Below are 55,041 nucleotides of genomic sequence, written 5' to 3'. Positions count from 1 at the left end.
ACGACCATGTCGCCGCGCTGGTCGAGGAGGTGCTCGTCGTTCCGGACCGGGACGCCGTGCAGGGCTGTCTGGACCTCGCCGAGCACGCCAAGGTGTGGGCCGAGCCGGCCGCGGGCTGTCTGCTGCCGGCGGCCCGGCAGGTGCTGGCCCGGGTCGGCGACGACGCCCGGCTCGGCCTCGTGGTGTGCGGGGGCAACACCACACCCCGCGAACTCATGGGCTGGGCGGACCGGTTCGGGCTGACGTGAGCGCGGCGGAGCGCGTAGCGGAAGCCCCGGAGCGGGGCGCTCCCGGAATCCGTGGAAAAAAGGGGCGCATCCGGGAATTCTTTGAACGCACCCCCGCGCGCTCTGCGTACCCCTGGGAGACACGGGACAGGGGTTTCAGCGAGGGATGACCATGGTCGAGGCGCACGTCTCCGCACACGAGTTGGTCGCAGGCCGGTACCGGCTCCTGGAGGTGTTCTCCCGCGAGACGAACCGCCTGTGGTGGTACGCCGAGGACGTGACCGCCGAGCAGCCGCGGCTGGTAGCCCGGACCACCCTGCCGGCGGACTGCGACGCGGACACCCTGCGCCGGGTCACGGCCCGGGTCGTGCGGACCTCGGAGACGATGCGGCTGCTGTGCCCCGGCCGGGTCGCGGTGGTCGTGGACGCCGTGGTCGAGGCCGGCGCGCTGTGGACGGTCACCGAGTGGATCGACGGCACGCCGCTCACCGAACTCCTCGACCACGAGGGCTCGTTCAGCCCGGCGCGGTCGGCGCGGATCGGCCTGGAGGTGCTGGAGGTGCTCCAGGCCGCGCACGACGGGGGCATCACGCACGGCGAGCTGAGCCCCGGCCAGGTCTTCGTCCCGGAGGGCGGACCGGTCGTCGTCAGCGGGTTCGGGCTGGCCGGGGCGACCCTGGTGCCACGGCTCACGGCACCGTCGTACGCCTCGCCGGAGCAGGCCCGTGACGAGCGGATCGGCCCGGCCGCGGACCTGTGGGCGCTGGGCGCGCTGCTCTACACGATGGTGGAGGGCCGGCCGCCGTTCCGGGACCGGGGCCGGCCCGAGGCCACGCTGAAGGCGGTGGACCGGCTGCCGCTGCGCACCCCGCTGCGCGCGGGCCCGCTCACCCAGGCCGTGCAGGGGCTGCTGCGCAAGAACTCGCGCGAGCGGCTGCCGCGGCCGGTGACCCGCGAGGCCCTGACCCGGGCTCTGGACGAGGACGGTGACACCGGCCTGCCGACGGGCCCCGAGCCCCGGCTGCGCGGTGGGTACCCGAGTCTGCTGCGGCTCGGCGGGCCGGAGCGGAGCCGACGGGCGCTGGCCGCCGGCAGCGCGGTGGCCGTGGTCACCGTCGCACTCGTCGCCCTGGCCGTGACCCACCGACTGCCCGGCACCGCCACCGGCACGGCGCACGCACCGGCACGCCCCATCACCTCGGCCGCCCCTCCCACCCCGGCCGACGGACCCACGGCCACCCCGACGGCGTCCACCTCACCCTCCCCTTCCCCCTCTTCCTCCGCAACGGCTCCGTCCGCGCTGCCCGCCGGCTATCACCGCTACACCGCACCGGAGGGTTTCTCGGTGGCGCTGCCGAACGGCTGGAAGCGGCTGCTCACCGAGCACGCCGGCGAGCGGTACCGCATCACGTTCGGCGCGGGCGGCGCCACCCCCACCCTGGCCGTCACCTACAGCGAGCACGTCGGCCCGGACCCGGTCGCCGTCTGGCGCAACGACGTCGAACCGTCCCTGGTGCGGCTCCCGGGCTACCAGCGCGTCGGCGCCTTACGGGCCACCACCTACCAGGGCGACAAGGCCGCCGACCTGGAGTGGCTGGCGGGCACCGGGGACGCCCGGGTGCACACCTTCGGCCGCGGCTTCCTGATCGGCGGCGACCGGAGCTTCTCGCTGCGCTTCACCACCCCCGCCTCGGCCTGGGACGACGCGGTGAACCGGCTGGCGCTGAAGACGTTCCTGGCCACGTTCCGCGTGGCCGATATGTCCCGATAGGCTTTCCTGTCCGCGCCCGCTCCCGGGTGCGGTCCGTCGAGTCATCCTTGCAGGAGAGTCATCCGTGACCCTGGTCATCGACCCGTCCGAGACATCGGAGACGTCCGAGAGCAGCGCCGTGGCCGAGCCGTCCGCCCCGGCCGCGGCGCCGCTGTCCGACCTCGTGGCACGCGACGCCCGTGAGTTCGGCGTCTACGCGCGCACCGGAGGCTGGGCCTTCGCGCTGATGGTGGCGCGCAGCGTGCGGCCGGGCGGGCAGGCCGCCGGTGAGACGCCGAAGGTGTCGGCGAAGGAGTTCGCGCAGCTGGCCGACTGCTCCCCGGAGCGGGTCATGCGCTACTACCGGGCCTGGGACCGGGCCGCCGACGACGCACTCGTGCCCCACTTCGAGACCCTCGTACCCGGCCAGGACGTCGAACTGCCGGACTCGGACGCGTGGTTGAACTACTACGTCTCCCGCAACAGCGCGACCTCCGAGCGCGGCACCGCCATCGCCGAGGCCGCGGAGGCCGAGGGCATCCGTCCCACCAAGGCGCTGGAGGTCGCCGAGAACCCGACCGCGCTGCGCGCCGCGATCCTCGCCGACCCCTCCACCGCCCGCGCGGCCCGCAGCGCCCTGCTGGACCGGCTCCGTGACGATCCCGAGCTGCAGGCCGAGCTGGCGCGAGACGTCGTACGCACCGACGACCTGAAGAAGGCCGTCGCGACCGAGAGCCGGGCGGCCGACCGGATCGGCTACGTCCGCCAGATCGCCGAGTCCGGGCAGATCAAGACCCCTGCCGGACAGACCGTCGACGCCCCTGTCGAGCTGCGCGAGGAGGCCGAGCGGCATCTGTCGCTCATCGACGAGCTGACGGACGACGAGGACACCGGCGAGTGGGCCACCGAGGCCTACGACACGATGAAGTCGCTGGTCGCCGACGCGGTCGAGGCCGACCCCGAACTGCGCGTCCAGGAGCAGCGGAGCAGGTTCTACAACAGCCTCCAGAAGGCCACCAAGGCGTTCGAGGAGCTGACCTTCGACGACGCCCAGGACTTCCAGGAGGAGGACATGGACGAAGCGGTCCAGCGTCTGGAGGAACTCCAGCAGGCCATCGGCACGTGTCTGACGGCACTGCGGGGAGCGCGCGGGGGCCGGCCGCCGCGGGACTGAACGGTTGCCCCGGCCGGCGATGATCATTAGAGTCGGCCGGGTGACTGCCGGGTCGGCCTTGGGCCACGCACGAGTGAGGGTCCCGGCCTCGGCGTGAGCGCGAGGCGGGCGAGAGGCCCGCCGCCGTCTCCGAGTGTTCCTGCCCCGGCGCCCGTACGGCGCCGTTTCCAGCGAATCCCGACACCCGGAGACACACCCACCGATGCAGACCACCGCACAGCACACGCCCACGACCGCCGTCCGCCTCGACCACACCGCCGTGCTCGCCAGGGACCCGCGGCTGTCGGCCGAGTTCCTCGCCGCCGTCCTCGGCCTGGAGGTCGGCGCCCCCTTCGGCCCGTTCCTCCCCGTCGACCTCGGCAACGGGGTCACGCTCGACTACTACGAGCGGCGGGACGAGCCGGTCCAGCCGCAGCACTACGCGTTCCTCGTGCCCGACGAGCGGTTCGACGGCATGATCGCCCGGCTGGACGTACTCGGCGTCCCGTACTACGCCGATCCGCACCACGGCGAGCCGGGCCGGATCAACCGGCTCTTCGGCGGCCGCGGAGCCTACTTCGCCGACCCGTCGGGGCACAACATGGAGATCATGACCCGGCCCTACGTCCGCCCTTAGCCGCCCGTACGGCGGTCCTCGCCGCCGCTGCCGGGTTCTCGGCGCGGCGGCGAGGCCCCGGTGTCCGGGTGGACCGTGTGGCGGCGCCGGATCCACAGGGGCAGGGCGTACCAGCACACCAGGTACCAGGCGACGACGCCGGCGACCAGCCAGGTCACCTCGCTGCCGTGCGTGGCCACCCGCAGGATCAGCAGGAGCGCCGACGTCGTCGTCGTGACCAGCAGGAGCAGGCCGACGAAGGTCAGCCGGGAGGCGATCCGCACCGCCTGCGGCTTGACCCTGCGGCCGGAGACGAGGCGATGCAGCGACACCGGCCCGATGAGGGCCCCGGTCGCGGCGGCGCCCAGCACGACGGTCACGACGTAGATGACCTGCTCGCTGTGGGGCAGCGTGGGGTACCTCGGGTAGAAGACGACCGTCAGCAGGAAGCCGAAGAGGATCTGCACGCCCGTCTGGGCGACGCGGACCTCCTGGATGAGTTCACCCCACATCCGGTCGGCCCGCTCGTCCTCGCTCTCGTCGCGCCCCGTGCGCCGGCCTTCCTCCGCCATGGGGTCCGTGTAACCGTCCGGCCGTTCCTTCAAACGACCGCCGTCCGGGCGGCGGCTACCAGCGCTGCTCGACCTGGTCCTTGATCCGGCGGTCGTAGAGCTCGCGGATCGCGGTGACGGTGTCCTCGGGCAGCGGCGGCAGCTTGGCGGCGGCCGCGTTGGCGCGTGCCTGCTCCGGACTGCGGGCACCGGGGATGACCGTCGTCACGCCGTCCTGCTCGACGATCCAGCGCAGGGCCAGCTGGGCCGGGGTGTATCCCTCGGGGGCGAGCGCGGCGAACTCGGCGGCGGCCTCGACACCGGTGGCGTAGTCGACGCCGGAGAAGGTCTCGCCCTGGTCGAAGGCCTCGCCGTGCCGGTTGTAGGTGCGGTGGTCGTCGGCCGCGAACACCGTGTCCTTGGTGTACTTGCCGGACAGCAGGCCGGAGGCGAGCGGCACGCGCGCGATGATGCCGACACCGGCCGCGCGGGCGGCGGGCAGCACCTCGTACAGGGGCTTCATGCGGAACGGGTTGAGGATGATCTGCACGCTCGCCACGTTCGGCCGGGCGATCGCGGTCAGCGCCTCGGCGCAGGTCTCGACGCTCACCCCGTACGCCGCGATCCGCTCCTCCGCGACGAGCGTGTCCAGGGCGTCGTAGACCGCGTCGGAGGAGTAGACGGGGGTCGGCGGGCAGTGCAGCTGGACCAGGTCGATGCGGTCGACGCCGAGGTTGCGGCGTGAACGGTCGTTCCAGGCACGGAAGTTGTCCAGGACGTAGTTCCCGGTGAGCTGCTCGGCCCGGCGGCCCATCTTGGTGGCGACCAGCACATGCAGGTCGGGGCGGGTGCGCAGGAAGGAGGCGATGGCCTCCTCGCTGCGTCCGTCGCCGTACACGTCGGCGGTGTCGAAGAACGTGACTCCCGCCTCGGCCGCCGCCTCCAGGACGGACAGGGCCTCCTTCTCGTCCACACGGCCCCAGTCGGCGCCCAGCTGCCAGGTGCCCAGACCCACCACCGAGGCCCACTGGCCCGACCTGCCGAATTCGCGTTCGTCCATGGCGCCAGTGTGTCATCCGGCACCGGGCCGCGCGGAACAGGCCGCTCCGGCAGGCTTCCTGGGCGCACCTGGGCGCAAGCTGTGCGCTTTTCACCCGCTCGGGTGATAGCGGTGGACGAAAGCACGGTGGGCGTACAGCGCGCCCCTACCGTGAGCCCGTGACCGAACGCCCTACGGACGTCCCTGGCAACTCTCCTTTTCCATACGGCAGTTCATGGCCCGTCAGCCGCCGTGGCCTGCTGCGCGGAGCGGCCGGCGCCGCAGCGTGGGCCGCCGTACCGGTGCTGCTCGCGGCCGACCCGGCGGCGGCCGCTGCCGAACTCCCCGGGTTTCCGGCCGAGGTGAGGCTGTACCGCTCGGCGTACCGCAACTGGGCGGGCGAGATCACCGCCGACGGACTGTGGGCCTGCGCCCCGGCCGGGCCGGAGCAGGTGCTCGCCGTGGTCGACTGGGCCTGGCGCGGCGGCTGGCGGGTCCGCGCACGGGGCCGCTCGCACGGCTGGTCGCCCCTGACGATCACCGAGGGGACGACGGCCGGCACCCGGACCCTGCTGGTCGACACCGCCCTCCATCTGACCGGCCTGGCCCTGGAGTCCGGTTCGGCGGTCCGCGCCGGCGCGGGCGTGACCATGGAGGCCCTGCTCACCTTCCTGGAGGGCCACGGGCTGGGCCTCACCGCGACGCCCGCCCCCGGCGACCTGACCCTCGGCGGCGCCCTGGCGATCGACGCGCACGGCACGGCCGTACCGGCCGACGGCGAACGCCCGGCGCCCGGGACGACGTACGGCTCGCTCAGCAATCGTGTGCTGGAGCTGACGGCGGTGGTGTGGGACGCGCGCCGCGGGGCGTACGCGCTGCGCACGTTCCGTCGCGACGAGGCGGACTGCGCCGCGCTGCTGACCCACCTCGGCCGGGCCTTCGTCACCGAGGTGGTGCTGCGGGCCGCGCCGGACGGCAACCTGCGCTGTGTCAGCCGTACGGACGTGCCGGCCCGCGAGCTGTTCGCGGCACCCGGTTCCGGCGGGCGCACCCTGGAACGCTTCGTGCGCCGCTCGGGCCGCGTCGAGGCGATCTGGTTCGCCTTCACCGAGTTCCCCTGGCTGAAGGAGTGGAGCGTCACACCGGTGCGGCCGCCGGGCTCGCGGCATGTCACCTCGCCGTACAACTACCCCTTCTCGGACAGCGTCCCGACGCCCGTGGCCGACCTGGTGGGGCGGCTGGTGGCGGGCGCGGGCTGGTATCTGGCGCCGGAGGTGGGCAACGCGCAGCTCACGGTGGCCAGGCTCGGGCTGGCGGCCACGGACTCGGCCGACCTGTGGGGGCCGTCGAAGAACACCCTGCTGTATCTGCGGCCGACCACGCTGCGGGTCACGGCGAGCGGGTACGCGGTGCTCACCTCGCGGGCCGGCGTGCAGCGGGTGGTGCACGAATTCACCAGCCGCTACCGGGAGTTGCTCGCCGCATACGCCGCACGGGGCCGCTTCCCGGTCAACGGCTCGGTGGAGATCCGGGTGACCGGCCTGGACCAGCCGGCCGAGGCGGGCGTGCCGGGTGCGCGGACCCCGCTGCTGTCCGCGCTGCGGCCGTGCGCGGAGCGTCCCGAGTGGGACACGGCGGTGTGGCTGGACGTGCTGACGCTGCCCGGCACGCCGTACGCGGAGGCGTTCCTGCGCGAGGTGGAGCGGTTCCTGTTCGGCACGTACGACGGCGGCCACGCCCTCGCCCGCGCGGAGTGGTCCAAGGGCTGGGCGTACACCGACGACTCCGCCTGGAGCGACCCGGACGTGCTCGGCACGGCCGTGCCCGGCACCTTCTGCCGGCCGGTGTGGGAGCAGGCGGTCGCGACCCTCGACCGCCTGGACCCGCACCGGGTGTTCGGCAACGCCTTCCTGGACCGCCTCCTGCGCTGAACGTGACGGGCACCCCCAGATGCCCGGCCGATCGCCTCGACGATGTCCCGGTACGGGGCACCCCTTCCTCGTCCGCGTACAGGGCGATACCGCGGGTGGCCCAGCCGTCGTTGAGCCGTCAGATGCGCCGACCGGCTGGAGCAGGTGCTCGGCGCCCTGCCGCGCGCCCTGGCCACGGTCCCGCCGGCCGGGGTCCAACCGTGCCAGGTCGCCCTCGTGACGCGGCGGGGACGACGGCCCACTGGCCGCGGCCTTCCGGGCTGGACGAGGCGTGCCGACTCAGCCCTGCGGGGTCAACTGGGCCTGGATGAGCGGCCCGTAGCGCTCGGCGACGGCGTCGGCGTCGGTGGCACGCAGGTGCGGTCCGCGGGCGATGCCGTACATCACGCCGAGGCCGACGAGCGCGGCGACGGCCAGTTCGGCGCGCAGTCCGGGGTCGGGGCCGGTGAGCCGGGCGGCGAGGCGTTCGGTGACCTGGGCGCGGAAGTTGGCGCGCAGGATCTCGCCGCGGTCGCCGTGCAGCGGGGCGAAGGCGATGCGCAGCAGCGGGTCGGTGCCGCGGTCACGCTGGCCGGTCAGGACGTGCCGGACCATGTGCCGGCCGAGGTCGGGCAGCGGCGCGTCGAGCAGGGCGTCCGCGTCGGTGTCGAAGGACATGACGCGGGCGAACAGGGCGTCCTTGTTGCCGAAGTACTTCAGGATCAACGGCGGGCTGACACCGGCCCGTTCGGCCACCGCCTTCAGGGTGATGTCGGCGTGGGCCTGCCGGGCCAGGAGGTGGCGGGCGGCCTTGAGGATGGCGGCCTTGGTGACCTCGGCGTCACGGCGGCCGGGGGCGCGGGTGTCCGGCCCGGGTGGGGTGCTCACGGTACTCATGTTCCCGCCGGCACCCCGTCGCGCGCGCCGGGGGTGGCGCGCCGGGCCCGGCGGGTGCCGTCGGCGGGGCCGCCGTCGCCGGGGATGGTCAGGGCGGCCGCGCAGGCGGCGAGGGCGACGGCGCCCGCCATGGCGAACGCCAGCAGATAGCCGTGCAGGGTGGGGACCGGGACGCCGCCGACGGGGCTGCTGTGGTGGACGAGGACGGCGGCGACGGCGGCGCTGGAGACGGCCTGCCCGATGGTGCGCATGAGGACGTTGACGCCGTTCGCGGAGGCGGTCTGCCCCGCCGGGACGGCGTGCAGGATCAGGGTCGGCAGCGCCGAGTAGGCGAGGGTGGTGCCGGTCGCCACCACCGTCGCGCCCACGATGATCATCCACAGGTCGCGGCTGTCGGCGATGCGCACGGCGTAGCCGCAGGCGATGACGGCGGCGCCCAGGGCGAGCGTGATGCGCGGGCCGCGCGCGGCGGAGATCCGGGCCGACAGCGGCGAGAGCAGCAGCATGGTCACTCCGCCGGGCAGCAGGCACAGACCGGTGGCGACGATGGACAGGCCGAGGCCGTAGTCGGTGGTCTTCGGGGCCTGCACCAGCTGTGCGGTGACGAGGGAGTTGGCGTAGAAGGCGAACCCGGTCAGCAGGGCCGCCACGTGCGACAGCCCCACCCGCGGCCGGCTGGCCAGCCCCAGGTCCACCAGCGGCCGTTCGGTGCGCAGTTGCTGCCACCACCACAGGGCGAGGATCACGAGGGCGGCGAGGAACAGCCCGAGGATCCGTGCACTGCCCCATCCCCAGGTGCCGCCCTGCGAGACGCCCAGCAGCAGGCACACCAGCCCGGCGGCGAGTCCCAGCGCGCCGAGCACGTCGAACCGGCCGGGCTCGCGCACCGGTGACTCCCTGACCGCCCACCAGGTCGCCGCGACGCCCAGCGCGCCGAGGGCGCCGGTGAGCCAGAACATCGTGTGCCAGTCGGCGTACTGGACGACCAGCGCGGCGAGCGGCAGGCCGAGCGCGGCGCCGATGCCGACCGTGGAGCTCATGAGGGCCACCGCCGAGCCCCGTCGCTCCGGCGGGAGTTCGTCGCGCAGGATGCTGATGGACAGCGGGACGACGCAGGCGGCGGCGCCCTGGAGCGCGCGGGCGGCGATGAGGACGCCGATGTCCGAGGTCAGGGCGCACATCACCGAGCCGAGGGTCATCAGCACGAGCGCGGCCGTGAGGACCCGCTTCTTTCCGTACATGTCGCCGGCCCGGCCGAGCACCGGGGTGAGGACGGCGCCGGAGAGCAGGGTCGCGGTGACCGTCCAGGAGACGGCCGCGGCGGACGCGCCGGTGAGCCGGGGCAGGTCCGGCAGCAGCGGGACGACGACGGTCTGCATGACCGCCATGAGGATGCCGCCCGACGCGAGCACCGGGATGGTGCACCGGTCCCGCAGTGCGCGGACCGCGGCCGGGGTGCCGGGCGGCCGGGGTATCGGGGCAGACTGGTCCATCGGCGCTCCCGGGGACGGTGTGAGGGCACGGTGAGAAGGAGTGAATACCCATTCACCGTATCGAGTGAATGGTGTTTCACCAACGCCTTTCGCCCCGGCCCGAGCCGCGCTCCGGTCAGCCCAGGTTCTGCTCCAGCGCCTTCAGGTAGTTGCGCATGAAGTGGTCGCGGATTCCGTCGGACGCGGGCGCGAAGACGTCCGCACTCGCTCCCGCGATCCGGTCGGTGAGCGCCGAGAACATCGGCATGCTGTCGTGCAGTTTGCCCTTGGAGTCGATGTAGCGCAGCGCCCGGACATGGGTGAAGACGGGCTCGGGCGGCAGCTGGGGCACGATGTCGTTGTTGTTCACGAAGCGGTACGTGCGGCCCCCGAGCCCCTGGTGGAACGCCTCGGCGAGGACCGCGTCGCAGGTGCGCGGCTGGCCGAAGGTGTAGATGCCGTCCGCCGCGAGGTTCGGGTGCTCCAGGTACATCCGGGCGCCGGCGAGCATGGCGAGGGCACCGCCGAGGCTGTGCCCGGTGAAGTACAGGGTCTGTCCGTCGGTGCGCAGGTCCTTGAGGGTCGCCTCGACGTCCGGGTACACCGAGCGCAGCGCCGCGGCGAAGCCGTAGTGGACGTGCCCGCTGCCGCCGGGGCCGCTGACGGGCGGGGTCGAGGCGTCGGTGAGCCAGTCCTTGATCTGGGTGGGTTCGGTGCCGCGGAAGGCGATGACGATCATCCGGTCGCCGGCCATCGTGTAGGCCTGGGTGTCCTGCAGCGGGAACGGCGGGGTGAACCGGGTCCGATGGTGCCGCACCTGATCGAAGCCCCACTTCGCGGCCTGTTCCTCGATGGTGGCCTCGTCCTTGTACGCGAGGTCGGACGCACGGGCGAGCCAGTAGGCGCGTCGCACGCTGTAGCCGGTCGAGGTCTGGTCGAAGGTGTCGGGCATGGCCATGGGCGAGGCTCCTTGCGGGTGGGGGGTATCAGGGAGGGACGGGGGGAAATCGGGGGGGCGAGTGGGGGAAATCGGGGAGAGACGGGTGGGGGGAATGCGGTGGGGGCGCGGAGGACCGACGTGCCGAGTCTCAGCGGCCCCTCGCACGGACGTGCAGCGCGCGGGACGCGCGCGGGCCGAGCCAGCGCTTGAACCGGCGCAGCACCTCCAGTTGCCCGGCCGCCTTGTCGAGGCCGTAGTAGAGCTGCGGGGGGACGTACGGCAGCAGCGGTGAGTGGCGCTGGCCGAGCAGGGCGAACATCCGGTGCGGGGGCAGGTCGATGTAGCGGGGCAGGTTCTCGTACCAGCGGGCGCTGTAGCGGGCCGCGCTCTGGACGGACAGCAGCTCGGACAGGCGCCGGCGCTCGTAGGCGGCGAGCGCCTCGGGCAGGCCGGGGTGCGTGCGCAGGGCGTCGGCGAGGCACATGGCGTCCTCCAGGGCGAGGGTGGTGCCGGCGCCGATGGAGTAGTGGGTGGTGTGGGCGGCGTCGCCGAGCAGCACCAGGTTGCCGTGGCGCCAGGTGCGGTTGGTGAGGGTGCGGAAGTTCAGCCAGCCGGCGCCGGGGCGGCCGATGAGCCCGTGACCGTCGAGGACGTCCGCGAAGAGCTTTTCGAGGAGCGCGAGTCCCTCGGCCTCGTCCATCCGGTCCAGGCCGAGGCCGGTGAAGGTCTGCGGGGAGCACTCGACGACGCAGGTGCTGTGCGCGTCGCTGTAGCCGTAGCCGTAGGCCCAGATCCAGCCGTGCGGGGTCTCGGCGAAGGTGAAGGTGAAGGCGTCGAAGACCTTGGTGGTGCCGAGCCAGATGTAGTGGTTGCGGCCCGCGGCGATCTCGGTGCCGAAGGCGTCGGCGTGCCGGGTGCGCAGCGCGCTGTGCACGCCGTCGGCCGCGACGACGAGGTCGGCGTCCGCGGGCGGTTCGGTGAGTTCGCTCTCGTACTCCAGCCGTACGCCGAGCGCGCGGGCCCGCTCGGCGAGCAGGCCGAGCAGCCGGTGGCGGCCGATGCCGAAGCCCTCGTCACCGTGGTGACGGGTCGTCAGATCCCGGACGTGGGCGACTCCGTCGCTCCAGCGGACGGAGGCGTCCTCGACCGCCCGCGCGGCGTCGGGGTCGTGGGCCTGGAGCCGGTCGAGGAGGCCGCGCCAGTACGTCACGCCCCAGCCGTACGTCGACCCCTCGGGGTTGCGCTCATGGACGGTGATGTCGTGGGACGGGTCCTGCCGCTTGAGCAGGATGGCGAGACACAGGCCCGCGGGCCCGCCTCCGGCGCAGACGACCTTCACAGCCATACCCCTGTCTGTCACTGAACGTGGTCGAACGGGACCGCAGGGTAGCAGTGCGGGCAGGCCTTTCGATCGCGTCAGTTTGGCGTGGTGAGCAGCACCACTCGGACAGACGGAACCAGCGAAAGATCACCGAAAAGGCGGTCGGCGCGGCAAGGAATTGGCCGTTCCGGAGAAGATCCACGCCCCGACGCGACAAGATCAACTTCGTTCAACCCTGTATGACATGTGGCCAATTGTCCGGATCACGGCCAACCGGTTCCGGGAGATTTCTCCCCGTACCCGCTCCCTCGATAGGCATGCGTCGTCACCACCAAAAGCACCCTTCAGGAGGACCCGCATGCCCGACATCAGCCGTCGCCGCGCGCTCACCGCCGCGGCAGCCCTGGCCGCGACGGCCACCGCCGCGACCCTCGTCGCACCCGCTGCCTCGGCCGCCGGTCACGAGCACCCCATGCCGATGCCGCCGCACCCCGACAACTTCGACGAGGTCTACAAGGGCCGCCGGATACAGGGGCGTCCGATGAGCGGAGGCGGCCACCACGCCGAACACGGCGGCGGATTCGAGGTGTTGATCGACGACGTCGAGCTGCACGTGATGCGCAACGCCGACGGCACCTGGATCAGCGTCGTCAGCCACTACGCCCCGGTGGCCACCCCGCGCGCCGCCGCCCGCGCCGCGGTGGACGAGCTTCAGGGCGCCCCGCTGCTGCCCTTCCCCGCCAACTGACCGCCCGCACAAGGACTTTCGGAGCATCGCGCACCATGACCGTACGCAAGAACCAGGCCGCCCTGACCGCCGACGAGAAGAAGCGGTTCGTCGACGCCGTCCTCGCGCTCAAGCGCAGCGGGCGCTACGACGAATTCGTCCGCACGCACAACGAGTTCATCATGTCCGACACCGACACCGGTGAGCGGACCGGCCATCGCTCCCCGTCCTTCCTGCCCTGGCACCGCAGATTCCTGCTCGACTTCGAGCGGGCCCTCCAGTCGGTGGACTCGTCGGTCGCCCTGCCGTACTGGGACTGGAGCACCGACCGCACCCCGCGCGCCTCGCTGTGGGCGCCGGACTTCCTCGGCGGTACCGGCCGCAGCTCGGACGGCCGGGTGATGGACGGCCCGTTCGCCGCGGCGGCCGGCGACTGGCCGCTGACCGTGCGGGTCGACGGCCGTACGTTCCTGCGCCGCTCGCTCGGCACGGGCGTGCGCGAGCTGCCGACCCGCGCCGAGGTGGAGTCGGTGCTGTCCATATCGACGTACGACATGGCGCCGTACAACAGCGCCTCGGACGGCTTCCGGAACAACCTGGAGGGGTGGCGCGGAGTCAACCTGCACAACCGGGTCCACGTCTGGGTCGGCGGACAGATGGCCACCGGCGTCTCCCCCAACGACCCGGTGTTCTGGCTGCACCACGCCTATGTCGACAAGCTGTGGGCGCAGTGGCAGGGCCGGCACCCGGGCGCGGGCTATGTGCCGACCGGCGGGACGCCCGACGTCGTCGACCTGAACGAGACGATGAAGCCGTGGAACGACGTGCGTCCGGCGGAGCTGCTGGACCACACGAAGTTCTACACCTTCGACAGCTGACGACGGGCCGCCGGCGCCCGGTCAGGCCTCGGCCGTGCGGCACTCCGGGTGGCCCCAGCCCTGCGCGTTCTTGGCGATGGACTCGCCGGCCGCGTAGGAGCGGCCGCACAGGCAGCGGCCGGGGAACTTCGCCTTGATCGTGCGCGAGGACGTGCCGCCGGCCGCCCCGCCGCCGGTGCGGCGGGGAGCCTTCCTGCGCGGGGCCGCGGCCTTCGGGGTGTCCGGCGAGGCCGGCGGCGGCGGGGAGCCGAGCGCGCTGCCGGCCTCCTCCTGCACGGAGGCCGCCTGGCTGGCGGCGCGGTCGGCGAAGTCGTTCAGCGGGTCGCCGTCCGCCTGGTGGGCCGGGACGTAGCGGAACTCCACGGACCGGCCGTCGAGCAGCTCGTCGATGCGCACGACCAGGTCCTGGTTGGCGACCGGCTTGCCGGCGGCGGTCTTCCAGCCGTTGCGCTTCCAGCCGGGCAGCCAGGTGGTGACGGCCTTCATCGCGTACTGGGAGTCCATGCGGATCTCCAGCGGCACGTCCGGCGCGACCGCCGCGAGCAGCCGCTCCAGAGCGGTGAGTTCGGCGACGTTGTTGGTGGTCCGGCCGAGCGGGCCGGCCTCCCAGCGGGCGGGGGTCCGCTCGTCGTCGGAGACCACCCACGCCCATCCGGCCGGTCCGGGGTTTCCCTTCGAAGCCCCGTCGCACGCGGCCACCACACGTTCACGCATACGCACGATCATGCCATGGGCGCGCGGGCGGCCGCTCCGGCGCCCTGACCTCACACGTCCTTGACCGACGGCATCTCTCCTTCGGTGGTCGTGACGTCGATCACCGAGAAGTTCGCGCCCTGCGGATCGCTCAGCGCCGCGAACCGGCCGAAGGGGCTGCTCATCGGCCCGAAGCGGAGGACGGCGCCGAGCTTGACGGCACGCTCGACCGCCCGGTCGCAGTCGTCCACGGTGAAGTAGACGTTGATGTACGACGGCACCTCGGGCGGGAAGTCGTCGGTCATCTTCATCCGACCGAGGACGGGGTCGCCGCCCACGTCGAACATCCGGTAGTCGACGGCGTGGTCCTCCATCTGTTTCATCCGGTACGGGAAGACGGCGGACAGGAAGGTGTCGGCCTTCTCCGGTTCCCGCGTGAAGACCTCGGCCCAGCAGTACGCGCCCGGGGTGCCGGTCGCCTCGAAGCCCTCGTGACTGCCCGCCTGCCAGACGCCGAACACGGCCCCGCTGGGCTCCCGGGCCAGGCACATGGTGCCGAAGTCCCCGACCTGCATGGGCTCCATCAGCACCTCCCCGTCGTTGTCCCGGACCTTCTGCGCGGTGGCGGCGGCATCCGGCGCGGCGAAGTACAGGCACCACTGCGACTGCCCCTCCTGGCCCGGCATGGGCGGGACGACGGCGGCCACCGCCTTGCCGTCCACATAGGCCTGTGTGTAGTTGCCGTACTCCGACGACGACTCGCCGAAGGTCCAGCCGAGGACGTCGCCGTAGAAGCGCTTGGCTCCCTCGACGTCACTGAACATCGCGTCGGCCCAACAGGGCGTTCCCTCGGGTTGCACGGCCATGCTGACGACCCTCCTGATGCGGTATGTCCGGACACTCACGCTTGCCACCCCGCTGCTCACGCTAGCCATGCCGCCGTCGGCCCGCGCGCCGAGCGACGGGGGCCGAAGCGGGACACCGAGCCGTCACGGAAAGTAGTTGTCTGAACACTTCAGGTCACCCTTGAGGGTGAACGGCGCAGAAGAAACCCAGCTGCGGCGATGAGCGGAAGCGTGCATTCAGCCGCGCGCCGCAGGTTTGACACAAACGGCGGGTTTGCACAACCCGCGCGCACACCCGCCCCCTTTCACGCCTTACCCGGTGATCATCCGGCCTGTTTGGCTGGGCGTGCGCAACGCCACTGGCACACCACTGCCCCATCCCGTCACCCCCGTTCCGCCCTGCCTGGAGGGAAAGTGTCCACACCGGACAGCGCCACCGGTTCCGTCGTCGAAGAACCCGCCCCCGACCCGGACGGGCAGCTCAGCAGTCTGAGCACCCGGGCGGCACGCCAGCTCACCACGACCACCAAGTCCGAACCGCAGATGCAGGCCATCACCTCCCGATGGCTGCTGAAGACGCTGCCGTGGGTGGACGTGAAGGGCGGCGCCTACCGGGTGAACCGCCGTCTCCAGCTGCGCACCGGGCGTGGCCGGGTGCACTTCGAGCACAACGGCGCGGACGACATCCGGGTGGTTCCGGAGACCCTGACCGAACTGCCGGTCCTGCGCGGCTATCCCGACGGCGAGGTGCTGCGGGAGCTCGCGGGCCGCTTCCAGCCGCGCGAGGTGCGCGCCGGACAGGTGCTGTTCGAGGCCGGCCAGCCGGTGACCGAGGCGTACCTGGTCGTGCACGGCCGGTTCACCCGGTACACCAACGGCAAGTACGGCGCCGAGGAGGTCACCGGGATCGTCTCCGCCGGCGACCAGATGGGCGACGAGGCGGTCGGCCAGTCCGACCCGCTGTGGCTGTCCTCGGTGCGCGCCGACACCGCGGGCGTGGTGCTCTCACTGCCCTGGACCGCCATCCAGGAGGTCACCCGGCGAGTGCCGACCCTCGCCGCGCATCTGCAGGCGTACGTCGAGCAGCAGCGCATGCCCATGAACCGCAAGGGCGAGGCCGAGGTGCCGGTGCAGGCCGGCCATGTCGGCGAGCCGACCCTGCGCGGCGGCTTCGTGGACTACGAACTCACCCCGCGCGAATACGAGTTGTCGCTCACCCAGACCGTGCTGCGGGTGCACACCCGGATCGCCGATCTCTACAACGACCCGATGGACCAGACACAGCAGCAGCTGCGCCTGACGGTCGAGGAGATCCGTGAGCGCCAGGAGTGGGAGCTGGTCAACAACCGGGAGTTCGGGCTCCTGCACAACGTCGACTACGGCCAGCGGATCAGTACCTTCACCGGCCCGCCGACCCCGGACGACATGGACGAGCTGCTGTCCATGCGGCGCAAGACCAAGGTGTTCCTCGCCCACCCGAAGGCGATCGCGGCGTTCTTCCGGCAGTGCAACCGGCGCGGTCTGGTGCCCGGCACCGCGAGCGTCGACGGGCACGAGGTGCCGGCCTGGCGCGGGGTGCCGATCTACCCGTGCAGCAAGATCCCGATCCGCGACGACCACACGACCAGCATCCTCGCGCTGCGCACCGGCGAGGCCGACCAGGGCGTCATCGGCCTCTACCAGACCGGTATCCCGGACGAGTTCCAGCCCGGCCTGAACGTCCGCTTCATGGGCATCAACGAACAGGCCGTCATCAACTACCTGGTCACGGCCTACTACTCGATGGCCATCCTCGTCCCGGACGCGGCAGGGATCCTGGAGAACGTCCAGCTCGGCCGGACCGCCGACTGACGGCCTGGAGCGCGCCATGAGCACACCCACCACCGCCTACACGCTGCCCGGGCCGCCGAACCTCGCCCAGGCCCTGCGCCCGGTGCGGCGCACCGGCGTGATCCCCGGCCTGCGCTGCCGACCGGCCGTGCCCGCCGACCCGGAGAAGGCCGCCGAGATCGACCGCCGACTGGAGGAATGGGCCCGGGAGCTGGACCTGTTCCCCGAGTCCTGGACGGGGGACTTCTCCGGCTTCCAGTTCGGCCGGGCCGTCGTCCTGCAGCACCCGGGCGGCCTCGATCTGGACCGGCTCACCGCGGCCGGCAAGCTGCTGCTCGCCGAGAACATCGTGGACTCCTGCTACTGCGAGGAGGACGAGGGGCGGGGCGGATCGCGCAGCGGCCTCGGCGGACCGCTGATCATCGCCCAGTCGGCCCTCGACCCCTACCACGGCATCCCGGAGCTGGAGGCCGAGTGGCGCGAGGGCATCCAGGCCGACGGCCCGCTTCGCTCGTACCACCACGCCCTCGCGGACTACGCCACCTTCGCCACCCCCAGCCAGACCGACCGGTTCGTCCACGACATCGCCCGGCTGCACCTCGGTTATCTCGGCGAGGCCGCCTGGATGGAGTCCCGGTACATGCCGCGGATCTGGGAGTACCTGGTGATGCGGCAGTTCAACAACTTCCGCCCCTGTCTGTCGCTGGTCGACGCGGTGGACGGCTACGAGCTGCCCGAGCAGGTCTACGCCCGCCCGGAGATCCAGCGGATCACGGCCCTCGCGTGCAACGCCACGACGATCGTGAACGACCTGTACTCCTTCACCAAGGAGCTGGCGAGCGATCCGGACCACCTCAATCTGCCCCAGGTGGTCGCCGCCAACGACCGGCGCGGGCTGAAGGCGGCCTACCTGAAGTCCGTCGAGATCCACAACCAGGTCATGGAGGCCTTCGAGGAGGAGTCGGCCGCCCTGTCCGCCACCTCACCCGTGATCGCACGCTACGCCGAGGGCCTGGCCGCCTGGGTCTCCGGCAACCACGAGTGGCACGCCACCAACACCAACCGCTACCACCTGCCCGACTACTGGTGAATCACCCGATCACCGGCAGCCCGGCCGCACCGCAACGCCGTCACATTGTCCAGAGGAGTCTTCGTTGACCACCGCCCCCGCCCGCACCACCACCGTTCCGGTCCCGACCCAGTCCATCTACCAGACCCGGGTCGCGGACTACTGGAACGCCGAGGAGAATCCGGTCAACCTCGAACTCGGCAGGATCGACGACCTTTACCACCATCACTACGGCATCGGTGAGGCCGACCGGTCGGTGCTGGAGGAGCCCGACCCCGAGCTGCGCAAGGAGCGCATCACCAGCGAGCTGCACCGGCTGGAGCACGCCCAGGCGGAGCTGCTCGCCTCCCACCTCGGCCCGCTCACGCCCGCCGACCGGGTCTTCGACGCCGGCTGCGGCCGGGGCGGCGGCAGCATCGTGGCGAACCTGCGCCACGGCTGCCACGCCGACGGAGTCACCATCTCGGCCAAGCAGTGCGACTTCGCCAACGAGATGGCCCGCAAGCGGGGCGTCGACGACAAGGTGCGCTACCACCACCGCAACATGCTGGACACCGGCTTCGAGACGGGTGCGTACGCGGCCTCGTGGAACAACGAGTCCACGATGTACGTCGAGCTGGAGCTGCTGTTCGCCGAGCACGCCCGGCTGCTGCGCCGCGGCGGACGCTATGTGACGGTCACCGGCTGCTACAACGACACCTACGGCCGGGCATCGCGCGAGGTGTCGCTGATCAACGCGCACTACATCTGCGACATCCACCCGAGGTCGGAGTACTTCCGGTCGATGGCGAAGAATCGGCTGGTGCCGGTCCATGTGGAGGACCTGACCGCGGCGACGATCCCGTACTGGGAACTGCGCAAGCAGGCCGACCACCTGGTGACGGGCATCGAGGACGCGTTCCTGGACGCCTACCGCAACGGCAGCTTCCAGTACCTGCTGATCGTGGCCGACCGGGTCTGATCCCGAGATCGGCAGCGCGGGTCGGCGAGGCGGAGGTGTGCCTCGCCGCCCCGCGACCGGTCGTACGGCTGTTGCCCTACTCCCCCGCGTACGCCTTCTCCAGGGCGGCGACGTCCAGCTTGCCCATGCTCAGCATGGCGTCGGTGACGCGGGCCGCCTTCTGCGGGTCCGGGTCGTTCAGGAGGTCGGTCATCCGGTCGTAGACGACCTGCCAGGAGACGCCGTACCGGTCCTTGAGCCAGCCGCAGGGGCCGGGCTCGCCGCCGCCCTCGGTGAGCCTGGTCCAGTAGGAGTCGATCTCGTGCTGGTCGGCGCAGGAGATCTGGAAGGAGATCGACTCGTTGAACGTGAACTGGGGGCCGCCGTTGAGGGCGATGAACTTCTGGCCGTTGGCCGTGAACTCGACCACCAGCACCGATCCGGCCGGACCGGGCCCGGCTTCGGTGTAGCGGGTGACGTGGCCGATGGACGAGTTCTTGAAGACCGACACGTAGAACTCGGCGGCCTCCTCTGCCTTGCCGTCGAACCAGAGACAGGTGGTGAAACCGTCGGTGGTCATGAGTACCTCCTGGGCGGGGAACGCGGTCATCAGTACCGACCGGACCGCGCGGCAAAACTCATCGGCCGGGGCGGAGCCGGTCAGGCCGCCAGGCAGAGCGCGTTGGACGGCCGGTGCGGAGCGACGGCCGGGCGGCGGTGCACGCCGGTGCGCCGCGTGAGCTCGCCGTGTACCAGCGACAGCAGGTCGCCGAGGCCCAGTCCGAGGGCGTGTGCGGCGGCCGCGAGGACCTCCGAGGAGGCCTCTTTGCGGCCGCGCTCGATCTCGGAGAGGTAGGGCAGCGAGATCCGGGCCGTGTCGGCCACGTCCTTCAGCGTGCGGTCCTGCGCCCGCCGCTCGCGCCGCAGCACCTCTCCGACCAGATCACGCCAGAGGGGCTCTCTGCCCTCCCCCACCGCCGGTTGCGTCTCGGGCGCCTGCGGGCGGACGGGCGCGGGCCGCAGCGGGATCACTCGGGCTTCGTTGCTCACCTGGTTGGTCACCCACGTCAGCCTAGGAGCCGCAGGTCACGGGGCAAGGGCCCGGCGTTGCGCCCTGAGGGAAACCGGCTCAGCGCCTGAGCGCGAAGCGGGCCCGCACCCGCTTGCCGACGGGGACGCGCTCGGCGGTCACTTCCACGGCCAGGGCGTCGACGATCTCCAGGCCGTGCCGTCCGACGCGTGCCGGGTCCCTGGGGTAGCGCAGGGGCAGCGCGGAGCTGCTGTCGTAGACACACACCGTGACCGCGTTGTCCGTGCCCTCCAGCTCCAGGATGTAGGGGCCGTTGCTGTGCCGCTCGGCGTTGGTGACCAGCTCGCTCACGAGCAGGAGCAGTTCGCCGTCGGCGCCGCGGTCGGGCTCGGCGCACCACTCGGTCTTCAGCTGCTCCAGGAACCGCGCCGCGAAGGCCCGCGCCTCCGCTATGGAGCCGGGTTCGCCGGTGTAGTGCTCGGCGCGCCGCAGCGGTTCCACGGGTACATCGAAACCAGTCGGTATCACGTCCCCGCCCACGTACTCGGTCATGCTGTCTCTCTCGAATGCCGGGTCCGGCCTTTCGTCCGTTGCACCAGACCTCGTACCCCGAGCCGGGCTCGGCAGTCCCCCGAAGCGTTCGCCGAGCGCGCACAGTGGCGATGGTCACCCTCCGGACGGGCTCGGGGACGGTGATACCGGCCCGGCGGAGGAGGGTGCGGAGGCCGACGGGGGCGAGGAGGACGCCGCTGAGGGCGACCCGGCCGGCGCCGACTCCGGCGACGCGCCGGAGGAGGGCGGAGACGACGACGGGGAGGACGACGGGGAGATCGGCGGGGACGTACTCGGCGACGCAGGAGCCGGCGAGGGGGAGGAGGGCGACGAAGGGGAGGCGGACGGCGAGGACGACGGGGGCGACGGGGACGTCGCGGACGTCGCGGACGCGCTCGGCGAGGCCGGGGACGAGGTCGCCGTCGAGGGGCTCGGCTTGCCCGAGGGGGACGGGCAGTGGCGCGCCCCGGGCGGGCACGACGGCGACGCCGACGGCGAGGGCGGCGGGTTCCAGGGGTGCGGGTCCTTCGGCGGCCTGGCGTGTTGGTCGTGCTGCCAGCCCTGGTCGCCGTGCGGACGGTGGATCCAGTCGTCGTGGTGGGGGTCGTAGAGCACGAAGATGTCGACGACCGTCGGCGCGGGCGTCACGACGACCACGTTCGAGGGCCGGTACGCCGGCCAGCGCGGGCCCACCAGCCGAGGCGTGTTCTTCTCGGCGACGGGCGAGGTCAGCGGATTGCCGCAGGCGCAGCGCACCCGGGGGACGCCGTGGCTGTCCACCAGCACGGCGGTGCCCGCCTGGAGCACGGACTGGTAGCTGGTGGCGGCGCCGTCGCGGTAGCCGTGGTTGGTGACGCGCGTGTCGACACGCAGCTGGACCGGGGTGAGCGAGCGCAGATAGGCGGGTACGCCGGACGGCTGGACGCCGGCCACGGAGGCGAACGCCCTGGTCTTGGCCGAGTCCGCCTGGAGGGCCTTGATCTGCTGCCCGACGTCGCAGGCGGCGACGTTCTGCGTGCCGCCGTACAGGCCGGGCGCCCCGCCCTGCACGCCCTGCACCGTGCCCGCCGGCGCGGAGGGCGCGGCGGAGGCGGGGGGCGGGACGGAACTCCGCTTGGCCGTCGATGCCGTGAAGGGATCCTGGCCGGCACTGGCGGCCGGCTGGAGGAAGACCTCGCCGCCCTTGGCGGACGAGCCGCCACCCGAACGGGTGAAGACGACGGCGAGTACCACGGCGGCGACCACGACGGCGCTGAGGGCGGCGATGCCCGGTACGGACTTCCACCACGGCCCGTGCGGCTCGTGCGGCTCCTTGGGCCCGCCGGCGCCGCCCGAGGGTCCCCCGGGCGGGCCGGAGGGCGGCTGGGAGGAGCCCGACAGCGGGCCGGGGGGCGGGCCGGAGGGGCGGCCGGAGGACGGAGGTTCGACGCTCACGAGCACCTCTTCCCGTCGCGGTTCCGTTTGGTGCCTTTAGGTCGTTCGGCTGCACATTGACCCCATTGTGTGTCGCAGAGTCGCGGCGGTCGCAAGCCGACGGGCGAGACGCACGGCCGCTGCTTAGCGTGAACGGTGTGAGCCCTCCGACCGCCCCCGCGCGGCCCGCCGCCCGCCACGGCTGGGCGCAGGCCCTCGGCGCGGTGCTGACCGGGCTGGCCGTCATGGCACTCGTGGCGGCACTCGGGTTGTGGGCGGCCGGCGCGGCGGATCTGCCGGACGGCGCGTTCCCGAGGGTGGTGGTCGCGACGCTGGTGACGGCCGTCGGCGGCACCGTCGAACTGTCGGGCAACGCGGGCGTGCTGGCGGAGAGCCACGCCGGTCTGACCGTGATCCCGCTGTCGGTGACGCTCGTGGGCGCCCTCGCGATCGGGGCGGGCTTTCTGCGTCCGCTGCGGCACCGGGCGGTGGCCTCGGCCACGGAACTGGCCGGGTGGGCGGCGCGGCTCGCGGTGCTGTGGCTGCTGGCGCTGATCGGGCTGGCCCTCGGCGCCCGGCAGACCTTCGCCGTCGACGTGGGCAGCGGCACCCTCAGCGATCTGGCTGGGCTGTTCAACGCCGCGCCGAAGGTCGGGTTCACCGCGGACGTGCCGCTGACCGTGCTGTTCGGGCTGTTGTGGCTGGCCGGGGTACTGCTGCTGGCGGTGCTGGTCGCGCGGGGAGCTCCGCTGCCGGGGCGGCTGCTGCGCTTCCAGGAGTCGGTGCGCCCGGCGGCTCACGCGGTGGTCGTGCTGCTCCTCGGCTACGTCGTCGTCGGCCTCGTCATCGCGCTGATCACCGCGGCCACCCGCGGGCACGTCGCCACGACCGTGGCACTGATCCTGCTCGGCCTGCCCAACCTGGCCTGGCTGGCCCTCACCGTCGGTCTGGGCGCCACCTGGAACGGCCGGGTGGACGGGCCGTTCGGGCTGCCGGTGCCCCATGTCCTGGACGAGCTGCTGCGCACCCCGGGCGCATCGGAACTGAATCTGCGTACGCTCACCGCCCACGACGGCCGCTGGTGGTGGCTGGCGGTCGTGGACGCGGTCCTGCTGCTGGCTGTCGCGTTCCGGATGGCCGCGCGCTCACCGGCCCGGATCCGGCTGTGGCAGCACGCCCTGCACCTGGCCGTCGCGCTGGCGCTGACCGTGCTCATGATCTGCCTGACGGGCCGTGTCTCGGCTCACTACGGCCTGTCCCTGCTCGGCATCGGCAACCTCGGCGGCGGGCTGTCCGGCGAGTTGTTCCTGGAGCCGCGGCTCTGGCAGGCGGTGGGCCTGGGCGCCCTGTGGGGACTGGTCGCCGGGCTGCTGGGCGGGCTGCTCGCGCTGCCGGTGCGGCGGCGGGGCGAGGTCGGTGAGCAGCCTCCGCCCTGAGCCCCCTTCGCTCACGTGTGGAACATCGGGTCGGCCCAGTGCGGGGGCCGCCGGGTGTCGGTCACCGTGCGGCCCGAGCCCGCGTCCCTCTCGGCCGCCCGGGGGCCGGCGGCCGGCGGGTGCACGGGGGTGGCCGTGGTGGCCCGCAGCGCGGCGACGAAGTCGAGGCAGGTGGCGTACCGCTCGTCCGGGCTCTTGGCGAGGGCCCTGGCGAGGACGGCGTCGACGGCCGGGGCGAGTCCGGGGCGGGCCGCGCTCGGCGGGGGCGGCTCGTCGTACTGGTGGGCCCACAGCAGCGCCATGTCGTCCTCGCGCCGGAAGGGCGGGCGGCCGGTGAGGGTCTCGTAGACGACGCAGGCCAGCCCGTAGACGTCGCAGCGGCCGTCGACGGGGCGGCCGGAGATCTGCTCGGGCGCGACGTAGTCGAGGGTGCCCACGAACTGGCCGACGCTGGTGAAGCCGGTCAGGGACAGCGACTTCTTGGTGAGCCCGAAGTCGGTGAGGTACACGTGCTCGGGGTGGTCGCGGTCGGTGCCCTCGGCGATCAGGATGTTGCCGGGTTTGACGTCCCGGTGGACCAGGCCGTGTTCGTGGGCGGCGTCGAGGGCGGAGGCCACCTGTCCGGCGATGCGGACGGCGTCCGGCACGGGCAGCGCTCCGTGCGCGTCCAGCCGATGGCGCAGGTCGCTGCCGGAGACGTACCGCATGGCGATGTAGAGCACGCCGTCCGTCTCGCCGGCGTCGTAGACGGGCACGATGTGCGGGTGGTCGATCGCGGCGGCCACCTGGGACTCGTGGGTGAACCGCTTGCGGAAGGTGTCGTTGCGGGCGAGTTCGGGCGCGAGCAGTTTCAGGGCGACCGTGCGGTCCAGGCGCAGGTCGTGGGCGCGGAAGACGACGGCCATGCCGCCGCGCCCGACCTCGCTCTCGATCCGGTAGTTCGCCACCGTCCGGCCGATCAGTTCCGCGGGCCGACCGGAGAACAGGCTGGTCTCGCGGGCCATCAGCGCTCGCCGTCGGGCGTCACCAGCCGGGTCGGGTCGTGCCCGGGCTCGGTGTCGCCGGTGACCGCGTGGTCGGTGGCGTAGGTGGTCAGCCGGCGTCCGTCGCCGTACATCCAGCGGCTCTCCTCGGGGTCGTAGAGCCAGACGGCCTCGCCGTCGACGACGATCCCGATCCGCAGGCCGTGGGTGCGGTCCGCGAAGTCCTCGCCGGCGAGGGAGCCGGCCGCCAGCTCGTCCACCGCGGAGCGGTAGGCGGCGAGCGCCTCGGCGGCGCGGGCCAGCAGGGGCCGGGGGTCGGCGGCGCCGGCCGGTCCGCCGGCGACGGGCGGGTCCTCGGGTACGGCGACGAGCCCGCGCCCGTCGACCCAGGCGGCCCAGCCGTTGGCGCAGCCGATGTGCGCCCAGTCGCCGCGCCGTTCCAGGAGCTGCACGGGCAGCAGGGGGTCGAGGGGCACGGTGGGCCGGGCCGGGTCGGGGGCCTCCCAGGCGGGCATGCCACGCGGCGGGACGACGTGCGTGGGCCGGAATCCGGGACCGGGCGCTCTGCTCATCGGGCGCCTCCTTCCGCGTGGGGCTCGTGATGCCTGCGGGTGCGGATCGTCTTGCCGTCCGCTTCCGTCTGCTTCCGACTATTTCCGCATGAGGGCGGGCTCCTGCCGGCGCAGCAGCCGGGCGACGGCGAGGCCGCACAGGACGGACAGCACCAGCAGCATGGCCAGGTCGAGCAGCCAGACGCCCGGCGCGTGCCGGAAGAGCGGGTCGGCGGCCGGCTTGCCGGGCACGAGCCGGGACAGCCCGACCGTGCCGGCCATGGCGCCGAGCGCCCAGCGCGAGGGCACGAGCCAGGACAGCTGCTCCAGACCGGGCACACCGTGGAGTGTGAGCAGGGCCCCGCAGAAGACGACCTGGACGATGGCGAGGAGCACCAGCAGCGGCATCGTCACCTCCTCCTTGCGCACCAGCGCGGAGACGAGCAGGCCGAACATCATGGCGGTGAACGCCAGCAGGGCGACGGCCAGGGCGATCTCGGCGAGCGGCGGCAGCAGGACGCCCTTGCCTCCGGGGGCGTCGAGGTCGACGCCGAGCAGGGCGACCAGGGTGAGGACGACGGCCTGGGCGACGGTGACCGTGCCGAGCACCACGATCTTGGACATCAGGTACGCCGATCTGGGCAGGCCGACGGCGCGTTCCCGCCGGTAGACGGGGCGTTCCTTGACGAGTTCGCGCACCGCGTTCGCGGCGCCGGTCAGCACGGCGCCGACACACAGGATGAGCAGCGCGTTCATCGCCGTGTCCGGGGTGAGGCGCCCGCCCGCCAGGGCGCGGGCCATGGCGCCCATGACGAACGGCAGGGCGGTCATGACGACCAGGAAGGTGCGGTCGGCGCTCAGGACGGCCGTGTAGCGGCGGACCAGGGTGCCGAGCTGGGCGCCCCAGCCGCGTGGGCGGGGCGGCGGTGCCGGGGTGACGGGGGCCGGTCCGGGGTGGTGGGGCTGGGTCGTGGCCTCGGTGACGTAGTGCCGGTGGAACGGCGACGCGCGGTACTCCCCGGCCCAGTCGCGGTCCGGCTCGCGGTCGAAGGCCTCGAAGGCCTCCGGCCACTGCTCGTGGCCGAGGAAGGCGAGGGCGTCGTCGGGCAGGCCGTAGTACGCCACTCTGCCGCCGGGGGCGAGGACCAGCAGGCGGTCGCAGCCGCCGAGGCTGAGCACGCTGTGGGTGACCACGACGACCGTGCGGCCGTCGTCGGCGAGGCCGCGCAGCATGGTCATCACCGAGCGGTCCATGCCGGGGTCGAGCCCGGAGGTCGGCTCGTCGAGGAAGAGCAGCGAGGGTTTGGTGAGCAGTTCCAGGGCGACGCTGACCCTCTTGCGCTGTCCGCCGGAGAGGCGGTGCACGGGCTGGTCGGCGCGGTGTTCGAGGCCGAGTTCCCGGATGACCTCGGTCACCCGGGCCTGCCGCTCGGCGGGGGCGGTGTCCTCGGGGAAGCGCAGTTCGGCGGCGTAGGTGAGCGCTGCGCGCACGGTGAGCTGGGGGTGCAGGATGTCGTCCTGCGGGACCAGGCCGATGCGCCCGCGCAGTTCGGCGTAGTCGCGGTAGAGGTCGCGGCCGTCGTAGAGGACGGTGCCGCGGTCGGCGGGCCGCTGTCCGGTCAGGGCGTTCAGCAGCGTGGACTTGCCGGCGCCGCTCGGCCCGACCACGGCGAGCAGGCACTTCTCGCCCACCGGGAAGGACACGTGGTCGAGGAGCACCGTGCGCCCGCCGTCGACGGCGACGGTGAGCTCCTGCACGTCGAGGGAGACCTCGCCGGTGTCGACGTACTCCTGGAGTTCCGTGCCGACGAGGCAGAACGCGGAGTGCCCGATGCCGATGATGTCGCCGGGGCCGACCCGGGCGCCGCCGGTGACCGGCCGGCCGTTGAGGTAGGTGCCGTTGTGGCTGTCCAGGTCCGCGATCTCGTACGTGCCGTCCGGGTGGGCGCGCAGTTCGGCGTGCCGGCGGGAGACGGTCAGGTCGTCCACCACCAGGTCGTTGTCGGGGGCCCGGCCGATGCGGACGGTGCGCGGGGGCAGCGGGCGGACGCTGGTGGGGCGGCGGAAGGTGCCGGTCAGCCGGGGCTGTGACACGGCGGAGGGGCGGTCGGGGACCGGTTCCGGGGCGTCGGCGGGCATCGCGCGGGGGCCGTCGGCGGGGCTGCCGAAGCGGATCTCGCTGCCGGGGCGGACGTCCCAGCGCTCGATCCTGCGGCCGTCGGCGTAGGTGCCGTTGGTGCTGTGCTGGTCGGCCAGGGTCCAGTGGTCGCGGTCGCAGCGCAGCACGGCGTGGTGCCACGAGACCCGGGCATCGTCGAAGACGATGTCGCTCAACGGGTCGCGTCCGACGTGGTAGTCGCGCCCCGGGCTCATCACCGTGGAACCCGTGTCGGTCTCCAGGACGAGTTCGGACGCCGTCGGGGCGACCGGCCGCTCCGCCATGGCCAGAATTCTACCGATTAGACCCGCTATGGGCCTCTCCGCCCTCTCCGCTCCCTCCTCCCCCCCCCCGGGGCGCATGGACACGTGTCAGGCGACGGGTACGACGAGGGCGGGCAGGGTGCGCTGCATCCGGAGCGCGTCGACGGACTCGGCGAGCAGCTCGTACTCGGTGGTGTCGTCGCTGGCGGCGATCCGCACCAGCCGGCCGCCCGCCAGTTCGTCGGCCACCCGCTCCTGCCCGACGTCGTCGGCGCACCAGGCGCGCAGCAGCGTGGGCACGTCGGCGACCGTCTCGGCGACGGGCACCAGCGCGCCCACGGGGAAGGAGGGATGCCCGGGGCTCGGGTCGAGCCGCTCGGCGATCCAGGACGCACGGTCCCGTAACCACCACAGGGCGAGCGCCAGTGTGGGCGCGCGATAGGTGCCGAGCGGTACGCCGATGCGGCGGCCGTCGCACATGCCGTACGCCGTGACATGGCACAGGAATTCGTCGTGCACGTCTCACTCCCCCGTCGCCTCGCTGGTGTGCCGGCCGAAGCCCCGCCTTCCCGTGCGGCTCCTGTGCGGTGAAGTGCCCCTGGCGTTCGAGTATCGCCTCTCCCGAAACACTGTCACCATGCCTTTCCGGCCAGCCTGTTGGCATATTCGGCGCCCGTTCTGAGCGGAATACACCGAGGTGCGCGCGGGCCTCCGGCATTACCGGAGAGGTAATCGACCCGCCCCGCCGGCCTCCGGCATGGTGGTCACACCGGATCGGCGAAGCCCCGGATCCGGGCCCGACCAGCACTGACGACCACGATGGAGGCTGATTCACCATGTCCGTGAACACCGACCGTTACGAGACCGCGGCCGCCCGTTACTTCGAGGCCTGGAACGCCACCGAGCCGGAGGCGCTGAAGAAGGCGGTCGCCGCCGCGTGGACCGCGGACGGCGGTTACACCGACCCCCTCGCCGACGTCCGCGGCCACGAGGGCGTCGCGGCCGTGATCACCGCCGCCCACGGGCAGTTCCCGGGGTTCGTCTTCCGCCCGCTCGGCACGGTGGACGGCCATCACGACACGGCGCGCTTCGGCTGGGAGCTGGTGAGCGAGGACGGCTCGACTCCGGTCGCCGGGTTCGACGTGGTCACCCTGGACGAGGAGGGCCGCATCCGGCAGGTGCTGGGCTTCCTGGACCGGGTGCCGGAGGGCGCCTGACGCCTCGCGGCGACAGCCCGGCCGGCGGCCTGGGCGAGGGGCTGCCCTCCCGCCCCGCTTCCCCCCACACTGAGTGGCATGCACCTGCGCATCGAAGCCCACTCCCTGCCCGGCCGCGACTGCGGGCCCGGGCCGGACTTTCACGGGGTCAGCGGGATCGAGGTGGCGGTCCAGCGCAAGGACCGGCCGGCCGAGCTGCTCGATCCGCAGCCCGGCGACGCCGCGACGGCGTCGTGGACGCTCCCGTGCACGTTCACCGCCGACGGCGAGCTGCGCGGCCCGTACGTGCAGAACCGGCTCGGCGGACGCTTCGTCTATCTCTCCTGGGTCGGGAGGCAGCCGCAGGAGGAGGCGTCCCGGATGTTCCGGCGCGCCAAACTGATGCTCGTGGACGTTCCGCCCGAGGTGCTCGCCGAGGCGCGGCGGCGCGGCACGCTGGTGGGCCGGCTCGCCCTCACCGACGCCAAGGGCCGTCCGCTGTGCGGGCGGGTGGTGCCCCCGGCGATCGTGTGGAGCGCGGGCGAGCCGGCGCAGACGTGAGCCCGCGTCCCACTGCCCTGCGGCGGGGCTACGGACGGACGATCGCGTCGATCCGGGCCAGTTCCTCCGTGTCGAAGTCCAGGTTCCGGATCGCGCCGACGCTGTCCTCGACCTGCTGCGCGCTGCTCGCGCCGACCAGCGCCGAGGTGACGCGGCCGCCGCGCAGCACCCAGGCCAGGGCGAGCTGGGCCGGGGTCTGGCCACGGGACTTCGCGATCTCGTCCAAGGCGCGCAGCCGCGCGACGAGATCCTCGGTGACCGCGTCGGAGTTCAGGAAGGGGCTGTCGCCGGCGGCGCGGGAGTCCTCGGGGATGCCGTCGAGGTAGCGGCCGGTGAGCAGGCCCTGCTCCAGCGGGGAGTAGGCGATGGAGCCGACCTGGAGTTCGTCCAGGGCGTCGAGCAGGCCCTCGTCCTCGGGGCGCCGGTCCAGCATCGAGTAGCGCGGCTGATGGATGAGGAGCGGGGTACCGAGGTCGGCCAGGATGCGGGCGGCTTCCCGGGTCTGCTCGGCGGAGTAGTTCGAGACACCGACGTAGAGCGCCTTGCCCTGCCGCACCGCCGAGTGCAGCGCGCCCATCGTCTCCTCCAGCGGAGTGTCCGGGTCGGGGCGGTGCGAGTAGAAGACGTCGACGTACTCCAGGCCCATCCGCGTGAGGCTCTGGTCGAGCGAGGAGAGCAGGTACTTGCGCGAGCCCCATTCGCCGTACGGGCCGGGCCACATGAGGTAGCCGGCCTTGGTCGAGATCACCAGCTCGTCGCGGTACGGCGCGAAGTCGGCCCTCAGGGCCTCGCCGAGCGCGGACTCGGCGGCGCCGGGCGGCGGGCCGTAGTTGTTGGCGAGGTCGAAGTGGGTGATGCCCAGGTCGAAGGCGCGGCGCAGGATGGCGCGCTGGGTCTCGACAGGCCGGTCCGGGCCGAAGTTGTGCCACAGGCCGAGGGACAGCGCGGGGAGCTTGAGCCCGCTGCGTCCGGTGCGGCGGTAGGGCATGCCGTCGTAGCGGTCGGGGTGTGCGGTGTACAACGCGACTCCAGAGGGGTGGGCACATGGTCTGCCAGGACCACTCTTGCGCGCACCGCACGCAGCGGTCCAACAGGAGAATCCGATGGAATTGTGCGGCTAGGCTTCTCAATCATGGAACTGCGCCATCTCCAGCACTTCGTCGCGGTCGCCGAGGACCAGCACTTCACCCGGGCCGCCGAGCGTCTGATGGTGTCCCAGTCGGGGCTGTCGGCCTCGATCCGGGCGCTGGAGCGGGAGCTGCGGGCGCCGCTGTTCGTGCGGACCACACGCCGGGTGACGCTCACCGAGGCGGGGCGGGCGCTGCTGACGGAGGCCGAGCGGATCCTGTCACAGGTGCGCTCGGCGCACGAGGCGGTGGCGGCGGTGCAGGGCGTGCTGCGCGGCACGCTGGCGCTCGGCACCGAGCAGTGCATCGCCGGGGTGCACGTGGCACGGCTGCTGGCGGGCTTCCGGGGGCGGCATCCGGACGTGGAGATCCGGCTGCGGCAGGCGGGCTCCGGCGCGCTGGCCGAGGAGGTCGCGGCCGGGCGGCTGGACCTGGCCTTCGCCTACCGCACCCGGGCGGACTCCGATCAGCTGCGCTCGGTGGCGCTGACCAGCGAGCCGATGACCGTGCTGTGCCATCCCGGCCACCGGCTGGCCTCGGCGGGCGCGGCGCTCGCCCCGGAGGACCTGGCCGGGGAGGTCTTCGTCGACTTCCATCCGGACTGGGGCCCGCGCCGCACGACCGACGCCGCGTTCGCCGCCGCGGGCGTACGGCGCACGGTGGCGCTGGAGGTGAACGACGTGCACAGCCTGCTGGACCTGGTGGACGAGAACCTGGGGATCGCGGTCGTGCCCCGGCACTTCCGGCACAAGCGGCCCGCGCTCACCGCGCTCCCGCTGAAGGGCGCGGGCGAGGCGGCGTACGAGACGGTCGCCCTGCTGCCGCCGGACCGCGCCACCAGCCCCGCCGCCCGCGCGCTGGTCACCCTCCTCGAAACGGGAGGCGGGACAGGGGGGTTTGCACCACCCCAGGAGGGGCCCCAGGCCTCCTGATCCGGGCCGCCCGCCGCAGCAGACTCGGAACCGTCGGCGTACCGATGACGACTGACGACGGTTCAGGGAGACATGTCATGGCGGAACACACACGGCGGACCGTGCTGCGCGGCACGGCGGGGCTCGCGGCGACGGGCGCGCTCGTGGGCACAGGCGCGGGCACGGGCGCGAGCGCCGTAGCGGCGGGCCCCGCAACGGAATTGACGATACGTCACTATCCCTTCATGGAAGGGGTGTTCGCCCCGGTCACCGAGGAACTGACGGCCTTCGACCTGCCGGTCACCGGCCGCGTCCCGCGCGAGCTGAACGGCCGTTTCCTGCGCAACGGCCCCAACGTGCTGGGCCTGGAGGATCCCCGGGCCCACCACTGGATGCTCGGCGACGGCATGGTGCACGGTGTGCGGCTGCGCGACGGCAGGGCCGAGTGGTACCGCAACCGCTGGGTGCGCTCCTCGCAGGTCGCGCGGAAGCTCGGCGAGACGTACCCCGGCCCGGTGCCCGCGGAGGACTTCGCCTGCAACACGCACGTCATCCCGCACCGGGGGCGGATCCTCGCGCTCCAGGAGAGCGGCCCGCTGCCGTACGAACTCGACGGCGAGCTGGGCACGGTGGGCACGTACGACTTCCGGGGCACGCTGGAGGGCGCGTTCGCGGCGCACACCAAGTACGACGCGTTCGCGGACGAGTTGCACGCGATCGCCTACCACCCGGACTGGGACCACGTCCGGCACCTCGTCGTGGACGGCTCCGGCCGGATCGCCCGGACGCACCGGATCCCGGTGGCGGGCGCGCCGATGATGCACGACTTCGCGCTGACCGAGCGGTACGTCGTCGTCTTCGACCTGCCGGTCACCTTCGACGCGGCGGCGGCCGGAGCCGGCGCCCCGGTGCCGTACGTCTGGAACCGGAAGCATCCGACCCGGGTGGGTGTCATGCCGCGTACCGGCGGCCCGGTCCGCTGGTTCGGCATCGATCCGGTCTTCTACTCGCACACCCTCAACGCCTATGACGAGGGCGAGTCCGTGGTGATCGACCTGATGGCCTACCCGGCGCCGTTCTACGTCGCCGGGCGCGGCTCGGACGGGCCGTACGACGCGCGCACGGCCAGGCTGGAGCGCTGGAGCGTCGACCTGCGCCACGGGCGGGTGCGGCAGCGGGTGCTGGACGACCGGCCGCAGGAGTTCCCGCGGGTCAACGAGGCGCGGGTGGCGCGGCGGCACCGCTACGGCTACACGGCGGCGGCCGCCGGGATGACCGCCGCGTACCTGACGCCGGACGGCGCCGTCCCGCCCGACGACGCCTTCTCCGACGGGCTGGTCAAGCACGACCTGCTGCGCGGCACCACCCAGGTGCACCGGCTGCCGAGGGGCGCGGCGGCGGGCGAGGCCGTGTTCGTCCCGCGCGACCCGGGCGACCGGCGGGCGGCGGAGGACGACGGGTACACCCTCGCCTACGTCCACAACCCGGACCGCGGCCTGGCCGACCTGGTGATCCTCGCGGCGCAGGACTTCACCGGCGAGCCGGTGGCGCGGATCCAGCTGCCGGGGCGGGTGCCGCTGGGCTTCCACGGAAGCTGGATTCCGGACGCGTGAGGGCGCCGGATGCGCGATCGTGGACCGTATGCATGCCAAGGACATCCTCATCGACGGTTACGGCCGCATTCAGGAAGAAGTCCACGCCGCCCTCGACGGCCTCGGACCGGACGAGCTGAACCACCGTCCGGCGCCCGACGCCAACTCCCTCGCCTGGCTGGTCTGGCACCTGACCCGGGTGCAGGACGACCACGTCGCCGACGCCTTCGGCCTGGAGCAGGTCTGGCTCAGCGACGGCTGGGAGAAACGCTTCGGCCTCGACCTGCCGCCCCGCGACCACGGCTACGGGCACACCCCGGCGAAGGTCGCCAAGGTGCGGGTCGACTCCGCGGACCTGCTCACCGGGTACTACGACGCCGTCCACGAGCAGACCCTCGGGGCACTCAAGGGGCTCGCCGCCAAGGACCTGGAACGGGTCGTGGACGAGGGCTGGGATCCCCCGGTCACGCTGGGGGTCCGCCTGGTGAGCGTCCTGTCCGACGATCTCCAGCACGTCGGACAGGCCGCCTACCTCAGAGGGCTGCTTCAGAGCGCGGCCGCGTAACCGGGCAGGACCACGTCCTCGATGAGGGCCCTGCGCTCGTCGAACGGGATGAACGCGCTCTTGACGGCGTTCACCGTGACCGTGCGCAGGTCCTCGACGGTCCAGCCGGCCTCCTCGACCAGCAGGGACATCTCCCGGGTCATCGTCGTCCCCGACACCAGCCGGTTGTCGGTGTTGAGGGTGACCCGGAAGCCGAGGTCCTTCAGGGCCGTGATCGGGTGCTCGGCTATCGAGGTGGCGCAGCCGGTCTGGAGGTTGGAGGTGGGGCACATCTCCAGCGCGATCCGGCGGTCGCGCACCCAGGAGGCGAGCCGGCCGAGCTTGCCGGCCGCGAGGTCGGGGATGTCCTCGGTGAGGCGGACGCCGTGGCCGATGCGCTGGGCGCCGCACACCTGGACGGCCTGGTGGATGCTGGGCAGGCCGTGCGCCTCGCCGGCGTGGATGGTGAACGGCACGCTCTCGCGGCGCAGGTGCTCGAAGGCGGCCAGGTGGTCGGCGGCCGGGAAGCCGTCCTCGGCGCCGGCGATGTCGAAGCCGACGACCCCGGCGTCACGGTAGGCGACGGCCAGGTCGGCGGCCTCGCGGACCCGGTCGAACATCCGCATCCCGCACAGCAGGGTGCCCACGCGGACGGGGGTGCCGGCGGCGGCCGCCTTGGCCATGCCGGCGGCGAGGCCCTCCTGGACGGTCTCCACGACCTCGGCGAGCGACAGCCCGCCCTTGGTGTTCAGCTCGGGGGCGTAGCGCACCTCGGCGTAGACGACGCCGTCGGCGGCGAGGTCCAGCACGTACTCCTCGGCGGTGCGCAGCAGGCCCTCGCGGGTCTGCATGACGGCGAGGGTGTGCTCGAAGGTGGCGATGTAGCGGACCAGGTCACCGGAGTTGGCGGCCTCGAAGTACCAGGCGGCCAGTTCGTCGGGGTCGGTGGTGGGCAGGGTGTGACCGATCTCCGCCGCGAGTTCGACGACGGTGGCGGGGCGCAGGCCGCCGTCGAGGTGGTCGTGCAGCACGGCCTTGGGGAGCCGGCGGAGGGTCTCGGTGTCGATGCGGGACACGGTCATGGCAGGGCGTTCCTCGGCGAGTGGTTCAGCGGTGATCAGGCGGCGGGCTGGAGCAGGTCCCAGCGGTTGCCGTACAGGTCCTGGAAGACGGCGACGGTGCCGTACGGCTCGTGGCGCGGGTCCTCCAGGAAGGTCACTCCGGCCGCGGTCATGCGGGCGTGGTCGCGGGCGAAGTCGTCGGTGTGCAGGAAGAAGCCGACCCGTCCGCCGGTCTGGTCGCCGACGCGGGCGCGCTGGTCCTCTCCCTTGGCGCGGGCGAGCAGCAGACCGGTGCCGGCTCCGGCATCGCCGGGCTCCACGACGACCCAGCGGGAGCCGTCGGGACGCGGGGCGTCCTCGGCGAGCCGGAAGCCGAGGGCCTCGGTGTAGAAGCGGATGGCCTCGTCGTAGTCGTCGACGACGAGGGTGACCAGGGCGACGCGTCGCATCGGGACCTTCCGGTGGGGTTGGTTAGCGGGTGAGGTTATACGTAAAACTTCACGGGCGCCAGTCCCGTTCTACGCGCGTTGCACCGCGGGTGCCTCCATGCGTCGCCTCAGGGCTGCGGCGGGGTGTCGGCCGGTGGTCGGCCGGTGGTCCGGGTCAGGGCGTCTCGTCGCCCTGGGCGATCTCCACACGGTGGTGGAAGTCGGCCATTCCGGCGCCCGAGGCCACGCAGGAGACGGCGGTGCAGGCGAGGAGGAGGGCCGCGATCGTGCGGCCCGTGCGCGGGGCACGCGGGGCGGCCAGCAGGGCCTGGACGCGCTGCGGGACGGGACCGGAGGTCGCGGCGGCCACGAAGCCGGGGCGCTCGGCGGGCGCGGAGTGACCGGCGAGGGCCGCGCGGGCGATGGCACGGGCGGTCAGCCGCCGGTCGCCGACCCGGGCCGCGGCGGCCTCGTCGGCGGCGCGCTCGGCGGCGAGGCGGATCGACTCGCGGACGGGGCGCAGCGCCGGGTGGCAGTGTGCGGCGAGTTCGGCGGCGGCGAGGAAGTAGTGGTGGCCGCCGTCGTTGTGCGCCCGCTCGTGCGCGAACAGCGCCTCGCGCTCGGGGCCGTCCAGGCTGCGCAGCATCGCGGTGGTGACGACGATGCGGTGCGGGCGGCCCGGCAGCGCGTAGGCGTCCGGGCGGGACGAGTCCACCACGCACAGGTCGCCCGCGGCGGGGCCGCGCCCGGCCTGTGTACGCGCGACGCGGAAGGCGCGCGTCTGGCGGAGCACGGACCGGACCAGGGTCCAGCCGCACACGGCGAGCACGCCGACGGAGGTCGCGGCAGCGGGCAGGACGACGAGGTCCGAGGCGGTGTGCAGCGGGCGGACCAGTTCGCCGAGCGCGGCGAAGAGCGGCACCTTGAACAGCCCGATCAGGACGAACGAGCCGAGCGCGGCCAGCGAGCAGCCGGCGAGGACGACGGCACAGACGGTGACGGCCCACAGCGCGACGACCGGGGTCAGCCGGTCCAGGGCCCTGCGGGCCAGGGCCGGCAGGGCGAAGGGCAGCAGCAGGGGCAGCAGGAGCAGTGCGGTCATCGTTCTTCGGGTTCGAGCAGGTCCCGCAGGACACGTTCGTCGTCGGGGCTGAGCTGGGCCACGAACCGGGCGAGCACGGTCTCGCGGTCGGTGTCGCGGTCCAGCTCGCTGTGCATGCGGCGCGCGGTGAGCCCCTGGGCGTCCTGGACGTCGCGCACCGGGACGTAGGCGAAACCGCGCCCCTGGCGGTGCCGCTCCACGACCCCCTTGTCGTGCAGCCGGCTGAGGATCGTCGTCACGGTCGTCCGCGCCAGGTCCGCGCCGAGGCGCGACTGGACCTGGCCGGGCGTCTGCGGCCCTCCGGCGGCCCACAGCGTGGCCATGACACTCGCCTCAAGCTCACCGGCCGGCCGGCGCTCGTCCTTCGCCTCGGTCATGGAACGATCCTCACCCCGTCTACGTATGCGGCCAGGGAATCCGTCTACACGATGGTAGTCAACCGCGCCTTCGTACGGCTGTGCGCCCGCCTTGTCCCTTACCCGCCCATTATGGGCGGGCCCGGAGTGGCCGGGCCGGATCCCCCGCCCGCGTCAGCTCGCCCCGGTGCCCGGCCCGGTGTGCAGGGCGTCCAGCCGCGCCGTCTCGTCCGCCGTCAGGCGCAGCGCCCCCGCGGCCACGTTCTCCACGAGGTGGTCGGGGTTGCCCGTGCCGGGGATGGCGAGGACGTGCGGGCCCTGGTGGAGGGTCCAGGCGATGCGGATCTGGGCGGGGGTCGCGCCGTGGGCACGGGCGATGGCGCGCACCTCCTCGTCGTGGGTGTCGGCCGCCGCGTGGGCGCCCGCCTCTCCGGCGACGGCGTAGAAGGGGACGAACGCGATGCCGCGCTCGCCGCACAGGCGGAGCATCTCGTCGTCGACGGGATCCGGCCGGTCCAGGGCGTAGCGGTTCTGGACGCTGACCACCGGGGCGATCTCCAGGGCCTCGGTGAGGTGGCGCGGTTCGACGCCGGAGATGCCGAGGTGGCGGACGAGCCCGGCCGTGCGCAGTTCGGCGAGGGCGCCGAAGTGCTCGGCGACGGAGTCCTGGCGCATCCGGCGCAGGTAGACGAGGTCGAGGTGGTCGCGGCCGAGCTGGCGCAGGTTCTCCTCGACGTGGCCGCGCAGTTGGTCGGGCCGGGCCGAGGTGCCCCACTCGCCGCAGTAGTCGCGGAAGGGGCCGACCTTGGTGGCGATGACCAGGTCGTCGGCGTACGGCGCGAGGGCGGTGTTGATGAGCTCGTTCGCGGAGCGGGTGGCCGAGAAGTAGAAGGCGGCGGTGTCGATGTGGTTCACGCCCAGCTCCATGGCCCGGCGCAGCACGGACAGGGAGCGCTCCCGGCTGCTGGGAGTGCCCAGGTGGAACGCGGCGCTGCCCGTCAGCCGCATGGCTCCGAAGCCGATGCGGTGGACGGGCAGATCGCCGAGCGTGACGGTGCCGGATGCTTCCGCGGTGATCGTTTCAGCGGTCATCCGGCGGAGTGTCGCACATCCGGCCGTCCACGCAAGCGAATTCGGGGAGGACGGCCGGGCCGGGGCCGGCTCAGCCGAGCGGCTTGTCCAGGACCGCCTTGCGGTGGCTGAACGTCTCGATGGAGTAGCGGCCGTGGTAGTTGCCCATGCCGCTCTCCCCCACGCCGCCGAACGGCAGGTCGGAGACGGTGAGATGGGCGAGGGGCAGGCCGTAGCCGAGGCCGCCGGAGGAGGTCTCGGCGGCGATGCGCCCGCGCGTCTGCTCGGACTCGCTGAAGACGTACAGCGCGAGCGGTTTGTCGCGGTCGTTGATGAAGGCGATCGCCTCGTCCAGGCCGGGCACGGTGACGATCGGCAGGATCGGGCCGAAGATCTCCTCCTGCATGACCGCCGACGCCGGGTCGACGTCCGCGAGGACGGTCGGGGCGATGTACTTGGCGGTGCGGTCGCTCGCGCCGCCCACGGCCACCCGGCCGGAGCCGAGCAGCCCCGACAGCCGGTCGAAGTGGCGCTCGTTGACGATACGGCCGTACTCCGGGGACTGCGCGGGGTCGGTGCCGAACAGCGTCTCGACCGCCCGCACCAGGCTGGTCTCCAGGGCGGCGGCGGTCTCGGGGTCGGTCAGCACGTAGTCGGGGGCGACGCAGGTCTGTCCGGCGTTGAGGAACTTGCCGCGGGCGAGCCGGTCCGCGACCACGTCCAGGTCGGCGTCGCGGTCGACGAACACCGGTGACTTGCCGCCGAGTTCGAGGGTGACCGGGGTGAGGTGTTCGGCGGCGGCGCGCATCACGATGCGGCCGACGGTGCCGTTGCCGGTGTAGAAGATGTGGTCGAAGCGCTCGGCCAGCAGGGCCGTGGTCTCCGGGACACCGCCCTCGACCACGGCGACCGCGTCGGTGTCGAGGTAGGCCGGGATCAGCTCGGCGAGGGCGGCGGAGGTGGCCGGGGCCAGCTCGCTGGGCTTGACGACCACGGCGTTGCCGGAGGCCAGTGCGCCGACCATGGGGGCGAGCAGCAGCTGCGCCGGGTAGTTCCAGGGGGCGATGACGAGGACGACGCCCAGCGGGTCGTACTGCGTCCAGGCCGTCGCGTCGGCGCCGAGGTGGGCCGGGACGGGCGCGGGCTCGGGGCGCAGCCAGTCGGCGAGGTGGTCCAGGGTGTGGTCGATCTCGCGGATCGTGAAGTCGATCTCGGTGCGATAGGCCTCGGTGCCGCTCTTGCCGAGGTCGGCGTGGAGGGCAGCGGCGAGGTCGGCGCCGCGTTCCGTGAGCATCGCGCGCAGGCGGCGCAGCTGCTCGGTGCGCCAGTCGACGGGCTTGGTGCGGCCGGTGGCGAAGGTGGCGCGCAGCCGGGCCACGATGTCGGCGGGCTGCTCGTTGGCGGGGTGGTTCACGGATGCCTCGCTGGGGGTGCCGGGCGGTTACGGCCCGAGCCTAGGACTCATTGGATGTAGTCGCCAACCTTTCAGGTCCTCAAGTTAATCCCGCCGGGCAGAAGTGATCACGCTCACACGCCCGGGCCACCCCCGCGCCGCCCCCGATACGCCCGCCCGGACCGGCCCCCGCCACGGGTCGCCCGCAATGGTCCGGAAGAATCCCCGCCATGACCACCACCGCGCATCCGCTCGTCACCCGCGCCCGCCGGCTCGCCGCCGAGCTGCTCGTCCCCGAGGCCGAGCGGGTGGACCAGGAGGGGGTGCCCGCGAGCCATATCGCGGCGGTGAAGCGGTCGGGGCTGCTCGGCGTGGGGGCACCCGTCGCGTACGGCGGCTCCGGCGCGCCGCCCGCGGTGCTGCGCGAGACCGCCGAGATCCTGGCCGGTGCCTGCTGCTCGACGTGGTTCGTGCAGACCCAGCACCACTCCCCGGTGCAGACCCTCGCGCAGAGCGAACTCCCGGTCCGTGAACGCCTGTTGGGCCCGCTGGCCCGCGGCGAGCTGCTGGCCGGGGTGGCGTACGCGCATCTGCGGTCGTATCCGCGGACGCCGGTGCGGGTCCGACGGGAGGCCGGCGGCCTGCGGTTCGACGGGACCGTGCCCTGGTACACGGGGTGGGGGCTGAACGACGTGCTGCTGCTCGCCGGGGTGACCGAGGCCGGCGAGGTGCTGTTCGCCTTCGCCGAGGCCCGCGAGCAGCCGGGACTGCGCGCCTCGGAGCCGATGCGCCTCGCCGCCCTCACCGCCGCGCGCACGGTGTCGCTGGAACTGTCCGGACTGCGGCTGCCCGAGGACGCGGTCGCCCTGCGGATGCCGTACGCACGCTGGGCACCCGGCGACCGGGCCCGGACGCTGAACGCCAACCCGGCGGTCTTCGGCGTCGCGCGCGCCGCCCTGGACCTGCTGGACGAGGAGCCGGCCGCCCCGCTGCGCGCCCGGCTCGACGACGTGCGCCGCCGGGCCTACGCCCTGGCCGACCATCCGGTGCCGCTGGAGCGGGCCGAGGAGCGGCTGGCCGTGCGGGCGGAGGCGTACGAGGTGCTGCGCAGGTCCACCACGGCGGCGATGGTCGCCGGGGGCGGCCGGTCGATGGCCCTGTCGAGCCGGGCCCAGCGCCTCGCCCGGGAGGCGCTGTTCCTGCTGGTCCAGGGGCAGACGACGGAGACCCGTACGGCACATCTGCGGGCGCTGGCGGCCGGCTGAGGCACACGGGGCGGGCGTCAGCGCCGTCGCAGCGCCCCCTGCGCCGGCGCACGGGTGACGACCGTCTCGGCCGCGGCGAAGCCGAGGCCCAGGTCACGGGGCCGGGTGGACCAGGCCGTGCAGGCCGAAGGCGTTGAGCGCGGTCTGGTACACGGCGGAACGGCCCCCCGGGGGAACCGCCGCCGTAGCTCGGGCACCGGCATGCGCACCCAGCGCGGCACCACCCCACGTGACGGCGGTGGAGACCTCGTTCGGTTCTTGCCTCATGAACCGGCCGTCTGCTGAGGCGAGTTGGTCAGCTCGTGAACGGCACCTGCGCCGAGGGGACGGACGCGCCGTCGTCGGGGTGTGTCCACAGTCCCTGGGCCGCGATGCGGGGCAGCACGCCCTCACCGAACCAGTACGCCTCCTCCAGGTGCGGATAGCCGGAGAGGACGAACTCGTCGATGCCGAGCGCGTGGTACTCCTTGATCCGCTCCGCGACCTCGTCGTGGCTGCCGACCAGCGCCGTGCCCGCGCCGCCGCGCACCAGGCCGATGCCGGCCCACAGGTTCGGGTGGATCTCCAGGCTCTCCCGGCTGCCGCCGTGCAGCGCGAGCATGCGCTGCTGGCCCTCGGACTCGCTGCGCGCGAGCCCCGCCTGCACGGCCCGGACGGTCTCCGGATCGAAGCCGTCGAGCAGCCGGTCCGCCTCCGCCCAGGCCTCGGCGGTGGTGTCCCGGGTGATGACGTGCAGGCGGATGCCGAAGCGCAGGGTACGGCCGTGCTCGGCGGCCAGCGCGCGGATCCAGGCGATCTTCCCGGCGACCTGGGCGGGTGGCTCGCCCCAGGTCAGGTACACGTCGGCGTACTTGGCCGCGACCTCTCCCGCGGCTGGCGAGGAGCCGCCGAAGTACACCTCGGGCACCGGGTCGGGCAGCCGGCTGAGCTTCGCGTCCTCGACGCGCAGGAACTCGCCGTCCAGGTCGACGCTCTTGCCGTCCCACAACTGGCGCACGATGTGCAGGAATTCGCCGGTACGACGGTAGCGGGCGTCCTTGTCGAGGAAGTCGCCGTAGGCCCGCTGTTCGTGGCTCTCGCCGCCGGTGACGACGTTGAGCAGCAGCCGGCCGCCGCTCTGCCGCTGGAAGGTGGAGGCCATCTGCGCGGCGAGCGTCGGCGAGACCGAGCCGGGCCGGAAGGCGACCAGGAACTTCAGCCGCTCGGAGTTCTGGCTGACCATGGCGGTGGTGAGCCACGCGTCCTCGCACCAGGCGCCGGTCGGGGTGAGCGCGGCGGCGAAGCCGAGCTGCTCGGCGGCGCGGGCGATCTGGCTCAGGTAGGCGACCGTGGGCGGCCGGTCCCGGCCCGACGCGGTGGCCGGGGTGCCGTGGCCGCCGCCGACGACATGGCGGCTGTCGCCGTTGGTGGGCAGGAACCAGTGGAAGGTGAGGGACACGTGGGGCTCCGTTCTCTGGTGTCCGTCGCGGCGGGCCGTGCGGTCCGTCAGAGCAGGCCGTGCCGGGGCGGCGGGGTGCCGGTCAGCGCGTACCGGCCGAGGTGCTGGATCTTCCAGCGGGCCGGGTCGTGCAGGGTGTGGGTGCGGGCGTCGCGCCAATACCGGTGCAGATTGAGGGAGTTGAGCGCGGAACGAGTGCCGGCCACTTCGAAGAGGGCACCCGCCACCTCCACCGCGGCCTCTCCCGCACGCACCTTGGCGGCGGCGACGGCGAGGGACGCCTCGGCCGCCGTGTCGTCGGTGAGCCGACCGCGGGCCGCGTCGACCGCGCGGGCCGCCTCCGTCAGCAGCGCCCGGGCCGTCCGCACCCGGAGGTCGAGTTCACCGAAGCGCTGGACGAGCAGCGGATCCTCGACGGCGGCGTCGGCACCGCTCTCGAACCACGGGCGGCTCTTGGTGCGGACGAACTCCGCGGCCTCCTTGAGCGCCCCGTCCGCGATGCCGGTGTCGATGGCGGCATGCAGCAACTGGGCCACGGCGCCGTGCAGTTGCGGCCCCTCGAAGGTGAGGTGGTGGGGCAGCACCCGGTCGGCGGGCAGGGGTACGGCGTCCAGGCGGACGGTACCGCTGGCCGTCGTCCGCTGGCCCATGCCGTCCCAGTCGTCGACGACGCTCAGGCCGGGGGCGTCCCGGGGGACGTAGGCGACGTGCAGGGTGTCGTCCGGGACGCGGGCGAGCACCGGGATCCAGTCGGCGAACAGGGCTCCGGTGGAGTAGTGCTTGACGCCGGTGAGCCGGTACGACCCGTCGGGTCGGGGTTCCAGGCGGGTGCGGATGTCCTGCACGTGCTTGGTGCCCGCTTCGGACTGCGCGTTGCCGAACCGGCGTCCGGCCAGGAGCTCGGCGAAGAAGAACTTCCGCTGCCGTTCGGTTCCCTGACGACGGATCACATTGGTGTACACGAAGTGGCTCTGCGGGATCTGGGCGAGGCTCGCGTCGGCCGTGCCGAGCAGCCGGAAGATCTCCGCGAGGGTGCCCATGGTGACGTCGGCGCCGCCGTGGTCGGCGGGCACCGTGACGGCGAGCAGCCCGGAGCGGGACAGCCGGTCCAGTTCGGCCCGGGGCAGGCGCCGTTCGGCGTCCCGCTCGGCGGCCCCGGCGCGGAACTCCGCGGCCAGGGCCGCCGCGACGGCGAGCGCCTCGGCGTCGTCGGCGATGACGTGTGCGGCGGTCATGGGACGGCTCAGCTCGCCGCCGCCAGCAGCGGGGTCCGGCCGAGGGCGGCGGAGAACTGGTCCACCACCTGCCCGAGCGCCTCGGCGGTGGCCGGGGCGACGGTCAGCGAGCCGTCCTCGCGCACGGTGATGTCCTTGTCGAGGGTGAACCAGCCCTGGACGATGTGGGCGGCGCCCATGGAGTTCAGCACCGGGCGCAGCGCGTAGTCGATGGCGAGGACATGGGCGGTGGAGCCACCGGTGGCCAGCGGCAGCACGGTCTTGCCGGTGAGCGCGTACTGCGGGAGCAGGTCGAGGAGCGCTTTGAGCACGCCGGAGTACGACGCCTTGTAGATGGGCGTGCCGATCAGGACGCCGTCGGCGCGGGCGAACAGTTCGGCGGTCCGGGCGATGGCCGGGTGGCGCGCGTCGGCGCCGAGCAGTGCCTCGGCCGGCAGAGCGCGGACGTCGAGCGCGATCACCTCGTGCCCGTGGGCGGTCAGCCGCTGGTCCAGGTGGCGCAGCAGGCGGCCGGTGCGGGAGGTGGCGGAGGGGCTGCCGGAGACGGACAGGACGGTGGCCATGCGTGCCTCGTTTCTGGTGCGCCGGGCACCCGTGCGTGGACGGGCGCCCGGGCGGAGGGCGGTCAGGAGTACCAGGTGGGTTCGGGCAGTTCGCCCTCAAGGACCCAGCGGCCGACCTCGCGTCGCTTGTAGGCGACGGGGTCGTGCAGGGTGTGCGTGCGCACGTTGCGCCAGAAACGGTCCAGGCCCTCCGCCGTCGCGGTGGCGCGGGCGCCGGTGACCTCGAAGATCCGGCTGGTGATCTCCAGGGCGACCTCGGTGGCGCGGGCCTTGACCGCGGCGACCCGCACCTCGAACTCGCCACGGGTCCGGGCGGTGACCGCGTCGGGGTCGTCGTGCAGCTTCTGTCCCTCGGCGGCGACCGCGTCGGCGAGCGCCTCCACGGCCCAGAGCTTGGCGGTGAGGTCTCCGTAGGTGTCGATGACGTACGGCTCGTCGACCGCGCGCTCGTGGCCTCCGTGCAGCCAGGGGCGGGACTTGGTGCCGGTGTAGGTGAGGGCCGTGTCCAGCGCGCCGTCGGCGATGCCGAGGTAGAAGCTGACGAACACCAGCTGGATGGTGGGGACGTTGAGGGTGTTGTAGACCCGCGGCCGGAACTCCTTGTCCACGTACCCGGCGGCGGAGGACCACGGGGTGCGGACCCCGTCGAGGGTGACGCCGCCGCTCTCCGTGAGCCGCTGGCCGATGTTGTCCCAGTCGTCGTGGAAGGTCAGCCCCTCGGAGTCGGACGGCACGATGGCGAAGACATGCTTCTCGGTGCCCTCCAGGACGCCTTCCAGGACGGTGACGTCGGAGACCCTGCTGCCGGTGGAGAACGACTTGCGGCCGGTGAAGACCAGGTCGTCTCCGTCCTCGGTGACGATCACGTCCTTGTCGCGCGGGTTGACGGCGCCGCCGAAGAACCAGCGGTCACGGGAGGCCTCGGCCTCCACATGCTCCCACTGCTCACGGGTGCCGACGAGCCGGGCGGCCCAGAACCACAGGTAGTGGTAGCCGAGGAGCTGTCCGATCGAGCCGTCGGCCTTGGCGATCTCGCGGACGACCCGGTAGGCGGTGGGCCAGTCCTGTCCCGCGCCTCCGTGTTCGACGGGGCCGAGCAGGGTGACGAGGCCGGAGTCCTTCAGCAGCCGGACCTCGGCGTACGGGGTGGCACCGGCCCGGTCGCGGGCTGCGGCGTCGGTGGCGAGGACGGCCGCCACCTCGGTGGCACGGGCGATCCAGTCCTCGGCGGTGGCGGGGGCGGGGCGGGTGGTCCAGTCGGTGTGCGCGTCGGTGCCGTCGGTGCTGCTCATTCGGGGTGACCTCTTTCTCGCGGTGCGGCCCGGTGCTCTTCCGGTGCGGCGCGAAAGGCGGGGGGAAGGAAAGGTCAGGCGTGGGCGGGTGCCGGGACGGGCTCGGGCTCGCTCCCGGGAAGCTGTGCCTCCAGCTCCCGTACGAGGGGGAGCACGCGCTTGCCGAAGTACTCGACCTCCTCGTGGTAGTGGAGGAAGCCGAGGAGGAAGAGGTCGACGCCGAGCTTCTTGTAGGCGACGATGCGTTCCGCGATCTGCTCGGGAGTGCCGATCAGGCCGGTGCGGAAGCCGTCGTTGTACTGGACCAGGTCCTCGAAGGCGGAGTCCTGCCACATGCCCTTGCCGTCGGCGGTGGACCGTCCGGCCTGCTGGACGGCGGCGCGGAAGCCGTGGACGGCCTCGGTGTCGGCCTTGGCGACGATCTCGCGCAGGGTCTCGCGGGCCTCCGCCTCGGTGTCGCGGGCGATGAGGAAGCCGTTGAGGCCGAACTTCGGTGCGCCGCGGCCGGCTTCGGTGGCGGAGGCGCGGACGTCGGCGAGCTGCTCGACGACACCGTCGTAGTCCTTGCCGTTGGAGAAGTACCAGTCCGAGACCCGGCCCGCCATGTGCCGGGCGGCTGTCGAGTTGCCGCCCTGGAAGATCTCCGGGTGAGCGCGCCCGGGGACGTCCAGCGGCTTGGGCTTCAGGGTGAAGTCCCGCAACCGGTAGAAGTCTCCGGCGAGTTCGGTGTGGTCCTCGGTCCAGATCTTCCGCAGGGCGGTGATGAACTCCTCGGACCGCCGGTAGCGCTCGTCGTGCTCCAGCCAGGGCTCGCCGAGCGCGGTGAACTCCCCCTTGAACCATCCCGATACGACGTTCACGGCGAACCGCCCGCCGGACAGGTGGTCGGCGGTGGCGCCGAACTTGGCGAGGACTCCGGGGTGCCACAGGCCGGGGTGGACGGCGGCGATGACCTTCAGGCGCTCGGTGGCCAGCAGCAGGGCGAGACTGAAGCTCGTCGACTCGTGCTGGTACTCGGCGCCGTAGCTGGCCATGTACCGGACCTGGCTGAGGGCGTAGTCGAACCCGTTGTTCTCGGCGAGCACGGCCAGCCGGCGGTTGTACTCGTATCCCCAGTCGGTGCGCTGTTCGATGGTGCTGGTGACGAGTCCCCCGCTGACGTTGGGGACCCAGTAGGCGAATTGCAGGGGTGCTGCGGGCATGCGGAACTCCTGGTGCGTCATGCTTTCGGGCACGCCGAATTCAGGTGCAGGCACGGTCGCCGCAAAGGGCGCGGGCGCACTTGAACGAAGGTGCGGGCACGGCGAATTCAGGCGAGAAAAGAGGAAGCCGAGAGCGAGGAAAAGGGGAAAGCGCGGCGGATCGCGGAGGGGTGATCAGGCCGCGGCGCAACAGGAGGCGCTGGAGACGCGTGCGAGGTCGACATGGCGTCGCCGCGTGAGGTCCAGTCGCATCGTCATGCCGTCGATCGTGGCAGCCGTCGGCGACGGCCGTCAAGGAGAACCCGACCGGTCTCGTATCGCGGACCATTGAATTTCACGAAGGTGTGACAGGAAAACCCTTGAACCTGTTCCACCCGGCCCCGCATTCTGCGGCGGTGCGTACCGAACAGCTGGAATACATAGCCGCCGTGACCCGGCTGGGTTCCCTGCGCCGGGCGGCCGACGAACTGCGTTTGTCCCAGCCCGCGTTGAGCGAGACGGTGCGGAACCTGGAACGGGAACTCGGTGTCGACCTTCTGGAGCGGAAGCGGTCGGGCGCGAAGATGAGCGCGGCGGGCCGGGAGCTGCTGCCGCACATCGTGAGCGTGCTGGAGGCGGTGGACCGGCTGCGGGCGGCGGCCGGCGAGCAGCACCGCATCAGCCGGATGGTGCGGGTCGGCACGGTCAACGCGGCGACCGTGCCGCTGCTCATCCCCGTACTGCGCTCGTTCCGGGCGGCGCATCCCGTCACCCAGGTCGAGGTGGTCGGCGCGCAGCAGACGGAGATCCAACGGGGCCTGGTGGAAGGCGGGTTCGATCTGGGCCTGGTCAACCACCTGGACGGCGACGACATGCCCGCGGGCATGGAGTGCACACAGTTGCTGCGGGGGCGCCCGGTGGTGTGCGTGCGCCCGGACAGCCCGCTCGCCGCGCTCGCGGTGGTCGGCGTCGAGGACCTGCTCGGCGTGCCGCTGATCGCGATGCGCGCCGGGTACGTGATGCACCGGTACGTCCACCGGCTGCTGTCGGGCCGCGTCCCGGCGTTCTCGTACTCGACGGACGGCGCGGAGATGGGCAAGCTGATGGTGGCCGAGGGGCTCGGGGCGACCGTACTGCCGGACTTCAGCGTCGCCGGTGACCCGCTGGAGCGCTCCGGCGTCCTCACCAGCCGGCCGCTGTCCGACGACACGACCAGGGTGCTGCTGACACTCCAGCGCCGCCGCGCGGAGTCGGTACCACAGGCGGCACACGACCTGCACGCGGCTTTCGTGCGGCGGGCACGGGAACTGACGGCGGGCTGACCGGCGGACCACGCGCCGCGCCGCCTTCGTCGTCGCCCTCGCCCTCACCCCGAAGCCGCGTCATGACCGTCTCGACCGTCCTGTTCACCTCCGATCTGCGGCTGCACGACCACCCGCCACTGCGGGCCGCGACAGCCGGGGCCCCCGGGTCGTTCCGTTGTTCGTGCGCGATCGGGGCGTGCCGGACGCCGGGTTCGCGGTGCCCGACCGGCTGGCGGCGGCTGGTGGTGCGCTCCGGACGTCGTCGAGGAGGTGTGCGCGGTGGCCGCGGTGGCGGGCGCCGACGGGGTGCACCTGGCGGCCGACGCGAGTGCGTACGCCCAGCACGGCGGGCGGCGGCTGCACGTGCACGACACGGCGACCCAGGCGTTCGCGCCCTGCTCGGTGACACCGGGCGCGGCGCCTCGGACCATTTCGCGGGCGTCACGCCGTACTTCCGCCACTGGTCGGCGCGGCGGCTGCGCGACCCGCTCGGTGCGCCGCGCGCACTGTCCGTCCCGCACTGCATCGCCTCCGGGGAGCTCCCCTCCCGCGCCGGGCTGTCGGATGTGTCCCCGGGGACGCCGGCCGGAGGCGAGCCGGCGGCCGGGAAGCAGCTGACCGCGTGGCTCCGTTCAGGCATCGCCGCGCACGAGGACCGGCACGAGGACCGGCCGGCGACGCGACCTCACAGCTGTCGCCCCGTCTGCACTGCGGCGCGCTCTCGCCCGTCGAACTCGCCCACCGCGCACGGAAGGCGGGCGGATCCGGCGACGAGGCGTTCGTCCGGCAGCCCGCCTGGCGGGACTCCCACCGTCAGGTGCCGGCCGCGCGGCCCGCCACGGCGGACATCGAGGCGTGGCGGGAGGGCCGTACCGGCGATCCGGTGATCGACGCGGAGTTGCGCCAACTGCGCCACGAGGGCTGGACGCACCACCGCGGGCGTGCTGACGGCGGGCTTCCTGACGAAGACGCCCTACGTCGACCGGCGCGTGGGGGGCGCGGCACTTCCTGGGCCTGCCGGCCGACGGGGCCCTGGCGAACAACCAGCCGAACTGGCAGTGGGCGGCGGGCACCGGCCCGACACCCGCCCCCGCCTCGGGGGCTGCCCGGGCCCGATCGCCGACCTCGCCGACGGTCCGGCCCGCTTCCGGCGGGCCTGAGCTCCGCCCGGGACGGAGCCCGACCGCCGAGCCCTACACATAAAGCCGAAATAAGGGCAAAATGGAAGCAAGCGGCGCTTATCTCACGTCGCACCAGACACGGCCTGGCCTGCGAAGTCAAAGGAGACGAGTCATGGCCAACCTGCACAGGGGTGATATGACGACCCACCCCGATGTCTCCGAAATGCGGGAACGCTACGCCCGTATGCTCGGCGGTCGCGATGTGGCGCTCGTGGACGGGCCGGTCTTCCTGCTCGGCCTGTACTGCGCGGCATCCCCGTGGATCGTGCACTACACGACGAGCCAGCCCTCGCTCGTGGCCCACAACCTGATCATGGGCATAGCGATAGGCCTGCTGGCTCTCGGCTTCACGCGTGCCCCCGAGCGGATGTACGGCCTCAGCTACGCCATGTGCGCCCTGGGCATCTGGATGATCATCGCGCCGTGGATCGTGGGCACGAGCCCCGACCGGGGCGTGATCATCAACAACATCGTCATCGGCGCTTTGGCGCTCGTGCTCGGACTGGTCTGCGCCGGCACGGCGGCGAGGAGCACACCCAGGCCGTAGCAGGAGACGCGAGCGACAGGAGAGCGCGAGCAGACACGGAGGGACAAGGAGACACGGAGGGACGAGGAAGGACAGCCGACCGGGTGCGGCCGGTCCGCCCGAGCGGGCCGGCCGCACCGCGCCCGCTCAGCGGCTCGGCACCAGCCAGGGCTCCTGCGGCAGGGTGCGCCCGGTCTCCAGCAGCGACTTGAGGTTGGACAGCACGGCCGGCCAGCCAGCGCCGACCTGCGAGCGCTCCTCCTCGCCGCCCAGCTCCTCGTGGACGACGGTCAGCCGGACGATGTCCTCGTACGGCTGGATCTCGAAGGTGACCCGGGAGTGCCGGTCCTCCCGGTCCTCGTCGGCGGGCGCGGCCCAGGTGGTGACCAGCCGGGCCGGCGGCTCGCTCTCGACGACGCGGCCGACGACGTCCTCGACGCCGGAACCGTCGGTCCGCACATGCGCCCAGCGGGAGCCGGGCCGCCAGTCGGACTCGTTGCGGTGACCCCAGTAGGCGGCCGTCAGGTCGGCGTCGGTGAGCGCCGCCCAGACCTTCTCGGGCGTGCTCGCGATGTAGGTGACGTACACGAAGCTGGGCTTGTCGGTCATGGCTTCCTCGGCTCGTCGCTTCAGGGCACCGAGCGCGCTCAGGCGCGGGCGCTCGAACTTCTCGATCCACCGCTCCTGGATCTCATGGAGCGGCACGGGGTTGAGGTAGTGCAGCTTTTCCCGCCCCCGTCGCACCACGCCGATCAGGTTCGCGGCCTCCAGGACGGCCAGGTGCTGGGTGACCGACTGGCGCGTCATGGCGATGCGCTCGCACAGCTCGCCCAGGGTCTGGCCGTTGTTCTCGTGGAGCCGGTCCAGCAGGCGTCGGCGCGTGTCGTCAGCCAGCGCCTTGAAGACCTTGTCCATCCCGCTGTCGTTCTCTGATCGCACACTCAACGTTATGCAGTCGATTACTTGCATGTCAAGCCGACCAGCAGATTCGCAGGCGCGTCCTTGGAATCTCCTGCGAATTCGCCCGTTCAATGATGGATTATGAGGTGATTCGAGGGGAACGTTACGAACACCTGTTACATGACGTATGGGTGACCTTGATGGACGGTCCGTAGCGTCGAAGACACACCGACGAACGAAACCGATCGAAGGACTGTTCACCGATGCGTGCACGTCGCACCCTGCGCACCACCCTCGTCGCCGCCGGCGCCACCGCCGTCCTGGCCGGCTCGGCCTCCGGCGCGTTCGCCGCCGCGGCCCCCCAGCCGGCGCCCGCCGCCCACGCCGCGGCCCACCACCACTGCAAGGACAAGCGGGTCCTCGTCAAGACGGTCCGGCTCGCGGACAAGGTCTCCGTCGCCAAGGTCTACAAGACCGGCAAGCACCACCAGCACTTCGAGGCGGAGATCTGGGCGAAGGGCACCAAGTTCGGGACCCTCGTGGCCAAGGGCAAGCCCGCCCACGGCGAGAACAACGGCCTGCACGTCACACTGCGCCCGAACGGCGAGGTGACGTCCTGGGTCGAGCGGGCCAAGCCGAAGCCCAAGCCGCAGCCCGTCGCCCAGCGCATCCTCGTCTCCGTCAGCACGCTGGCCGACGACACCTCGACCGGCAAGGTCTACAGGCTCGGCCCCCACCACTACGAGGCCGACATCTACGCCCACGGCCACAAGCTCGACACCCTCGCCGCCAAGGGCCGCGCCGCCCACGGCGAGAACAACGGCCTGCACGTGGTCCTCAAGCCGGACGGCAAGCTGGTCTCCTGGGTCGAGGACGCGTCGGACCACGCGCAGAACCGGTAACCAGGCCCGGTTCCGGCCGATCCGGGCCCGGTGACCGATCCAGGTGACCGGGCCAGGTCAGCCGGTCACGGCGAACGAGATCCACACATCCGGGGGAAGCCCCGGCCGGTCCGGCACCGGCCGGGGCTCGCGCGTCCAGGCGTCCCCGGCCATGTCCCGGGCGACATGCGCCCAGAACCGTGCGGCGGCCGGATTCTCGTCCTGGAAGGGGATCTCCCAGTTCCCGGGATGCCGGCGCAGCACGTCCCGTACGGCCCGCGTCCCGAGCCCGAGCCGCCGCGCACCGCGCACGACGAAGAAGGCGTTCAGCACCCGCACCGGCGTGTCCAGCGCGCGCACGAACGCGAAGCCGGCCGGACGGCCGTCGGTGAGGAAGAGGTACGGCGCCCAGCCGGGCCGGGTGAAGGCCTGCTCGACCCGCTCGTTGCGGAAGGTGCCGTCGACGCCGGGCAGCGTCCCGCGGAACTCGGACAGGTCGTGATGGAACATCAGCCACAGCCGCTCGACGGTGGGCCGGTCTTCAGGGATCGCGGGGCGGACGGTCACGTCCGCCGGGAATGTGTCGTTCATGAACGAAAGCCTCCCCGGCGGACATGGCGTCCGGTCCGGGGAGGCTCACAAAGACTGGTGCAACTCTAGCTCATCACGGGGGTATTGTGCTGCCCAGCGCAGTCGGCCGGCTCAGCCGCCCCGGCTCAGCCCGGTTCGAGGACCTTGTACTCCTCGGTGATCTCCTTCGCGCCGAACGGCCACACCTTCTCCAGCCGGGCCCAGACCACGAAGGCGACGCAGCCGAGGGCCAGCCAGGCCAGGGACCACTCGATGGGGTGGCGGCCCGGGGAGTTCTTGTCGGCGTATCCGTAGATCACGCACCAGCCGGCGAAGGCGACGATGCTCGGCAGCGGGTAGAGCCACATCCGGTAGGGGCGGCGCAGGTCCGGCTGTCGCTTGCGCACGACGGTCAGCGCGACGATCTGGGCGAGCGCCTGGACGATCACCATGACCGTGGTGAGCAACTGGATCAGGGTCGCAAGGTCGGTGTGGCGGCCGATCAGAAAGCCGACCGCGGTGATCACGCCCATGGTGGCCAGGCCGAGCATCGGGAAGCGGTGCCTGGGGTGCAGCCGCTCGTAGGGGCGGAAGAAGACGCGGTCGCGGGCGGCGTCGTAGGGGACGCGGGAGCCGCCGAGCAGTCCGGTGAAGACCGAGGCGAACGCGGTGACGAGGATCAGCACGGTCACCACGTCGGCGGCCCCCTTGCCCCAGGTCTCCTCCAGCACCGCCGAGGCCACCGAGGTCGAGGCGATGTCGTGCGGGTCGGTCATCCGGTGCCAGTCGATCACCCCGAGCGTGCCGATCTGGAGCAGCAGGTAGATCGCCATGATGCCGAGGATGGAGAAGAGGATCGAGCGCGGGAGGTTGCGGCCCGGGTCCTTGATCTCGGCGCCCATGTAGGCCGTGGTGTTGTAGCCGAGGTAGTCGTAGATGCCGATGGTCAGGCCCGCGGCGAAGCCGAGCCAGAAGTGGTCGCTCGTCAGGTCGAAGGCGCCGGACGGGTAGGTGAAGGCCCGGTGCGGGCTGAAGTCGGTGGCCGCCGCGACGATCACCAGGACCACCGAGGCGATCATCACGGTCCACATGACCGCGGTGATCCGGGCGATGTGCTCGATACCGCGCCACAGGAGCAGCACGACCAGGACGATCACGCCGAGACCGATCAGATCGCCCGCCGTCTGCCCGAGACCGGGGGCCAGATAGCCCAGGTACTGCACGAAACCGACCACACCGGTCGACATGATCAGCGGAATGAAGAGCATCGCCGTCCACACGAACAGGAACGGCATCAGCCGTCCGGTGCGGTACTGGAAGGCCTGGCGGAGATAGACGTAACTCCCGCCGGAACCGGGCATGGAGGCGCCCAGTTCGGCCCAGACCAGTCCGTCGCACAGCGCGAGGACCGCGCCCGCCACGAAGCCGATGACCGCCTGTGGTCCGCCGAAGGCGGCGACCATCAGCGGGATCGTCACGAACGGGCCGATGCCGCACATCTGGCTCATGTTGATGGCCGTGGCCTGGAACAGGCCGACACGGCGGACGAAACCGCCCGGGGGCGGCGGGCTACCGGACATGGGGACTCCTGACGCGACGGGCGCGCGGCCCGCGTTCCTGCGCGACGACTCCGCCCGGGCCGGGCTGACTGGGCGATAAAGTTAAGGAGCCTTACTAGCGGCGTCAAGTAGGCGTGAAGAATGCACGAGAATGGTGGAATGGCCGGGAGCGATGTCGTAGAGCAGCAGGAACAGCCCTGGAACCGCCGGCGGCTGCGCAGCACCAACGAGCGGCTGCTGCTGGGCCGGTTGCGCGCCCAGGGTGCCGCCTCGCGCGCCCAACTGGCGCGCGAGACCGGCCTGTCGAAGCCGACGGTGTCCAGCGCGCTGGCCTCGCTCGCCGGCGCCGGCCTGGTGCACGAGGTCGGCACCCACGCCCCGGAGCGCGGCCGCACCGCCGTGCTCTACGCCCCCGACCCCGCCGCCGGGCACGCGCTCGGCGTCGACATCGGCCGGGGCTGGCTGCGGGTGGCGGTCGCCGACCTGGACGGCACGGTCGTCGCCCGCTGCGACGTACGCAACCGCGCCCGCACCTCCGGCGCGCTGGCCGACCTGGTCGTGGGCACCGCTCGCCAGGCGATCACGGGCTCCGGGGTGAATCCGGCCGAGGTGGTGCACGGGGTGGTCGGCACGCCGGGTGTCTACGACGAGAAGCAGCGGCGCGTGCGGTACGCGATGCATCTGCCGGGCTGGGGCCGGGCGGGGCTCGTCGACCGGATCCGCGAGGAGCTGGGCGTACCGCTGGAGGTGCACAACGACGCCAACCTCGCCGCGCTCGGCGAGTACACGTACGGCGTGGGCACCGGCAGCCGGCTGTTCGCGTACATCCTCATCGGCACCGGTCTCGGCATGGGCGTGGTCAGCGAGGGGCGGCTGTTCACGGGGGCGCGCGGGCTGGCCGGCGAGATCGGGTTCCTGCCGTGGCCGGGCCGGCACAAGCCTGAGCGGCTGGAGGACGCGGTGTCCGGGGTGGCCGTGGTGGAGGCCGCCCGGCGGTTCGGGATGAGCGGGCAGCTCACGGCGAAGACCGTCTTCGACGCGGCCCGGCAGGGCAGTCCGGCGGCCAGGCAGGCGGTGGAGCTGGAGGCCGAGCGGATCGCGCACACCGTGGCGGCGGCCGCCGCCGTGCTCGACCCGGACCTCGTGGTGCTCGGCGGCGGGGTCGGCCACAGCGTCGACCTGCTGCTGCGGCCGGTCCAGGAGCGGGTGCGCACCCTCACCCCGCTGCGCCCGCGCATCGCCCCGAGCCGGCTCGGCGAGGACGCGGTGCTGCTGGGCGCGGTGGCCACGGCGCTGGACACGGCCCGGGACCTGGTGTTCGAGCGCAGGGCGGCCGGCACGCACTAGTCATCCGACCGGCCGCCCGGTCGAAGTCCCGCTCCGGCCAGGGTCATTGACACGCCCCGTGCGGCGCCCTAGCGTGAGCCGGAGTTAGTAAAGTTTCCTAACTTTACGAGCGAGCCTGGAGACCGCCGTGTTCCCTCGCCCCACCCCCTCGGCACGCCGGTACGCCGCCACCGCGCTGGTCCTCGGCCTGCTCGGCGGCTCGCTGACGAGCGGCGCCTGGGCCGGCGCACGGCAACAGCCGCCACCGGCCCCGGTCACCCGCGTCGCCTCGGCGGCCGGCACCGGCACCGCGCTCACCGGCTACGCCATCCAGTCCTCGGCGAAGGTGACCGACGCCGCCGCCACGGTCTCCTCCCCCGGCTATCCGGCGACGGGCTGGTATCCGGCGGGCGCCCGCTCCACTGTGCTCGCCGCGCTGCTCGCCGACGGCGTCTACGCCGACCCGTTCTTCTCCACCAACCAGCAGAAGATCCCGACGGCCGACTTCCAGGTCCCCTGGTGGTACCGCGCCGACTTCACCGTCCAGGACACCTCCCGGCGCACCTACCTCGACTTCAGCGGGGTCGTCTCGGCGGCCGACGTGTACGTCGACGGCCACCGGGTCGCGACCACCGAGGACGTCACCGGCGCCTACACGCACCACGAACTGGACGTCACCTCGCTGGTGCGGCCCGGCACGAACACGGTCGCCTTCCGTATCCGGCCCAACGACCCGGCCAAGGACCTCACGACGGGCTGGATCGACTGGCTCCAGCCGCCGCCCGACCGGAACATGGGCATCGTCCGGGACGTCCTGGTGCGCAGGGGCGGCCCGGTCGCGCTGCGCGACGCACACGTGGACACCAGGCTGGCCGTGCCGTCGCTGGCCACCGCCGACCTGACGGTGACGGCACAGGCCCGCAACGACACCGGCGGCCCGGTCACGGCCGACGTCACCGGCACCCTCGGCACGACCACCTTCACCCGCCGGGTCCCGCTCGCCGCGCACGAGACGAAGACTGTCACCTTCTCCCCCGCCGACACCCCGGGCCTGCACCTGACCGCGCCGAAGGTGTGGTGGCCGGCCGGGATGGGCGGGCAGCCGCTGTACGACCTGGGCCTCACCGCGTCCGTCGCCGGTACGACGTCGGACACCGCGCACGAGAGCTTCGGCATCCGCGACGTCCAGGCACCGCTGAACACCGACGGCGCCCGCCGGTACCGGATCAACGGC

At 72.6% G+C, this 55,041-nt stretch carries 55 protein-coding genes and 1 pseudogene (2 of these 56 cut by a window edge); 23 read left to right on the top strand and 33 right to left on the bottom strand.

The genetic code is table 11. The annotated features are described in order from the left end of the window. From ACFC8N_RS36295 to ACFC8N_RS36280, 4 genes are all read left to right on the top strand, one after another. Window positions 1-248: the 3' portion of a threonine/serine dehydratase gene (locus ACFC8N_RS36295; protein ID WP_376293198.1), read on the top strand. It extends 721 nt beyond the left edge of the window; the window shows 248 of its 969 coding nt (coding positions 722-969); its start codon lies beyond the left edge, outside the window; the stop codon is at window positions 246-248. Between the two features lie 145 nt (window positions 249-393). After that, on the top strand, window positions 394-1,998 hold the full coding sequence (locus tag ACFC8N_RS36290) for a serine/threonine-protein kinase (RefSeq protein ID WP_376293195.1): 1,605 nt from the start codon (window positions 394-396) through the stop codon (window positions 1,996-1,998). Between the two features lie 64 nt (window positions 1,999-2,062). Beyond that, window positions 2,063-3,151: a hypothetical protein gene (locus ACFC8N_RS36285; RefSeq protein ID WP_362820861.1), complete on the top strand. Its 1,089-nt coding sequence runs from the start codon at window positions 2,063-2,065 to the stop codon at window positions 3,149-3,151. A 202-nt stretch (window positions 3,152-3,353) separates the two neighbouring features. Next, window positions 3,354-3,767, top strand: coding sequence for a VOC family protein (locus ACFC8N_RS36280; RefSeq protein ID WP_362820862.1), 414 nt, complete (start codon window positions 3,354-3,356; stop codon window positions 3,765-3,767). Here the strand turns inward: ACFC8N_RS36280 and ACFC8N_RS36275 are convergent. Further along, window positions 3,764-4,318, bottom strand: a complete 555-nt coding sequence (locus tag ACFC8N_RS36275; protein WP_376293193.1) for a DUF6328 family protein — start codon at window positions 4,316-4,318, stop codon at window positions 3,764-3,766. The two genes, ACFC8N_RS36280 and ACFC8N_RS36275, sit on opposite strands and share 4 nt — an antisense overlap. A gap of 55 nt (window positions 4,319-4,373) precedes the next feature. Next, on the bottom strand, window positions 4,374-5,357 hold the full coding sequence (locus ACFC8N_RS36270; protein ID WP_376293191.1) for an aldo/keto reductase: 984 nt from the start codon (window positions 5,355-5,357) through the stop codon (window positions 4,374-4,376). A gap of 158 nt (window positions 5,358-5,515) precedes the next feature. On the opposite strand from ACFC8N_RS36270, the gene ACFC8N_RS36265 reads away from it, so the two are divergent. After that, on the top strand, window positions 5,516-7,267 hold the full coding sequence (locus ACFC8N_RS36265; RefSeq protein ID WP_376293189.1) for a cholesterol oxidase substrate-binding domain-containing protein: 1,752 nt from the start codon (window positions 5,516-5,518) through the stop codon (window positions 7,265-7,267). Window positions 7,268-7,546: 279 nt separating this feature from the next. Here ACFC8N_RS36265 and ACFC8N_RS36260 read toward each other — a convergent pair whose 3' ends face one another. The 4 genes from ACFC8N_RS36260 to ACFC8N_RS36245 form a co-directional block, all read right to left on the bottom strand. Beyond that, window positions 7,547-8,143: a TetR family transcriptional regulator gene (locus tag ACFC8N_RS36260; RefSeq protein ID WP_376293187.1), complete on the bottom strand. Its 597-nt coding sequence runs from the start codon at window positions 8,141-8,143 to the stop codon at window positions 7,547-7,549. Next, entirely contained in the window at window positions 8,140-9,636 is a 1,497-nt protein-coding gene (locus ACFC8N_RS36255; RefSeq protein ID WP_376293186.1) for an MFS transporter, read from the bottom strand. Before ACFC8N_RS36255 ends, ACFC8N_RS36260 begins: the two co-directional genes overlap by 4 nt. Window positions 9,637-9,751: 115 nt before the next feature. Next, on the bottom strand, window positions 9,752-10,573 hold the full coding sequence (locus ACFC8N_RS36250) for a lipase family protein (protein ID WP_376293184.1): 822 nt from the start codon (window positions 10,571-10,573) through the stop codon (window positions 9,752-9,754). A 130-nt stretch (window positions 10,574-10,703) separates the two neighbouring features. After that, window positions 10,704-11,900, bottom strand: a complete 1,197-nt coding sequence (locus ACFC8N_RS36245) for an FAD-dependent monooxygenase (RefSeq protein ID WP_376293183.1) — start codon at window positions 11,898-11,900, stop codon at window positions 10,704-10,706. Window positions 11,901-12,234: 334 nt separating this feature from the next. Here ACFC8N_RS36245 and ACFC8N_RS36240 point away from each other — a divergent pair, with 334 nt between their 5' ends. Further along, complete coding sequence (locus tag ACFC8N_RS36240) at window positions 12,235-12,624, top strand: tyrosinase cofactor (RefSeq protein ID WP_376293181.1); 390 nt, start codon at window positions 12,235-12,237, stop codon at window positions 12,622-12,624. Window positions 12,625-12,659: 35 nt separating this feature from the next. Continuing rightward, complete coding sequence (locus tag ACFC8N_RS36235) at window positions 12,660-13,481, top strand: tyrosinase family protein (protein WP_356032183.1); 822 nt, start codon at window positions 12,660-12,662, stop codon at window positions 13,479-13,481. A 21-nt stretch (window positions 13,482-13,502) separates the two neighbouring features. On the opposite strand, the gene ACFC8N_RS36230 is transcribed toward ACFC8N_RS36235, so the two are convergent. Together ACFC8N_RS36230 and ACFC8N_RS36225 are read right to left on the bottom strand one after the other, a co-directional pair. Further along, window positions 13,503-14,207, bottom strand: a complete 705-nt coding sequence (locus ACFC8N_RS36230; RefSeq protein ID WP_376293178.1) for a ribonuclease H — start codon at window positions 14,205-14,207, stop codon at window positions 13,503-13,505. A gap of 38 nt (window positions 14,208-14,245) precedes the next feature. After that, the gene (locus ACFC8N_RS36225) at window positions 14,246-15,040 is read right to left on the bottom strand and encodes a VOC family protein (protein ID WP_356032188.1); all 795 of its coding nucleotides are present in this window, start codon (window positions 15,038-15,040) and stop codon (window positions 14,246-14,248) included. Between the two features lie 393 nt (window positions 15,041-15,433). Here ACFC8N_RS36225 and ACFC8N_RS36220 point away from each other — a divergent pair, with 393 nt between their 5' ends. The 3 genes from ACFC8N_RS36220 (at window position 15,434) to ACFC8N_RS36210 (ending at window position 18,879) form a co-directional block, all read left to right on the top strand. Beyond that, a complete protein-coding gene (locus ACFC8N_RS36220; RefSeq protein WP_356032191.1) occupies window positions 15,434-16,870 on the top strand; it encodes a family 2B encapsulin nanocompartment shell protein in 1,437 nt (478 codons plus the stop codon). A 16-nt stretch (window positions 16,871-16,886) separates the two neighbouring features. Further along, window positions 16,887-17,939, top strand: a complete 1,053-nt coding sequence (locus tag ACFC8N_RS36215) for a family 2 encapsulin nanocompartment cargo protein terpene cyclase (RefSeq protein ID WP_376293174.1) — start codon at window positions 16,887-16,889, stop codon at window positions 17,937-17,939. A gap of 64 nt (window positions 17,940-18,003) precedes the next feature. Then, the gene (locus ACFC8N_RS36210) at window positions 18,004-18,879 is read left to right on the top strand and encodes a geranyl diphosphate 2-C-methyltransferase (protein WP_071385249.1); all 876 of its coding nucleotides are present in this window, start codon (window positions 18,004-18,006) and stop codon (window positions 18,877-18,879) included. Between the two features lie 76 nt (window positions 18,880-18,955). Here ACFC8N_RS36210 and ACFC8N_RS36205 read toward each other — a convergent pair whose 3' ends face one another. The 4 genes from ACFC8N_RS36205 to ACFC8N_RS36190 form a co-directional block, all read right to left on the bottom strand. Further along, window positions 18,956-19,438, bottom strand: a complete 483-nt coding sequence (locus tag ACFC8N_RS36205) for a VOC family protein (protein WP_376293173.1) — start codon at window positions 19,436-19,438, stop codon at window positions 18,956-18,958. An 80-nt stretch (window positions 19,439-19,518) separates the two neighbouring features. Beyond that, window positions 19,519-19,920, bottom strand: coding sequence for a helix-turn-helix domain-containing protein (locus ACFC8N_RS36200; RefSeq protein ID WP_376293170.1), 402 nt, complete (start codon window positions 19,918-19,920; stop codon window positions 19,519-19,521). Between the two features lie 67 nt (window positions 19,921-19,987). After that, on the bottom strand, window positions 19,988-20,440 hold the full coding sequence (locus ACFC8N_RS36195) for an ATP-binding protein (RefSeq protein ID WP_356032202.1): 453 nt from the start codon (window positions 20,438-20,440) through the stop codon (window positions 19,988-19,990). 114 nt (window positions 20,441-20,554) lie between these two features. Continuing rightward, window positions 20,555-21,874, bottom strand: coding sequence for a DUF6777 domain-containing protein (locus tag ACFC8N_RS36190; RefSeq protein WP_376293168.1), 1,320 nt, complete (start codon window positions 21,872-21,874; stop codon window positions 20,555-20,557). A 137-nt stretch (window positions 21,875-22,011) separates the two neighbouring features. Between ACFC8N_RS36190 and ACFC8N_RS36185 the strand changes: the two genes are divergently transcribed. Further along, on the top strand, window positions 22,012-23,289 hold the full coding sequence (locus tag ACFC8N_RS36185; protein ID WP_376293166.1) for a streptophobe family protein: 1,278 nt from the start codon (window positions 22,012-22,014) through the stop codon (window positions 23,287-23,289). An 11-nt stretch (window positions 23,290-23,300) separates the two neighbouring features. Here ACFC8N_RS36185 and ACFC8N_RS36180 read toward each other — a convergent pair whose 3' ends face one another. The 4 genes from ACFC8N_RS36180 to ACFC8N_RS36165 form a co-directional block, all read right to left on the bottom strand. Then, window positions 23,301-24,293, bottom strand: coding sequence for a serine/threonine-protein kinase (locus tag ACFC8N_RS36180; protein WP_376293164.1), 993 nt, complete (start codon window positions 24,291-24,293; stop codon window positions 23,301-23,303). After that, window positions 24,293-24,844 (bottom strand): hypothetical protein, encoded by a 552-nt coding sequence (locus ACFC8N_RS36175; RefSeq protein WP_356032212.1) that lies wholly within the window; start codon window positions 24,842-24,844, stop codon window positions 24,293-24,295. The genes ACFC8N_RS36180 and ACFC8N_RS36175 overlap by 1 nt, the downstream gene beginning before the upstream one ends. A 78-nt stretch (window positions 24,845-24,922) precedes the next feature. Beyond that, complete coding sequence (locus ACFC8N_RS36170; protein ID WP_362820877.1) at window positions 24,923-27,265, bottom strand: FHA domain-containing protein; 2,343 nt, start codon at window positions 27,263-27,265, stop codon at window positions 24,923-24,925. Window positions 27,266-27,352: 87 nt separating this feature from the next. Beyond that, window positions 27,353-27,763: a hypothetical protein gene (locus ACFC8N_RS36165; RefSeq protein ID WP_356032217.1), complete on the bottom strand. Its 411-nt coding sequence runs from the start codon at window positions 27,761-27,763 to the stop codon at window positions 27,353-27,355. A gap of 317 nt (window positions 27,764-28,080) precedes the next feature. On the opposite strand from ACFC8N_RS36165, the gene ACFC8N_RS36160 reads away from it, so the two are divergent. Continuing rightward, window positions 28,081-28,461 (top strand): nuclear transport factor 2 family protein, encoded by a 381-nt coding sequence (locus tag ACFC8N_RS36160; protein ID WP_376293160.1) that lies wholly within the window; start codon window positions 28,081-28,083, stop codon window positions 28,459-28,461. A 78-nt stretch (window positions 28,462-28,539) separates the two neighbouring features. Then, window positions 28,540-29,001 (top strand): DUF5990 family protein, encoded by a 462-nt coding sequence (locus tag ACFC8N_RS36155; protein ID WP_356032223.1) that lies wholly within the window; start codon window positions 28,540-28,542, stop codon window positions 28,999-29,001. Window positions 29,002-29,029: 28 nt separating this feature from the next. On the opposite strand, the gene mgrA is transcribed toward ACFC8N_RS36155, so the two are convergent. Then, on the bottom strand, window positions 29,030-30,022 hold the full coding sequence (mgrA, locus tag ACFC8N_RS36150; RefSeq protein WP_376293157.1) for an L-glyceraldehyde 3-phosphate reductase: 993 nt from the start codon (window positions 30,020-30,022) through the stop codon (window positions 29,030-29,032). A gap of 111 nt (window positions 30,023-30,133) precedes the next feature. On the opposite strand from mgrA, the gene ACFC8N_RS36145 reads away from it, so the two are divergent. The 3 genes from ACFC8N_RS36145 (at window position 30,134) to ACFC8N_RS36135 (ending at window position 33,196) form a co-directional block, all read left to right on the top strand. Further along, entirely contained in the window at window positions 30,134-31,060 is a 927-nt protein-coding gene (locus ACFC8N_RS36145) for a LysR substrate-binding domain-containing protein (protein ID WP_356032229.1), read from the top strand. 77 nt (window positions 31,061-31,137) lie between these two features. Next, complete coding sequence (locus tag ACFC8N_RS36140; protein WP_356032232.1) at window positions 31,138-32,652, top strand: carotenoid oxygenase family protein; 1,515 nt, start codon at window positions 31,138-31,140, stop codon at window positions 32,650-32,652. A 28-nt stretch (window positions 32,653-32,680) separates the two neighbouring features. Continuing rightward, window positions 32,681-33,196, top strand: a complete 516-nt coding sequence (locus tag ACFC8N_RS36135) for a DUF664 domain-containing protein (RefSeq protein WP_362820882.1) — start codon at window positions 32,681-32,683, stop codon at window positions 33,194-33,196. On the opposite strand, the gene ACFC8N_RS36130 is transcribed toward ACFC8N_RS36135, so the two are convergent. The 6 genes from ACFC8N_RS36130 to ACFC8N_RS36105 form a co-directional block, all read right to left on the bottom strand. After that, the gene (locus tag ACFC8N_RS36130) at window positions 33,178-34,257 is read right to left on the bottom strand and encodes an adenosine deaminase (protein WP_356032237.1); all 1,080 of its coding nucleotides are present in this window, start codon (window positions 34,255-34,257) and stop codon (window positions 33,178-33,180) included. The two genes, ACFC8N_RS36135 and ACFC8N_RS36130, sit on opposite strands and share 19 nt — an antisense overlap. Before the next feature lie 35 nt (window positions 34,258-34,292). After that, window positions 34,293-34,685 carry a VOC family protein gene (locus tag ACFC8N_RS36125; RefSeq protein WP_376293155.1) on the bottom strand — a complete coding sequence of 131 codons (393 nt, stop codon included), beginning with the start codon at window positions 34,683-34,685 and terminating at the stop codon, window positions 34,293-34,295. Between the two features lie 154 nt (window positions 34,686-34,839). Then, entirely contained in the window at window positions 34,840-35,766 is a 927-nt protein-coding gene (locus ACFC8N_RS36120; protein WP_356032242.1) for a M48 family metalloprotease, read from the bottom strand. Next, window positions 35,763-36,143, bottom strand: coding sequence for a BlaI/MecI/CopY family transcriptional regulator (locus ACFC8N_RS36115; protein ID WP_356032245.1), 381 nt, complete (start codon window positions 36,141-36,143; stop codon window positions 35,763-35,765). Before ACFC8N_RS36115 ends, ACFC8N_RS36120 begins: the two co-directional genes overlap by 4 nt. A gap of 153 nt (window positions 36,144-36,296) precedes the next feature. Next, window positions 36,297-37,214 (bottom strand): aldo/keto reductase, encoded by a 918-nt coding sequence (locus ACFC8N_RS36110; RefSeq protein WP_376293152.1) that lies wholly within the window; start codon window positions 37,212-37,214, stop codon window positions 36,297-36,299. A gap of 70 nt (window positions 37,215-37,284) precedes the next feature. Next, window positions 37,285-38,607 (bottom strand): aldehyde dehydrogenase family protein, encoded by a 1,323-nt coding sequence (locus tag ACFC8N_RS36105; protein ID WP_376293150.1) that lies wholly within the window; start codon window positions 38,605-38,607, stop codon window positions 37,285-37,287. A gap of 209 nt (window positions 38,608-38,816) precedes the next feature. On the opposite strand from ACFC8N_RS36105, the gene ACFC8N_RS36100 reads away from it, so the two are divergent. Then, a complete protein-coding gene (locus ACFC8N_RS36100) occupies window positions 38,817-39,851 on the top strand; it encodes an acyl-CoA dehydrogenase family protein (RefSeq protein ID WP_376293148.1) in 1,035 nt (344 codons plus the stop codon). Between the two features lie 93 nt (window positions 39,852-39,944). On the opposite strand, the gene ACFC8N_RS36095 is transcribed toward ACFC8N_RS36100, so the two are convergent. The 7 genes from ACFC8N_RS36095 to ACFC8N_RS36065 form a co-directional block, all read right to left on the bottom strand. After that, entirely contained in the window at window positions 39,945-40,118 is a 174-nt protein-coding gene (locus ACFC8N_RS36095) for a hypothetical protein (protein WP_376293146.1), read from the bottom strand. 28 nt (window positions 40,119-40,146) lie between these two features. After that, on the bottom strand, window positions 40,147-41,289 hold the full coding sequence (locus tag ACFC8N_RS36090) for an LLM class flavin-dependent oxidoreductase (protein WP_376293143.1): 1,143 nt from the start codon (window positions 41,287-41,289) through the stop codon (window positions 40,147-40,149). Window positions 41,290-41,336: 47 nt separating this feature from the next. After that, the gene (locus ACFC8N_RS36085; protein ID WP_376293140.1) at window positions 41,337-42,524 is read right to left on the bottom strand and encodes an SfnB family sulfur acquisition oxidoreductase; all 1,188 of its coding nucleotides are present in this window, start codon (window positions 42,522-42,524) and stop codon (window positions 41,337-41,339) included. A gap of 8 nt (window positions 42,525-42,532) precedes the next feature. After that, complete coding sequence (ssuE, locus tag ACFC8N_RS36080) at window positions 42,533-43,087, bottom strand: NADPH-dependent FMN reductase (protein WP_356032261.1); 555 nt, start codon at window positions 43,085-43,087, stop codon at window positions 42,533-42,535. Between the two features lie 62 nt (window positions 43,088-43,149). Next, entirely contained in the window at window positions 43,150-44,379 is a 1,230-nt protein-coding gene (locus tag ACFC8N_RS36075) for an acyl-CoA dehydrogenase family protein (protein WP_376293137.1), read from the bottom strand. A 74-nt stretch (window positions 44,380-44,453) separates the two neighbouring features. Next, the gene (sfnG, locus tag ACFC8N_RS36070) at window positions 44,454-45,581 is read right to left on the bottom strand and encodes a dimethylsulfone monooxygenase SfnG (RefSeq protein WP_356032267.1); all 1,128 of its coding nucleotides are present in this window, start codon (window positions 45,579-45,581) and stop codon (window positions 44,454-44,456) included. 174 nt (window positions 45,582-45,755) lie between these two features. Further along, the gene (locus tag ACFC8N_RS36065) at window positions 45,756-45,833 is read right to left on the bottom strand and encodes a putative leader peptide (protein ID WP_350786652.1); all 78 of its coding nucleotides are present in this window, start codon (window positions 45,831-45,833) and stop codon (window positions 45,756-45,758) included. 143 nt (window positions 45,834-45,976) lie between these two features. Here ACFC8N_RS36065 and ACFC8N_RS36060 point away from each other — a divergent pair, with 143 nt between their 5' ends. The 3 genes and pseudogenes from ACFC8N_RS36060 to ACFC8N_RS36050 all read left to right on the top strand — a co-directional run bounded on the left by ACFC8N_RS36060 (window position 45,977) and on the right by ACFC8N_RS36050 (window position 48,592). Next, complete coding sequence (locus tag ACFC8N_RS36060; protein ID WP_362820890.1) at window positions 45,977-46,882, top strand: LysR family transcriptional regulator; 906 nt, start codon at window positions 45,977-45,979, stop codon at window positions 46,880-46,882. A gap of 62 nt (window positions 46,883-46,944) precedes the next feature. Next, window positions 46,945-47,956 (top strand): annotated as a pseudogene (locus tag ACFC8N_RS36055) (FAD-binding domain-containing protein); the annotation flags it as partial. 201 nt (window positions 47,957-48,157) lie between these two features. Further along, on the top strand, window positions 48,158-48,592 hold the full coding sequence (locus tag ACFC8N_RS36050; RefSeq protein WP_356032272.1) for an SPW repeat protein: 435 nt from the start codon (window positions 48,158-48,160) through the stop codon (window positions 48,590-48,592). A 126-nt stretch (window positions 48,593-48,718) separates the two neighbouring features. Here ACFC8N_RS36050 and ACFC8N_RS36045 read toward each other — a convergent pair whose 3' ends face one another. Continuing rightward, window positions 48,719-49,486 carry an ArsR/SmtB family transcription factor gene (locus ACFC8N_RS36045; RefSeq protein ID WP_376293311.1) on the bottom strand — a complete coding sequence of 256 codons (768 nt, stop codon included), beginning with the start codon at window positions 49,484-49,486 and terminating at the stop codon, window positions 48,719-48,721. 248 nt (window positions 49,487-49,734) lie between these two features. Here ACFC8N_RS36045 and ACFC8N_RS36040 point away from each other — a divergent pair, with 248 nt between their 5' ends. Beyond that, the gene (locus ACFC8N_RS36040) at window positions 49,735-50,373 is read left to right on the top strand and encodes a hypothetical protein (RefSeq protein ID WP_356032277.1); all 639 of its coding nucleotides are present in this window, start codon (window positions 49,735-49,737) and stop codon (window positions 50,371-50,373) included. A gap of 57 nt (window positions 50,374-50,430) precedes the next feature. Here ACFC8N_RS36040 and ACFC8N_RS36035 read toward each other — a convergent pair whose 3' ends face one another. Both ACFC8N_RS36035 and ACFC8N_RS36030 read right to left on the bottom strand, forming a co-directional pair. Continuing rightward, window positions 50,431-50,943: a GNAT family N-acetyltransferase gene (locus tag ACFC8N_RS36035; protein WP_356032279.1), complete on the bottom strand. Its 513-nt coding sequence runs from the start codon at window positions 50,941-50,943 to the stop codon at window positions 50,431-50,433. Between the two features lie 125 nt (window positions 50,944-51,068). Beyond that, entirely contained in the window at window positions 51,069-52,502 is a 1,434-nt protein-coding gene (locus tag ACFC8N_RS36030; protein ID WP_376293131.1) for an APC family permease, read from the bottom strand. 138 nt (window positions 52,503-52,640) lie between these two features. Between ACFC8N_RS36030 and ACFC8N_RS36025 the strand changes: the two genes are divergently transcribed. Together ACFC8N_RS36025 and ACFC8N_RS36020 are read left to right on the top strand one after the other, a co-directional pair. Beyond that, window positions 52,641-53,828, top strand: a complete 1,188-nt coding sequence (locus ACFC8N_RS36025; RefSeq protein WP_376293129.1) for an ROK family protein — start codon at window positions 52,641-52,643, stop codon at window positions 53,826-53,828. 127 nt (window positions 53,829-53,955) lie between these two features. Next, window positions 53,956-55,041, top strand: partial view of an exo-beta-D-glucosaminidase gene (locus ACFC8N_RS36020; protein WP_376293127.1) — the start only. It continues 1,635 nt past the right edge of the window; 1,086 of the gene's 2,721 nt are visible here — the first part of the coding sequence; it begins with the start codon at window positions 53,956-53,958; its stop codon lies beyond the right edge, outside the window.

Source organism: Streptomyces sp. NPDC055966 (assembly GCF_042269865.1).
In the GTDB taxonomy this organism is placed as follows: domain Bacteria; phylum Actinomycetota; class Actinomycetes; order Streptomycetales; family Streptomycetaceae; genus Streptomyces.
The sequence above is the reverse complement of the archived record's forward strand: the minus strand, read 5'-3'. Positions and strand labels throughout refer to the sequence as shown.

Coding starts and splice junctions, on each gene's coding strand:
- ACFC8N_RS36260 (WP_376293187.1), bottom strand. CDS start 8,143: ATGAGTACCGTGAGCACCCCACCCGGGCCGGACACCCGCGCCCCCGGC.
- ACFC8N_RS36120 (WP_356032242.1), bottom strand. CDS start 35,766: ATGACCGCACTGCTCCTGCTGCCCCTGCTGCTGCCCTTCGCCCTGCCG.
- ACFC8N_RS36180 (WP_376293164.1), bottom strand. CDS start 24,293: ATGGCCCGCGAGACCAGCCTGTTCTCCGGTCGGCCCGCGGAACTGATC.
- ACFC8N_RS36030 (WP_376293131.1), bottom strand. CDS start 52,502: ATGTCCGGTAGCCCGCCGCCCCCGGGCGGTTTCGTCCGCCGTGTCGGC.
- ACFC8N_RS36170 (WP_362820877.1), bottom strand. CDS start 27,265: ATGGCGGAGCGGCCGGTCGCCCCGACGGCGTCCGAACTCGTCCTGGAG.
- ACFC8N_RS36225 (WP_356032188.1), bottom strand. CDS start 15,040: ATGGCCGTGCAACCCGAGGGAACGCCCTGTTGGGCCGACGCGATGTTC.
- ACFC8N_RS36215 (WP_376293174.1), top strand. CDS start 16,887: ATGAGCACACCCACCACCGCCTACACGCTGCCCGGGCCGCCGAACCTC.
- ACFC8N_RS36085 (WP_376293140.1), bottom strand. CDS start 42,524: ATGACCGCCGCACACGTCATCGCCGACGACGCCGAGGCGCTCGCCGTC.
- ACFC8N_RS36095 (WP_376293146.1), bottom strand. CDS start 40,118: ATGAGGCAAGAACCGAACGAGGTCTCCACCGCCGTCACGTGGGGTGGT.
- ACFC8N_RS36140 (WP_356032232.1), top strand. CDS start 31,138: ATGGCGGAACACACACGGCGGACCGTGCTGCGCGGCACGGCGGGGCTC.
- ACFC8N_RS36075 (WP_376293137.1), bottom strand. CDS start 44,379: ATGAGCAGCACCGACGGCACCGACGCGCACACCGACTGGACCACCCGC.
- ACFC8N_RS36125 (WP_376293155.1), bottom strand. CDS start 34,685: ATGCGACGCGTCGCCCTGGTCACCCTCGTCGTCGACGACTACGACGAG.
- ACFC8N_RS36195 (WP_356032202.1), bottom strand. CDS start 20,440: ATGACCGAGTACGTGGGCGGGGACGTGATACCGACTGGTTTCGATGTA.
- ACFC8N_RS36050 (WP_356032272.1), top strand. CDS start 48,158: ATGGCCAACCTGCACAGGGGTGATATGACGACCCACCCCGATGTCTCC.
- ACFC8N_RS36175 (WP_356032212.1), bottom strand. CDS start 24,844: ATGAGCAGAGCGCCCGGTCCCGGATTCCGGCCCACGCACGTCGTCCCG.
- ACFC8N_RS36065 (WP_350786652.1), bottom strand. CDS start 45,833: ATGCGACTGGACCTCACGCGGCGACGCCATGTCGACCTCGCACGCGTC.
- ACFC8N_RS36240 (WP_376293181.1), top strand. CDS start 12,235: ATGCCCGACATCAGCCGTCGCCGCGCGCTCACCGCCGCGGCAGCCCTG.
- ACFC8N_RS36115 (WP_356032245.1), bottom strand. CDS start 36,143: ATGACCGAGGCGAAGGACGAGCGCCGGCCGGCCGGTGAGCTTGAGGCG.
- ACFC8N_RS36145 (WP_356032229.1), top strand. CDS start 30,134: ATGGAACTGCGCCATCTCCAGCACTTCGTCGCGGTCGCCGAGGACCAG.
- ACFC8N_RS36230 (WP_376293178.1), bottom strand. CDS start 14,207: ATGATCGTGCGTATGCGTGAACGTGTGGTGGCCGCGTGCGACGGGGCT.
- ssuE (WP_356032261.1), bottom strand. CDS start 43,087: ATGGCCACCGTCCTGTCCGTCTCCGGCAGCCCCTCCGCCACCTCCCGC.
- ACFC8N_RS36100 (WP_376293148.1), top strand. CDS start 38,817: ATGACCACCACCGCGCATCCGCTCGTCACCCGCGCCCGCCGGCTCGCC.
- ACFC8N_RS36025 (WP_376293129.1), top strand. CDS start 52,641: ATGGCCGGGAGCGATGTCGTAGAGCAGCAGGAACAGCCCTGGAACCGC.
- ACFC8N_RS36045 (WP_376293311.1), bottom strand. CDS start 49,486: ATGGACAAGGTCTTCAAGGCGCTGGCTGACGACACGCGCCGACGCCTG.
- ACFC8N_RS36255 (WP_376293186.1), bottom strand. CDS start 9,636: ATGGACCAGTCTGCCCCGATACCCCGGCCGCCCGGCACCCCGGCCGCG.
- ACFC8N_RS36280 (WP_362820862.1), top strand. CDS start 3,354: ATGCAGACCACCGCACAGCACACGCCCACGACCGCCGTCCGCCTCGAC.
- ACFC8N_RS36035 (WP_356032279.1), bottom strand. CDS start 50,943: ATGAACGACACATTCCCGGCGGACGTGACCGTCCGCCCCGCGATCCCT.
- ACFC8N_RS36205 (WP_376293173.1), bottom strand. CDS start 19,438: ATGACCACCGACGGTTTCACCACCTGTCTCTGGTTCGACGGCAAGGCA.
- ACFC8N_RS36160 (WP_376293160.1), top strand. CDS start 28,081: ATGTCCGTGAACACCGACCGTTACGAGACCGCGGCCGCCCGTTACTTC.
- ACFC8N_RS36235 (WP_356032183.1), top strand. CDS start 12,660: ATGACCGTACGCAAGAACCAGGCCGCCCTGACCGCCGACGAGAAGAAG.
- ACFC8N_RS36275 (WP_376293193.1), bottom strand. CDS start 4,318: ATGGCGGAGGAAGGCCGGCGCACGGGGCGCGACGAGAGCGAGGACGAG.
- ACFC8N_RS36270 (WP_376293191.1), bottom strand. CDS start 5,357: ATGGACGAACGCGAATTCGGCAGGTCGGGCCAGTGGGCCTCGGTGGTG.
- ACFC8N_RS36130 (WP_356032237.1), bottom strand. CDS start 34,257: ATGACCGTGTCCCGCATCGACACCGAGACCCTCCGCCGGCTCCCCAAG.
- ACFC8N_RS36135 (WP_362820882.1), top strand. CDS start 32,681: ATGCATGCCAAGGACATCCTCATCGACGGTTACGGCCGCATTCAGGAA.
- ACFC8N_RS36110 (WP_376293152.1), bottom strand. CDS start 37,214: ATGACCGCTGAAACGATCACCGCGGAAGCATCCGGCACCGTCACGCTC.
- ACFC8N_RS36250 (WP_376293184.1), bottom strand. CDS start 10,573: ATGGCCATGCCCGACACCTTCGACCAGACCTCGACCGGCTACAGCGTG.
- ACFC8N_RS36155 (WP_356032223.1), top strand. CDS start 28,540: ATGCACCTGCGCATCGAAGCCCACTCCCTGCCCGGCCGCGACTGCGGG.
- sfnG (WP_356032267.1), bottom strand. CDS start 45,581: ATGCCCGCAGCACCCCTGCAATTCGCCTACTGGGTCCCCAACGTCAGC.
- ACFC8N_RS36245 (WP_376293183.1), bottom strand. CDS start 11,900: ATGGCTGTGAAGGTCGTCTGCGCCGGAGGCGGGCCCGCGGGCCTGTGT.
- ACFC8N_RS36040 (WP_356032277.1), top strand. CDS start 49,735: ATGCGTGCACGTCGCACCCTGCGCACCACCCTCGTCGCCGCCGGCGCC.
- ACFC8N_RS36290 (WP_376293195.1), top strand. CDS start 394: ATGACCATGGTCGAGGCGCACGTCTCCGCACACGAGTTGGTCGCAGGC.